50 protein-coding genes and 1 pseudogene (1 of these 51 running past the window's edge) are annotated in these 56728 nt (G+C 73.7%); 27 read left to right on the top strand and 24 right to left on the bottom strand.

Annotated elements, in window-relative coordinates:
• Window positions 1-1493, top strand: the final stretch of a protein-coding gene (locus PV343_RS10515; RefSeq protein WP_319146569.1) for a Pls/PosA family non-ribosomal peptide synthetase. It extends 2374 nt beyond the left edge of the window; the window shows 1493 of its 3867 coding nt (coding positions 2375-3867); its start codon lies beyond the left edge, outside the window; its stop codon occupies window positions 1491-1493.
• 113 nt (window positions 1494-1606) lie between these two features.
• Window positions 1607-2932, top strand: coding sequence for a M1 family metallopeptidase (locus tag PV343_RS10510; RefSeq protein WP_415923480.1), 1326 nt, complete (start codon window positions 1607-1609; stop codon window positions 2930-2932).
• Window positions 2933-3024: 92 nt separating this feature from the next.
• On the opposite strand, the gene PV343_RS10505 is transcribed toward PV343_RS10510, so the two are convergent.
• Window positions 3025-3717, bottom strand: coding sequence for a lamin tail domain-containing protein (locus tag PV343_RS10505; protein ID WP_319146568.1), 693 nt, complete (start codon window positions 3715-3717; stop codon window positions 3025-3027).
• A 946-nt stretch (window positions 3718-4663) separates the two neighbouring features.
• Here PV343_RS10505 and PV343_RS10500 point away from each other — a divergent pair.
• The 5 genes from PV343_RS10500 to PV343_RS10480 all read left to right on the top strand — a co-directional run bounded on the left by PV343_RS10500 (window position 4664) and on the right by PV343_RS10480 (window position 11012).
• On the top strand, window positions 4664-6253 hold the full coding sequence (locus PV343_RS10500; RefSeq protein WP_319146567.1) for an MFS transporter: 1590 nt from the start codon (window positions 4664-4666) through the stop codon (window positions 6251-6253).
• Window positions 6250-8046, top strand: a complete 1797-nt coding sequence (locus PV343_RS10495) for a prolyl oligopeptidase family serine peptidase (RefSeq protein WP_319146566.1) — start codon at window positions 6250-6252, stop codon at window positions 8044-8046. Before PV343_RS10500 ends, PV343_RS10495 begins: the two co-directional genes overlap by 4 nt.
• A 57-nt stretch (window positions 8047-8103) precedes the next feature.
• A complete protein-coding gene (locus PV343_RS10490; protein ID WP_257785090.1) occupies window positions 8104-8229 on the top strand; it encodes a hypothetical protein in 126 nt (41 codons plus the stop codon).
• A gap of 101 nt (window positions 8230-8330) precedes the next feature.
• Window positions 8331-10289, top strand: coding sequence for a RiPP maturation radical SAM C-methyltransferase (locus tag PV343_RS10485; protein ID WP_319146565.1), 1959 nt, complete (start codon window positions 8331-8333; stop codon window positions 10287-10289).
• A 63-nt stretch (window positions 10290-10352) separates the two neighbouring features.
• Complete coding sequence (locus PV343_RS10480) at window positions 10353-11012, top strand: DUF5825 family protein (protein WP_319146564.1); 660 nt, start codon at window positions 10353-10355, stop codon at window positions 11010-11012.
• 130 nt (window positions 11013-11142) lie between these two features.
• On the opposite strand, the gene PV343_RS10475 is transcribed toward PV343_RS10480, so the two are convergent.
• Window positions 11143-13977, bottom strand: a complete 2835-nt coding sequence (locus tag PV343_RS10475) for a lectin (RefSeq protein ID WP_319146563.1) — start codon at window positions 13975-13977, stop codon at window positions 11143-11145.
• Between the two features lie 358 nt (window positions 13978-14335).
• On the opposite strand from PV343_RS10475, the gene uppS reads away from it, so the two are divergent.
• Together uppS and PV343_RS10465 are read left to right on the top strand one after the other, a co-directional pair.
• Window positions 14336-15031, top strand: coding sequence for a polyprenyl diphosphate synthase (uppS, locus tag PV343_RS10470; RefSeq protein ID WP_415923476.1), 696 nt, complete (start codon window positions 14336-14338; stop codon window positions 15029-15031).
• 2 nt (window positions 15032-15033) lie between these two features.
• Entirely contained in the window at window positions 15034-16536 is a 1503-nt protein-coding gene (locus PV343_RS10465) for an oxygenase MpaB family protein (RefSeq protein ID WP_415923475.1), read from the top strand.
• Between the two features lie 474 nt (window positions 16537-17010).
• Here PV343_RS10465 and PV343_RS10460 read toward each other — a convergent pair whose 3' ends face one another.
• Together PV343_RS10460 and PV343_RS10455 are read right to left on the bottom strand one after the other, a co-directional pair.
• The gene (locus tag PV343_RS10460; protein WP_319146561.1) at window positions 17011-18225 is read right to left on the bottom strand and encodes a S8 family peptidase; all 1215 of its coding nucleotides are present in this window, start codon (window positions 18223-18225) and stop codon (window positions 17011-17013) included.
• Window positions 18226-18612: 387 nt separating this feature from the next.
• On the bottom strand, window positions 18613-19788 hold the full coding sequence (locus PV343_RS10455; RefSeq protein ID WP_319146560.1) for a S1 family peptidase: 1176 nt from the start codon (window positions 19786-19788) through the stop codon (window positions 18613-18615).
• A gap of 330 nt (window positions 19789-20118) precedes the next feature.
• Between PV343_RS10455 and PV343_RS10450 the strand changes: the two genes are divergently transcribed.
• A complete protein-coding gene (locus PV343_RS10450; protein ID WP_319146559.1) occupies window positions 20119-20931 on the top strand; it encodes an SGNH/GDSL hydrolase family protein in 813 nt (270 codons plus the stop codon).
• Here PV343_RS10450 and PV343_RS10445 read toward each other — a convergent pair.
• From PV343_RS10445 to PV343_RS10430, 4 genes are read right to left on the bottom strand one after another with little or no spacing between them, the layout of a single operon-like run.
• Window positions 20898-21653: a DUF2071 domain-containing protein gene (locus tag PV343_RS10445; RefSeq protein ID WP_319146558.1), complete on the bottom strand. Its 756-nt coding sequence runs from the start codon at window positions 21651-21653 to the stop codon at window positions 20898-20900. The genes PV343_RS10450 and PV343_RS10445 overlap by 34 nt on opposite strands.
• Window positions 21650-22000: a metalloregulator ArsR/SmtB family transcription factor gene (locus PV343_RS10440; protein WP_319146557.1), complete on the bottom strand. Its 351-nt coding sequence runs from the start codon at window positions 21998-22000 to the stop codon at window positions 21650-21652. Before PV343_RS10440 ends, PV343_RS10445 begins: the two co-directional genes overlap by 4 nt.
• 21 nt (window positions 22001-22021) lie before the next feature.
• Window positions 22022-23005: an RNA polymerase sigma-70 factor gene (locus PV343_RS10435; protein WP_319146556.1), complete on the bottom strand. Its 984-nt coding sequence runs from the start codon at window positions 23003-23005 to the stop codon at window positions 22022-22024.
• Window positions 23002-23934: an NAD-dependent epimerase/dehydratase family protein gene (locus PV343_RS10430; protein WP_319146555.1), complete on the bottom strand. Its 933-nt coding sequence runs from the start codon at window positions 23932-23934 to the stop codon at window positions 23002-23004. The genes PV343_RS10435 and PV343_RS10430 overlap by 4 nt, the downstream gene beginning before the upstream one ends.
• 299 nt (window positions 23935-24233) lie before the next feature.
• Here PV343_RS10430 and PV343_RS10425 point away from each other — a divergent pair, with 299 nt between their 5' ends.
• The gene (locus PV343_RS10425) at window positions 24234-24986 is read left to right on the top strand and encodes a CDP-alcohol phosphatidyltransferase family protein (protein ID WP_319146554.1); all 753 of its coding nucleotides are present in this window, start codon (window positions 24234-24236) and stop codon (window positions 24984-24986) included.
• An 88-nt stretch (window positions 24987-25074) separates the two neighbouring features.
• Here the strand turns inward: PV343_RS10425 and PV343_RS10420 are convergent, their stop codons facing one another.
• From PV343_RS10420 to PV343_RS10380, 9 genes are all read right to left on the bottom strand, one after another.
• The gene (locus PV343_RS10420) at window positions 25075-26031 is read right to left on the bottom strand and encodes a hypothetical protein (RefSeq protein WP_319146553.1); all 957 of its coding nucleotides are present in this window, start codon (window positions 26029-26031) and stop codon (window positions 25075-25077) included.
• 111 nt (window positions 26032-26142) lie between these two features.
• Complete coding sequence (locus PV343_RS10415) at window positions 26143-26754, bottom strand: TetR/AcrR family transcriptional regulator (protein ID WP_319146552.1); 612 nt, start codon at window positions 26752-26754, stop codon at window positions 26143-26145.
• A gap of 47 nt (window positions 26755-26801) precedes the next feature.
• Entirely contained in the window at window positions 26802-27704 is a 903-nt protein-coding gene (locus PV343_RS10410) for a 3-hydroxybutyryl-CoA dehydrogenase (RefSeq protein ID WP_319146551.1), read from the bottom strand.
• A gap of 32 nt (window positions 27705-27736) precedes the next feature.
• Window positions 27737-28909 (bottom strand): acyl-CoA dehydrogenase family protein, encoded by a 1173-nt coding sequence (locus PV343_RS10405; protein WP_319146550.1) that lies wholly within the window; start codon window positions 28907-28909, stop codon window positions 27737-27739.
• 41 nt (window positions 28910-28950) lie between these two features.
• The gene (locus tag PV343_RS10400; protein WP_319146549.1) at window positions 28951-30123 is read right to left on the bottom strand and encodes an acyl-CoA dehydrogenase family protein; all 1173 of its coding nucleotides are present in this window, start codon (window positions 30121-30123) and stop codon (window positions 28951-28953) included.
• 31 nt (window positions 30124-30154) lie between these two features.
• Window positions 30155-32209, bottom strand: coding sequence for an acetate--CoA ligase family protein (locus tag PV343_RS10395; RefSeq protein ID WP_319146548.1), 2055 nt, complete (start codon window positions 32207-32209; stop codon window positions 30155-30157).
• 1 nt (window position 32210) lies between these two features.
• Entirely contained in the window at window positions 32211-32402 is a 192-nt protein-coding gene (locus PV343_RS10390) for a ferredoxin (protein WP_319146547.1), read from the bottom strand.
• A 240-nt stretch (window positions 32403-32642) separates the two neighbouring features.
• Complete coding sequence (locus PV343_RS10385; protein ID WP_319146546.1) at window positions 32643-33920, bottom strand: NADH-ubiquinone oxidoreductase-F iron-sulfur binding region domain-containing protein; 1278 nt, start codon at window positions 33918-33920, stop codon at window positions 32643-32645.
• Window positions 33917-34540 carry a hypothetical protein gene (locus tag PV343_RS10380; RefSeq protein ID WP_319146545.1) on the bottom strand — a complete coding sequence of 208 codons (624 nt, stop codon included), beginning with the start codon at window positions 34538-34540 and terminating at the stop codon, window positions 33917-33919. Before PV343_RS10380 ends, PV343_RS10385 begins: the two co-directional genes overlap by 4 nt.
• 508 nt (window positions 34541-35048) lie before the next feature.
• Between PV343_RS10380 and PV343_RS10375 the strand changes: the two genes are divergently transcribed.
• From PV343_RS10375 to PV343_RS10335, 9 genes are all read left to right on the top strand, one after another.
• A complete protein-coding gene (locus PV343_RS10375) occupies window positions 35049-36233 on the top strand; it encodes an aromatic ring-hydroxylating dioxygenase subunit alpha (RefSeq protein ID WP_319146544.1) in 1185 nt (394 codons plus the stop codon).
• Window positions 36234-36406: 173 nt separating this feature from the next.
• Window positions 36407-37534 carry a spermidine/putrescine ABC transporter substrate-binding protein gene (locus PV343_RS10370; RefSeq protein ID WP_319146543.1) on the top strand — a complete coding sequence of 376 codons (1128 nt, stop codon included), beginning with the start codon at window positions 36407-36409 and terminating at the stop codon, window positions 37532-37534.
• A 3-nt stretch (window positions 37535-37537) separates the two neighbouring features.
• Window positions 37538-38434, top strand: a complete 897-nt coding sequence (locus tag PV343_RS10365) for an ABC transporter permease (RefSeq protein WP_319146542.1) — start codon at window positions 37538-37540, stop codon at window positions 38432-38434.
• A complete protein-coding gene (locus tag PV343_RS10360; protein ID WP_319146541.1) occupies window positions 38431-39312 on the top strand; it encodes an ABC transporter permease in 882 nt (293 codons plus the stop codon). Before PV343_RS10365 ends, PV343_RS10360 begins: the two co-directional genes overlap by 4 nt.
• 3 nt (window positions 39313-39315) lie before the next feature.
• Entirely contained in the window at window positions 39316-40395 is a 1080-nt protein-coding gene (locus tag PV343_RS10355) for an ABC transporter ATP-binding protein (protein WP_319146540.1), read from the top strand.
• A 34-nt stretch (window positions 40396-40429) separates the two neighbouring features.
• Complete coding sequence (locus PV343_RS10350) at window positions 40430-41749, top strand: NAD(P)/FAD-dependent oxidoreductase (protein WP_319146539.1); 1320 nt, start codon at window positions 40430-40432, stop codon at window positions 41747-41749.
• Entirely contained in the window at window positions 41742-43175 is a 1434-nt protein-coding gene (locus PV343_RS10345; RefSeq protein ID WP_319146538.1) for an aminobutyraldehyde dehydrogenase, read from the top strand. The genes PV343_RS10350 and PV343_RS10345 overlap by 8 nt, the downstream gene beginning before the upstream one ends.
• A gap of 156 nt (window positions 43176-43331) precedes the next feature.
• Entirely contained in the window at window positions 43332-43532 is a 201-nt protein-coding gene (locus PV343_RS10340; RefSeq protein WP_319146537.1) for a DUF6229 family protein, read from the top strand.
• Between the two features lie 108 nt (window positions 43533-43640).
• On the top strand, window positions 43641-46493 hold the full coding sequence (locus PV343_RS10335) for a type 2 lanthipeptide synthetase LanM family protein (protein WP_319146536.1): 2853 nt from the start codon (window positions 43641-43643) through the stop codon (window positions 46491-46493).
• A 13-nt stretch (window positions 46494-46506) separates the two neighbouring features.
• On the opposite strand, the gene PV343_RS10330 is transcribed toward PV343_RS10335, so the two are convergent.
• Both PV343_RS10330 and PV343_RS10325 read right to left on the bottom strand, forming a co-directional pair.
• Window positions 46507-48231, bottom strand: a complete 1725-nt coding sequence (locus tag PV343_RS10330; RefSeq protein WP_319146535.1) for a serine/threonine-protein kinase — start codon at window positions 48229-48231, stop codon at window positions 46507-46509.
• A gap of 169 nt (window positions 48232-48400) precedes the next feature.
• Complete coding sequence (locus PV343_RS10325; protein ID WP_415923479.1) at window positions 48401-49474, bottom strand: PP2C family protein-serine/threonine phosphatase; 1074 nt, start codon at window positions 49472-49474, stop codon at window positions 48401-48403.
• 9 nt (window positions 49475-49483) lie between these two features.
• Between PV343_RS10325 and PV343_RS10320 the strand changes: the two genes are divergently transcribed.
• Both PV343_RS10320 and PV343_RS10315 read left to right on the top strand, forming a co-directional pair.
• Complete coding sequence (locus PV343_RS10320; RefSeq protein WP_319146533.1) at window positions 49484-49651, top strand: hypothetical protein; 168 nt, start codon at window positions 49484-49486, stop codon at window positions 49649-49651.
• Between the two features lie 76 nt (window positions 49652-49727).
• Window positions 49728-50447, top strand: coding sequence for an FAD binding domain-containing protein (locus PV343_RS10315; protein ID WP_319146532.1), 720 nt, complete (start codon window positions 49728-49730; stop codon window positions 50445-50447).
• Between the two features lie 203 nt (window positions 50448-50650).
• On the opposite strand, the gene PV343_RS10310 is transcribed toward PV343_RS10315, so the two are convergent.
• The gene (locus PV343_RS10310; RefSeq protein ID WP_319146531.1) at window positions 50651-51013 is read right to left on the bottom strand and encodes a hypothetical protein; all 363 of its coding nucleotides are present in this window, start codon (window positions 51011-51013) and stop codon (window positions 50651-50653) included.
• A gap of 89 nt (window positions 51014-51102) precedes the next feature.
• Window positions 51103-51702 (bottom strand): TetR/AcrR family transcriptional regulator, encoded by a 600-nt coding sequence (locus tag PV343_RS10305; RefSeq protein WP_319146530.1) that lies wholly within the window; start codon window positions 51700-51702, stop codon window positions 51103-51105.
• 124 nt (window positions 51703-51826) lie between these two features.
• On the opposite strand from PV343_RS10305, the gene PV343_RS10300 reads away from it, so the two are divergent.
• On the top strand, window positions 51827-52618 hold the full coding sequence (locus PV343_RS10300; RefSeq protein ID WP_319146529.1) for an SDR family NAD(P)-dependent oxidoreductase: 792 nt from the start codon (window positions 51827-51829) through the stop codon (window positions 52616-52618).
• Between the two features lie 18 nt (window positions 52619-52636).
• Here PV343_RS10300 and PV343_RS10295 read toward each other — a convergent pair whose 3' ends face one another.
• Window positions 52637-52852 carry a hypothetical protein gene (locus PV343_RS10295; RefSeq protein WP_319146528.1) on the bottom strand — a complete coding sequence of 72 codons (216 nt, stop codon included), beginning with the start codon at window positions 52850-52852 and terminating at the stop codon, window positions 52637-52639.
• Window positions 52853-52964: 112 nt separating this feature from the next.
• Between PV343_RS10295 and PV343_RS10290 the strand changes: the two genes are divergently transcribed.
• Complete coding sequence (locus tag PV343_RS10290; RefSeq protein ID WP_319146683.1) at window positions 52965-53321, top strand: PRC-barrel domain-containing protein; 357 nt, start codon at window positions 52965-52967, stop codon at window positions 53319-53321.
• A gap of 26 nt (window positions 53322-53347) precedes the next feature.
• Entirely contained in the window at window positions 53348-53524 is a 177-nt protein-coding gene (locus PV343_RS10285; RefSeq protein ID WP_319146527.1) for a hypothetical protein, read from the top strand.
• A gap of 73 nt (window positions 53525-53597) precedes the next feature.
• On the opposite strand, the gene PV343_RS10280 is transcribed toward PV343_RS10285, so the two are convergent.
• A complete protein-coding gene (locus tag PV343_RS10280; RefSeq protein WP_319146526.1) occupies window positions 53598-54470 on the bottom strand; it encodes an SGNH/GDSL hydrolase family protein in 873 nt (290 codons plus the stop codon).
• Window positions 54471-54760: 290 nt separating this feature from the next.
• Between PV343_RS10280 and PV343_RS10275 the strand changes: the two genes are divergently transcribed.
• Window positions 54761-55315 (top strand): TetR family transcriptional regulator, encoded by a 555-nt coding sequence (locus tag PV343_RS10275; protein ID WP_319146525.1) that lies wholly within the window; start codon window positions 54761-54763, stop codon window positions 55313-55315.
• Between the two features lie 115 nt (window positions 55316-55430).
• Window positions 55431-55871, top strand: a pseudogene (locus PV343_RS10270) (aquaporin); the annotation flags it as partial.
• A gap of 362 nt (window positions 55872-56233) precedes the next feature.
• Here PV343_RS10270 and PV343_RS10265 read toward each other — a convergent pair.
• Window positions 56234-56728: RICIN domain-containing protein (locus PV343_RS10265; RefSeq protein WP_319146524.1), on the bottom strand; the 495-nt coding region annotated here is incomplete at its 5' end.

Genomic DNA, 56728 nt, shown 5'->3' with positions numbered 1-56728 from the left:
AGGTGGCGCCGGGGTCGGCGGTCACCGGCCGGGTCCCGACCGGTCAGCGCTGGGCCGGGGCGCCCGCGGCCAAGCTGGGCAAGGCCAAGCGCAACTGGCCCAAGGAGCGTCCGCCGCGGGCCGGGCGCTGGCGGGTCATGTACGGCGCGAGCGGTCTCGCGCTCAGTGCCCTGCCGCTGCTCGCGGGCGTGCCCGCGCTGCTGGTCGCGGGGCTGTTCGTGGCGCCCGGCGACGGGCTCGCCGAGGCGCTGGGCCACGCGGCGCTCGCGCTGGTGCCGGCCACGCTCGCCTTCGGGTCGGCGTACGCGCTGCTGATCCTCGTCGCCGTACGGCTGCTCTCCGTGGGCCTGCGCGCTGGCACCCATCCGACGCACGGCCGGACCGGCTGGCAGGCGTGGACCGTCACTCAGCTGATGGACCGTTCCCGGGAGACGCTGTTCCCGCTGTACGCCGGTCTGGTGACACCGGTGTGGCTGCGGCTGCTGGGCATGCGTGTGGGGCGGGGCGCCGAGGTGTCCACCGTCCTCGCCCTGCCCAGCCTGACCACGGTCGGGGACGGCGCGTTCCTGGCGGACGACACGCTGACCGCGCCGTACGAACTCGGTGGTGGCTGGATGCGGATCGGGCGCGCGGAGATCGGGCGGCGGGCCTTCCTCGGCAACTCCGGCATGACCGGGCCGGGCCGCAGCGTGCCGGACGGCGGTCTGGTCGGGGTGCTGTCCGCGACGCCGAAGAAGGCGAAGAAGGGCACCTCGTACCTCGGTCTGCCGCCGGTGAAGCTGCCGCGCAGTGCGAGCGACAGGGACCACAGCCGTACCTACGCCCCGCCCGCCCGGCTGCAATGGGCGCGCGGACTGGTGGAGGCGTGCCGGATCGTGCCGGTGCTGTGCTCGGCGGCGCTGGCCGGCCTGACGGTGGCCGCGCTGTGCGCGCTGGGGGTGTGGGCGCCGCTGCTGTCGGGCGCTGTGCTGCTCGCGGCGGGTGCGCTGGCGGCGGTGGTGTCGGTCGCCGCCAAGTGGCTGCTGGTGGGGCGGCACCGCGCGGGCGAGCACCCGCTGTGGAGTTCCTTCGTGTGGCGCAACGAGCTGGCCGACACCTTCGTCGAGGTGCTGGCGGTGCCGTGGCTGGCCGGTGCCGTGCCGGGCACGCCGGTGCTGACGGCGTGGCTGCGGGGCTTGGGCGCGCGGGTCGGCCGGGGCGTGTGGGTGGAGAGCTACTGGCTGCCGGAGGCGGATCTGGTGACCCTGGCGGACGCGTCGACCGTGAACCGGGGCTGCGTGCTCCAGACACACCTCTTCCACGACCGGATCTTGCGGACGGATACTGTGGTCCTCCGTGAGGGCGCCACCCTGGGCCCTGGCGGGATCGTGCTGCCCGGCAGCACGATCGGGGCCCGTACGACGCTGGGTCCCGCGTCGCTCGTCATGGCCGCGGAGTCCGTCCCGGACGACACCCGCTGGCTCGGCAACCCGATCGAGGCATGGTGTCCCTGAGCGCGGGCCGTCCGGCACCGAGGGGCGGCGCACCGGTGGCACGGAGGACCGGCACAGGGCAGGGAGCAGACGCGGCAGTGGCAGTCGATCAGTCCATGCAGTCCACCAGGTCCATGGGGCCGGACCCGTACTTCCCGGCCAACGGCGATCCCCGGTACCGGGTGCACCGCTACGAGCTCACGCTGGACTACCGGCCGGGCCCGAACCGGCTGTCCGGCACGGCCCGGATCAACGCCATCGCGGGCCTGGCGCAGTTGACCGAGTTCCAGCTCAACCTGGCCGACTTCAGGATCGGCCGGGTCCGGGTGGACGGCAAGCAGCCGCAGTACACGCACCGGGGCGGCCGGCTGCGGATCCGCCCGGCGAAGCCGCCGCGCCCCGGGGCCGCCTTCACGATCGAGGTGCACTGGTCGGGCAACCCCCGCCCGGTGGCCAGTCCGTGGGGCGGGCTCGGCTGGGAGGAGACGGAGGACGGGGCGCTGGTGGCCAGCCAGCCGGTCGGGGCGCCGTCCTGGTACCCGTGCAACGACCGGCCGGCCGACAAGGCGTCGTACCTGCTGTCGGTCACCACGCCGTCGGCGTACGCGGTGGTAGCGGGCGGACGGCTGCTGACCCGTACGACGAAGGCCTCGACGACCACCTGGGTCTACGAGCAGGCGGCGCCCACCTCCAGCTATCTGGTCGGTCTCGCGGTCGGCAAGTACCAGACCGTGCTGCTGGGGGACCCGGGGCCGGGCGGTGTGCCGCAGCACGGTCACATCCCGGCGCACCTGCTGCCGCGGTTCTCGCGGGACTTCGCCCGGCAGCCCGCGATGATGGAGCTGTTCCAGGAGCTGTTCGGGCCATACCCGTTCGACGAGTACGCCGTGGTGGTGACGGAGGACGAGCTCGACGTCCCGGTGGAGGCGCAGGGTTTGTCGTTGTTCGGCGCCAACCACGTGGACGGCGTGCGGGGTTCGGAGCGGCTGGTGGCGCACGAGCTGGCGCACCAGTGGTTCGGCAACAGCGTGTCCCTGGCCGACTGGCGGCACATCTGGCTCAACGAGGGCCTCGCCAAGTACGCGGAGTGGCTGTGGTCGGAGCGTTCGGGGGGCCGCGACGCCGGGCAACTGGCCGCCTCCGCGCACCGGTCGCTGTCGGCGCTGCCGCAGGACCTGCGGCTGTCCGACCCGGGCCGCAAGCTGATGTTCGACGACCGGCTCTACCAGCGGGGCGGGCTCGCGGTGCACGCGGTGCGGGTCGCCCTGGGTGACCCGGCGTTCTTCCGCATGCTGCGCGGCTGGGCCGAGCAGCACCGGGGGGCGGCCGTGACGACGGCGTCGTTCACGTCGCACGTGGCGCGGTACGCGCAGGAACCGCTGGACGGCCTGTTCACGGCCTGGCTGCACGAGACACGCCTGCCACCGCTGCCGACGGCCGGCTCGGGACCGGCCGTCTAGGGCCTGGTGCGGCGCGCCGCACCCCCGGAAGCGGCGCGCCGCGGTCGTACGCGGCGGGGTGCCGTGGCCGGGCCGACGGCACCCCTGTCCGGTCAGTGGCGGTGGTCACCGCGGCGGTCGTGGTCCTGGCCGCGGCGGTCGTGGTCCTGGTCCCGGCCGTCGTGCTGCCGGCCCCGGCCGTCGTGGTCCTGGTCCCGGCCGTCGTGCTGCCGGCCCCGGCCGTCGTGGTCCTGGCCGCGGAAGTGGCGCTCGTCCTGGTCGCCGCGGGCGTCGCCGCGGAACTCGCGGTCGTCGTCGCCGAAGTGGCGGTGGTCGCGCCGGTCGCCGCCCCAGGAGGTGGCGTCGACGAGGCGGCCGCGGTCGTCGCGCAGGCTGGCGGTGTCGGCGGCGCGGTCCCACACAGAGCGCCGGCGGTCCTGGTAGACGTCGGCTCCGCCGTCCCGGCCGAAGCCCGTGTGGACGCGGACGCTCGACCGGCCTTCCAGCCGGTAGGTGCGGAAGGTGTAGGTGTTGCCGTCCCGGTCGGACAGGGTCCAGCCCCGCAGGTTCACGTCGCGACGGCCGTTGTTGGTGATCTCCACCCATTCCCGGTTCAGGGAGTGGTTGGACCGCTCGAAGCGGCTCGGGCCGTACTGCACGTCGCCGATGACCACCTGGGCGCGGTCCCAGTGCGGGCCGGGACGGTCCGCCGCGGCGGCGGGCAGCGCGACCGCGCCCACGGCGACGACGGCCACGGCGGCCGCCGCGGACAGGCGGAGCGGGGTCACACGAACGGAAGCGGACACGAGGTCCCCCTTGCGGGTGCGGGCACCTCCGGGGGCCACGGCGACGGGCCGTGGACCGGGGTGCGGTGGTGGTGAGCGGCCCGGCGGCCGCACACGCACACCTTCCATCCGGAATGCGTGTAAACAGGGCATACACGTCGCGTGTTACACGTTGCGCATATTTCGGTGACACTAGCCTGCACGCTCCATCCATCCGCGGAAACGTTCACTTGACGCCTCGTCAAGCCGTTCGGCGCGTCGCCCCGACCGGTCCGCCACCCGAAAGTGAGCAACAGCGGCGGCCTCTCCTTGGGCCACCGGGTCCGCCGGCTTCGCGCCCGTCCCGGGGTGCCACCTGCGGCCCGGTGGCGGAATGCTTGATTGCTGTTTGTGTTCCGATGGGGGACGTTGTCAGCCAATGTGACGCGCCCCCGTGCGACCTCCACGGGGCGAGGGCGGCCCGCCGGCCGGTGCCGCGACGCGCGGGGCGGGCGGGGGCACGTGCCACCGGCAGGGAACGCCCCCCTTTGGCGGCGCAACGCCCCCGCACACGACGGGACGACGGGGCCGGGCGGCCGTACGTCCGGGCCGGTGACGGGGGCGCACCCTGGCCCGGAGCACCCCTCGGCGGACGGCACGGCGCAGGCCACGGTCACCTGTCCGGTACACGATCGCGAACCACCACCCGGGGCACTCCGTGCCTCGTCGGCACGCCGGTTGGGGCGCGGTGCGCAGATCGCGGCTACCACCCCGGGCCAGTCGACTGTCGGCCATATCCGGCGCGGCGGACGGGCGTACGGCGCCTTCAGGGCCCTTGTTCCCGCCGCTTCGCGGTGATTAGGCTCCGGCTCGCTTTCGCACGTCGTACACATTTTCCACACATGACGGCCGGAATGCTCGGTCCGGCGGTCGCTCACGCATGCGTACTTCCGGTGCCTCCGCGAGGACCGTCAGCACCTACAGGGGGGTGGGGGCCATCGACGCAGCTCGGTCGCCGCGGCGTGCCGACGGCGAGTCGGCCACGCCCGCCGCCCCTGCCGCGGCGCCCGCCGGACCACGCGCGGACAGCCGCCGGGACCTCGCCATCCTGTGGTGCGTCAACGCCGTGGACGGGCTGGGCAGTCAGGCCTCCGGGCTGGTCTTCCCGCTGCTGCTCCTGGACCTGGGCCACGGCCCCGGCACGGCCGGCGTGTTCGCCAGCGCCGCCGCGCTGACCGGGGTGCTCCTCGGTCCGGTCGTCGCCGTCCCCGCCGACCTGGGGCACCGGCGGCGCCTCATGACCGGGACGGCGACGCTGGCGGCCATGGCGATGGCGGGTCTGGCCGTCGCCTGTCTGCGGCACCCGCCGCTGTGGGTCCTGCTGGGCCTGGCCTTCACCGAGCGCCTGTGCGCCACCGCCTACGAGGCGGCGGCGCGCGGGGCCCTGTACCGGGTCGCGGCACCGGAGGACCTGCCGCGTGCCGTGGCCGGCGTCCAGGCGGGGGACCAAGCGGTGCTGGTGGTGGGACCAGCCCTGGGCGGCCTCCTGTTCGGCCTGAGCCGTGTGCTGCCGTTCGCGGTCGACGCGGTGTCCTATGCCGCGGCGGCTCTGGGTGTACGGGCCATCCGCGCCCCGCTGGACACTCCCGCCGTTCCCGCCGCTCCCGTCGCGCTTCGGGACATCCCGCCGGCCTCGCCCGGCGGTACGGCGGACGCCCCCGAGGCCGGCTCACGTACCGGACGGCGGAGTTCGAACGGCAGCCTGGGGGCGGGGTTCGCCGCGGTGGTCCACTCCCCCGTGCTGCGCCTGGTGCTGCTGTGGTCGTCGGTGGCGAGCGGGGTGCTGACGCTGCTGTTCTACACCGCGGTGTTCGTGCTGGGTCCCGATGCCGGCGGCGCCGCGACCGGTGGGGTGCTCGCGGTCTCCGGCGCGGCGGGGCTCGCCGGTTCACTGGTGGCCGCCCCGGTGGTACGACGGCTCGGCGCACGCCGGTCGCTGACGGCGGCCACCTGGCTGCTCCTGCCGCCGGGCGTCGCGCTGTCGTGGGCCGGCGGCCCCTGGCTGTGGGGTCTGTGCTTCTCCGCGCTGTGCCTGGTGCTGCCGGTGGTCACCGTCGTCCTGGGCGGTGCGGCCGTCCTCGCAGTGCCCGAGGACCTGCAGTCCAGGACCGGGGCCGTCCTCGGGTCCGCCACCGCGGTGACGGCCGCCGTGGCGCCGGCCGCCGCGGCCGCCCTCGTGACGTGGGGCGGCCCCAGGGTCCCGGCGCTGCTCTGCACCGTCGCGTTGTTCGTGCTCGCGCTGCACACCCAGCGCACCGCGCCCACCGCGTTGCGCCCGGCCGCACCGGCGGCCGACGCCGGGGCCGAGGCCGGGGCCGGGGCCGGGGCCGGGGCCGAGGCCGGGGCCGGGGCCGAGGCCGGGGCCGGGGCCGAGGCCGGGGCCGAGGAGATCGCGCCCAAGGAACCCGCTGCCGACGGGACCGCGGCCGAACGGGTGGCAGCGGAGGCGACCGCGGCCGAGGAGACGGTCACCGAGGGGACCCGCCCGGCCGGTCCGCACCCCGGGAGCCGGCCATGACCAGTCCCTATCAGGTGTTCGTCGCCGCCCTCCCCGACGTGTGCCCGGCGGACCCGCACCGCATGGTGTTCACCGCGGACGCCGGGGGCCGCTGCGAGGTGTTCACCTGGGACGCGCGGGCCCGCCGGGCCCGTCAGGTCACCGACAGCCCCGCGGGCACGGCCCACCGGGCGATCGACGCCGACGGCCATGTGTGGTGGTTCGAGGAGGACGCCACCGGACGCGGCCGCTGGTGGTTCCGGCACTTCGACGGCGGCCCGCGCCTGCCCGGACTGCCCGGTGCCCCGGCCGGACGGCCGAGCGGGCTGGCGGTGACCGCGGGCGGGACGGTCGCCGCGGCCGTCACCACCGGACGGCGCACCGTCGTGCTGAGGGGCCGGCGCGGCCGCGTCCCGCGCGAGGTGCTGAGCACCACCGGGCCCTGCCGGCTCGGCGGCGTCACCCCTGACGGCACGCTGATCGCCCTCGCCTCGTCGGCGGAGGACGCGGCGGCCGTCATGGTGGTCGAGCCCGGCGGGCGGGTCGTCGCCACCCTGCCCGGACCCGGCCGGCCCGGCACACGGCTGTGGTGCCAGGGCTTCTCGCCCCGGACCGGGCACCGCGAACTGCTGCTGGTGCGGGACCTCGGGGACCGCTACGCCCTGGCCACCTGGACCCCGGCCGGGGGGCTGCGCACCCACCGGTGGTTCACCTGCGACACGGAGATCAGCGCGCGCTGGTACCCGGACAGCCGCGAGGTGCTGGTGCGTCAGGACCGTCACGGCCGCTCCCTGCTGCACCGTGTGGACCTCGACGGCGGGCGGCACACGGTGGTGCCGACGCCTCCCGGCAGCGTGCTGGACGCGGCGCCCCGCGACGACGGGGCGGTGGACTATTTGTGGACCGACACCGCACATCCGCCCGTCCCGCACGCCACGGACGGCATCGCCCTGCCGCCGCCCGGCCCCTCGGTCGTGGTGCCCGGCCGGCACACCGACCTGTGGACGCCCACCCGCGGGGGCCGGGTGCACACCCTGCTGAGCCTGCCGGAGCCGGCCGGGAGGACCACGCCGCCGCCGGCCGTCTTCCTGGTCCACGGCGGCCCGGCCGACCACGACCGCGACGCCTACGACGCCACGGTGCACTCGCTGGTGGCCTCCGGTTACGCAGTCGTCCGGGTCAACTACCGCGGCTCCACCGGGTACGGGCCGCTCTGGCGGCGCGCCTTCCCCGCCGGGGTCGGCCACACCCAGGTGGCGGACCTGGCCGCGGTCCGCGCCGACCTCGTCTCCCGTGGGCTGGTCGCCGGGGACGCGAGTGCCCTGTGGGGAGTGTCCTGGGGCGCCTACCTGGTGCTGCTCGCACTCGGTACCCGCCCCGGGCTGTGGCGGGCGGGCGTCGCCGTCAAGCCGGTGGCCGACTGGGTCGCCGCGCACCGGAGCACGACACCGGCGCTGCGGGCCCTGGACGTCCGGCTGTTCGGCGGCACCCCGGACGAGGTGCCGGAACGTTACGCCAGAAGCTCGCCCCTCAGTTGCGCGGCCGCCGTCACGGCCCCCCTGCTGGTGGTCGGCGCGGCCCACGACAGCAAGTGCCCGCCCGGGCAGATCCGCACCTATCTCGCCGCACTGGCCGCCGCGGACGTACCGCACGAGGCCATGTGGCTGGACACCGGGCACGACGGCTACGACGGCGCGACCCATGTCGCCGTCCTGCGCCGGTCCCTGCGCTTCCTGCGCGACCGGATGCCCGCACCGGCGCAAGGCGCCCCAGGACGTCCACCCGCTCCCGCGGGAGGACCCCGGTCCCGCTGAGGCAACAGCGGGACCGGGTGTGCACAGCAGCACCCCACTCACCGAAGGAGGAACACCGTGCAGAAGGACATCATCCACAACGACCCGCTCGCGGGCGACGAGGAGAACCGCAAGCCGGGCATCGGCATCACCATCACCATCCCGTTCCGCAACGCCGACGAGGGCGGCGACGACGAGGAGTGACCACCGGCCCGGCCGGCCCGCCCAGCGGGCGGGCCGGCCGGGCACCCTCCTTGCGCCTCCCGCCACACCCTTTCTCCACGCCGTCCTCCAAGGAGCCGACCGTGCGCGTTCTCCTGCTCAACATGCCCTGGTCGCCCATCGACCTGCCCTCGCTGGCCCTCGGCATCCTCAAACGCAGTGTCGACGAGCGCGTTGAAGGCGCGACGTGCGAAGTGCTGCACGCCAACCTGGAGTTCACCGACTGGATCACCGGGCGCACCGAGTTCTCGGCGGAGGACTACGAGTACTACGCACTGTCGTCCTACTTCCTGGGCTGCGGCGACTGGGTGTTCTCCAGCGCCCTGTACGACGACCCGGCGTGGAAGGAAGCCGAGTTCACCGAGGCGATGACCGGCAGGCTGCGCGCCAAGCGAATGCGGATGACCCATGAACTGCACGCGGTGGTACCGGAGTTCGTGGAGCAGATCGCACAACGGGTGGCCGAACTGGCGCCCGACGTGGTGGGTCTGACGTCGACCTTCCAGCAGAACACCGCCGCGCTGGCCGCGGCCCGGCACATCAAGCGGCTGGCCCCGCAGACCGTGACGGTCATGGGCGGCGCCAACTGCGACGCCGAGCAGGGCGCGGCCGTCCACCGCAACTTCCCCTTCGTCGACTACGTGGTGCGCGGTGAGGGCGAGGAGGCCTTCCCCCGACTGCTGGAAGCCGTGCGGGACGGCGCGGACGCCTCGGTGTTCGCCGGCATACCCGGGCTGTGCCACCGCGCCGGCGAGGACGCCTCGACCGCCAACCCGATGCCCACCGGGCCGATCCCCCCGGCGGCCATCCTGCCCCCGGACTACAGCGGCTACTTCGAGCGGCTCGCCGGCTCGGTGGCCCGCAACTGGGTGGAGCCGAAGCTGGTGGTGGAGGGGGCCCGCGGCTGCTGGTGGGGCGAGAAGCACCACTGCACGTTCTGCGGCCTGAACGGCTCGTTCATGCAGTTCCGCAGCAAGAGCCCGGACACCTTCTACCAGGAGATCATGGACCTGGCGGAGCGGCACCGGGTCCTCGACATGTACGTCGTCGACAACATCCTCGACATGCGCTACCTGTCGACCGTGCTGCCCCGGATCATCGACAGCGGCTACGACCTGCGCATGCACATCGAGATCAAGGCGAACATGCGCCGCCCGCAGTTGCAGGTCCTCGCCGACGCAGGGCTCATCTACGTCCAGCCGGGCATCGAGAGCCTCAACAGCCGGGTCCTGGACCTCATGGACAAGGGCGTCGCCGGCTGCCAGAACGTGCGCATGCTGCGCGACGCGGCCGAGACGGGACTGTCCGTGTCCTGGAACTACCTGCACGGTTTCCCCGGCGAGACCGCCGAGGACTACGACCCGGTGATCGGCCAGCTGCCCGCCCTCGAGCACCTGAACCCGCCGGTCGACCTGTCCGCCCGGATCGCCATCGAGCGCTTCAGCCCCTACTTCAACCGGCCGGAACTGGGCTTCACCGGGCTGCGCCCCGAGGAGCACTACCTGTTCACCTACGACCTGCCCGAGGAAGAACTGCACGACCTGGCCTACGTGTTCCAGGCACCCGAGCGCGGCATCGGCGCGGACACGGTGACCCGGCTCAACGACGGCATCGCCGCGTGGAAGAAGCACCACACCGACGCCCGCCTCACCCACACCGACCTGGGCGACGAGATCGTCCTGGTCAGCCGCAGGCGTGCGTTCGACTGGGAGACGCTGCGGCTGACCGACCCGTTCGCCGTCGCGGTGTTCCGGCTGCTGGACCAGCCGCACGCCCCCGCGGCCCTGCACCGCAAGGCGACCTCCGCGCCCGCGTTCGCCGACCGCACCGCCGAGGACGTGCGGGCCCTGCTGGACGAGTGGACGGCGCTGGGCGTCACCTTCACCGACGCGGGCCAGTACGTCCACATCGCCCCGGCCTCGGTCAACCAGGACTTCCTGCGACTGGACTACATGCGCCACGTGCACGCCCGCCCCGCGGCCGAACCGGCCGCGGAACCGGTCGCCGCGGTCCCCGCCACCCCGGCGCCCGCGCTCTCCTGAGCCCGCGCCGCCCCGGGTCCGCCCGCCCCTCCGCCCGACTCCGGCCACCGACAAGGACCGACCATGCCAGCGACCACACCGAGCCCGGCCGTCCAGGCCTGGCGCGACCACGACACGACGGCCCGGGAGCTGCCGGGCATGTCCCTGGGCCGGGTCCCGCTCGGCGCGGACCCCGGCGACGCCGATCGACTCTGGGCCATGGGCGCCCGGCGCGCCGAGCTCGACGCCGCCGTCGACCTCGCCACGCCGGGGCCGGCCGCCGCCCGCGCGGCGATCGAACGGCTCAGCCTGGTCCGCGACCTCACGGCCCAGGCCGTCCTGGTCGACTGGGACCTCGACCTGCCCGCGGACCGGGCAGACCAGCTGTGGAAGGTGCTGTCCCATCTGCAGCCGCCCCGCACCCTGACCGGGCCCGCCGACGCCGACACCGCCCTGCACGCCTGGCGGACCCGCCACTACCTCTGCAAACTCATCTGGCGCCGGGGCCCGGGCTTCCTGCAGATCCGCGACCGCCGCTGGGGTGACCTGCGCCGGTTCACCGCCGACGACCCCCGCTACCCGGCCGCCATCGCCCGGCTCGACCGCGGCGCCCACAGGGCGGACGTCCCCGCCGACATCCTGGAGGAACTCGCCTCCGAGCACCTCGTACTGCGCGCGGACGACTTGACGTGGTGGCTGCCGTACCGCGTCACCCGCTGGCTGCAGGAAGCCATGGCCGTGTAGGCGGCGGTGGCGAGCCGGGCGGATGCCGGCCGGCGAGTCACCGGCGCCTCGGCAGGCGCCCCACGTGTTCGTGGCCCCGCCGGCGGGCGGGGCCACGAACACTCAGCGTCAGGGGTGTCTGGGGGGAACGTCAGGCGGGCGGCAGCGTCCACCTCTGCGCGGCCGTCCCGTTGCAGGTGTAGATCTGCAGCTGGGTGCCCTGCGTCGTGGACGAGTTCGGATCGTCCAGGCATTTGCCGGAGTTGGGGTTCTTCAGGGAGCCGTCGGAACCCGCCGTCCACTTCTGGGCGCCGGTGCCGTTGCAGGCGTAGAGCTGGACGAGGGTGCCGTCGGTCGTGCCGCTGTTCGACACGTCGAGGCACTTGCCGAGGGTGCGCAGCGTGCCGTCGGCGGCGATCGTCCAGTCCTGGGCGTAGGTGCCGTTGCAGCTCCACAGCCTGATCGCGGTGTGGTCGGCGGTGCCGGAGCCGGCGTCGTCGACGCACAGGGCGGAGCTCACGCCCGCCGTGACGGGACCCACCCGGGGCTTCGCCGGGGCGGACGTGTCACCGGGGTAGGAGGGCGGGGCGGCGGAGGCGGCAGAGGCCCAGCCGGTGTTCGCGCTCGTGCCGAGCGTGAAGTTCAGCGTCCCGCCGGAGGTGATAGCGGTCGTGGGCGCGTAGGCGTTGTTCCACGCGGACCCGTCGAAGGTCGCGGACTGGACGTAGGGCGCGTTGTCCGCGGCTCCGTCGCCGTTGATCGTCAGCGTCTTGCCCGACGGCAAGGTGATCACGGCCTGGGAGAACAGCGGTGAGCCGAGGGCGAGGTCCGAGGTGCCGGGCGTCATGGGGTACATGCCGAGGGCCGACCACACGTACCAGGCGCTCATCTCGCCCAGGTCGTCGTTGCCGTCGGCGAGTCCTGCCGGGGTGTTCGACCAGATCTGGTCCTGGACCGAGCGCACGGCCGCCTGGGTCTTGTAGGGCTTGCCGATGTAGTCGTACTCCCAGGGCAGTTCGACGCTCGGCTCGTTGCCGACCCAGGCGTAGCCGTTGGCTCCGGTGTAGCTGCGCAGCACGGTGTCGAGGTAGTCGTTCATCGCCTGGTTCCCGCCCTTTGCGGTGGCGAGTCCTGCCACGTTGAACGGCACCATGCCCGAGTAGATCCAGGAGTCCGCCTCCACCATGTCCGTGCCCGAGGCGGGGTCGAATCCGCCGGTCCAGGAGCCGTCGGCGTTGCGCGGCTGGACGAAGCCGGAGGCCGGGTTGAGCACGTTGCGCCAGTCCTGCGCGCGGTGGGCGTACGTCTGCCGGCTGCGGGTGTCGCCGAGGGCGCCGGCGAAGGCGGAGAGCGCGAAGTCCGCGGTGTCGTACTCCAGTGTCGTGGCGACGGGGCCGTAGAAGTTGCAGCAGCCGTAGCTGCCGTCGTGCGGCTCGTAGCCCGGGCTGTCCAGGTAGTTGAGCCCCGGCCGGTCGTTGTTGGCGGTGCTCGCCTGTTTCAGCAGGCCGGCGAGTGCCGTGGAGGTGTCGAAGTTCCGTGCGCCGAAGGCGTGGTAGTCGGCGAGGATCACCGCCGCCGGGTCGCCGACCATGACGTAGGACTCGCCGTTGTACTCGGACCACTTGGGGAAGATGCCGGTCTGGACGTAGTCGTCGGTCATCGACTGGGCGGTGTCGGAGGCGACTTGGGGACTGACCAGCGCCTCGAGCTGGGCCTGGGAGCGGTAGATGTCCCACCCGGAGTAGTTCGCGTAGGCGGCGCTGTGCCCGGCGGCGACCGTGTGCGTCTTCCCGTCGAAGCCGTAGTACTGGCCGTTGGTGTCGCTGATGACGTTCGGGTGCAGCAGCGAGTGGTAGAGCGCCGTGTAGAAGATGGTCTGCTGGTCCCCCGTGCCACCGGCGATCCGCACCTTGCCGAGTGTGGTGTCCCAGGCCGTGTGGGCCGCGGCGCGCACGTCGGCGAAGTTCCATCCGGGGTTCTCGGCGGTGCGGTTGGCCGCCGCGTTGGCCGCGGAGACGTAGGAGATGCCGACCTTGGCCTGCACGACGGGGTTGCTGCGGGTGTCGAAGGTGACGTGCGCGTTCGGCGCGGCGGCCTGCGGGGCGGCCGACCCGCGCGCCGCCGCATGGGAGGCGCGCTCGGGCATCACGCCGTGCAGCCGGGGCTTGTTCGGCTTGTCGGCGTCGTGCCTGCCGGCCCGGTCGGTCGTCGGCGGGCGCAGGGGTGTCGCGCCCGCGAGCGTGCTCCCGCTGGAGGCGAAGGGCCGGTCGAAGACCATGTCGAAGTAGACCGTGTAGGTGTTCCCGGCCCCGCAGAACCGACCGCTGGTCACCTGGCCGCGGACCTCGGTGTCGGAGACGACGTCGAACTGCGTGGAGGAGGCGCCGTTCTGGCTGCGCGACAGTTTGAGCAGCAGGTTGGCCTGGGACGTCGACGGGAACGTGAAGCGTGCCATGCCGCTGCGGGTGGTCGCGGTGAGCTCGGTGGTCACCTTGTTGTCGAGGGCGACCTTGTAGGACCCGGCCGTCGCGGACTCACCGGCGTGCGAGAAGGTTGCCGTGGCCGCGTTGTCGACGGCGCCCACCGTGGGCAGCACAGGTATGTCACCGGCCGCGCCGCAGCCGGGTCCCGCGAGGTGGGTGAGACTGAAACCCGTGATCGAGGAGTCCTTGTACTCGTAGCCGCCGCCGGGCGGCCGGGACGAGGTGTCGGGGCTCCACTGCACCATGCCGAAGGGCACGTCGGCGCCGGGGAAGTCGTTCGCGTCGTTGGAGGTGCCGATGAAAGGGTTGACCAAGTCGGCCGGTGAGGAGACGAGTTGGGGCGCCCTCGTGGGTGCCGCCGCCCAGGCGGCGGGCGCGGGCAGGGCGTAGGCGCCCAGCAGGAGGGCGCCGGCGGCGCTTCCCAGGGCCATCCGGACGTAATGGGTGCGGGACGAACGTCTGCGCGCACCGGGCGGGTGCTCGCCGGCTGAGATCGGGAACATGGCGGTCTGGCCTCCTGAGGTTCGGTCACGGGGGGGTTGACAACGTTGTCTCAGGATTTACGTTCTCCATGAGGGCGTTGGGAGCCGCGCCAGGCTGGAGTACTGCCGCAACGTAGTCCTGAGCCATGTACATGTCAATGACGGCGGCGCCCCGGCTCGGACGCCCGTACCAAAGGTGAAACCGCGCCGCCCGCCCGGCGTGCGCGGCGACGGACTGGCACGCTGCGGGTGGGGAGTCGTCTCGCAGGGGGGTGAGGGCATGACGTGGGCGTCGGCCGTCGACGGTCGGGCCACCCCGGGTACGGGTTCCGTGCCCGGGCGGAACACAGGCCCCGGGGAGCGTCCGACGCCCCGGCACGTGGCGTGCGTGATGGACGGGAACGGCCGGTGGGCGGCGGCCCGGTCGCTGCCGCGCACCGAGGGCCACCGTGCCGCGGAGAGCACGGTCATCGACGTGATCGAAGCGGCACGGTCGGCCGGCGTGGAGTGGCTGAGCCTGTACGCGTTCTCGACGGAGAACTGGCGCAGGCCCGACGGAGAAGTCGACTATCTGATGCGGCTGGTGCGCCGTGTGGTGCGCAAGCACGCCCCGCTGCTGCACGCGCGGGGCATCCGCTGCCGCTTCCTCGGTGTGTCGGACCCGCGGATCCCCCCGGCCCTGAGCCGGGACTTCACCGATCTGTCGACCCTGACCGGCAGGAACCGGGGCATGACGCTGACCGTCGCGTTCGACCACGGCGGCCGCGGTGACATCGTCGCCGCGGCGCGGTCGCTGATCCGCAGCGGAGTGCCGGCCGACGCCGTGACCGAGCAGAGCTTCGCCGCCCATCTGCCCTTCCCCGACACGCCGGACGTCGACCTGGTCATCCGCACCTCGGGCGAACAGCGCATCTCCAACTTCATGCTCTGGCAGGTCGCCTACGCCGAGTGGGTCTTCCCGCGCGTGCTGTGGCCCGACTTCCGCGCCCCGCACTTCCTGGAGTGCCTCCACACCTACCGGCAACGCCAGCGCCGCTTCGGCGGCGTGCTCCCGAAGCAGAACGGAGATTCGTGACCTTGAGCAACCCAGACGGCCGCCGTCCCAGCGGCCACGACGCCCGCGACGAACGCCTCTCGGAGACGGGAAGCGGCGCGGAGCAGCACCCGTCGTTCGGCCCGGGCTCGCAGTTCGACCAGTTGTTCAACGACCCGCGGTGGGCGCTCGCCATGGTGCGGGCCACCGTGCTGGAGGCGGCGCACCCGCAGATCGGCGGGGCGCTGATCGACAACTCCACCTTCGTCGCCCACCCTTGGCGACGGTTGCGCAACACGCTCGTGAGCCTGCAGCGCATGTTCGGCGCCGACGACCACGTGCGCGCACGGGAGGCGGCGCGGCTCAACCGCCTGCACGCACGGTTGAACGGACGCGACGCGCGGAACCGGCCGTACGACGCGATGGACCCGGGTGTGCGGGCCTGGGTGGTCGCGACGCTGTTCGAGAGCGCCGTCACCATGTTCCGGCTGAGCGGCCGGCCCATGCCGCCCGACGCGGTGGAGAGGCTGTACGGCGAGTTCCGGGCCTATCTCGCCGCCCTGGGGGACGAGGCCGGTCATCTGCCGCCCACGCTGAGCGAGTTCTGGTCCTACTACGACCGCATGGTCGAGGAGGAACTGGAGAACACCGAGGCGATGCGCGTCATCCTGTACAAGCTCTTCGACCACCTCCCCGCTCCCCCGCTGCTGCAAGGCCTGCCCACGCTGTGGGCGGCGGGGCGGGCTGTCGCGGGCCCGGCCATCGGGGCGATCACGGTGGCCTCCCTGCCCGAGCCGTTCCGCCGCCGTGCCCAACTGCCGGAACTGCCCGGCGCGCAGACTTTGATGCAGGGCGCCTACCTGGCCGTCGGCCTGGCACGATTCCTGCCCGACGGCTGGATCAGGGCCCAGAACATCGCCGATCTGCTGGCCCTCTCCCCCGGCAGCGACGACCCGCGGGCCAGGACGGTCGAGGCCCTGCGCGAACAGATGCAGCGCGCCGGGGCCCTGCTCCGACTCATCACTCCGCCGGCGCCCGAACCGGAGCCGGCGGCGCCGCCGTCGGCCGGACAGCGCGGCACGGAGGAGTTCTTCCGCGAGGTGCTCGACCAGACGGGCGACGGATACCTCACCTGGCCGGACCTCGCCGCGATGGCCCGGGAGCTGTCCAGCCGCCTCGACCTGGACGAGCCCGAGGAGACCCGGCTCTACGACGCCTTCGCCGCCTGGTGGCGCGAGCTGCAGACGGCCCTCGACACCGACGGCGACGGCCGTGTCAGCGCCCGGGAGTACGCGGCGGCCGCACCGACCCTGGCCGGTCCCGCGCTGATCAGAGCCGCCGAAGTCCTCTTCGACGTCACCGACAGGGACGGCGACCAGCGCATCGACGCGGCCGAGTACCGCGCCCTGTTCCGCACCGGCTTCCACCGCGACACCACCGCCGACACCGCCGCGTACACACGCGGCGCCTTCGTGCAGGACTTCCTGACCTTCATGGCGGGCCGACGGCGGTCCACGCCCTACGACCCGCTGTTCGCCGACGCCTGAGGCAGGGCGGCCGTCGGCGGTCCGCCGTCGACTGTCGACTGTCGACCGCGGGACGCGGCCGCCGCCACCGGCAAACGCCGGAACCTGCTCGGCTCCGCTCTACCAGCGGACCGTGACAGCGCCCCTCACCGGCGGTGCCGATGTCGACCTGACCGACATCGACATTCCCGACGGCGCGGAGCTGCGCATCACCAAGCCGAGCCTGATCGGCGGCGTCAAGCTGCGGGTCCGGCACGACGTCCGGGTGGAGGTCCACGGGCTGCGTCTGGGTGGCGTGAACGACCACGGCCCGAGCGAGCCGGGCGGTCCGACGGTCCGGATCGACGCCTGGGGGCCTGCTCGGCGGTGTCACCGTCCACCGCGCGCAGGACGGAGTGCGGCGGCGGACGGCGGCCCGGCGGGGGCCCGCGCCACGGGGAGGTGGCGCGGGTACCGCCGGGTCGCCGTGTTTCCCGTGGGGGGACGGTGGGACCGCTACTGGTCGGTGACCTTCAGCAGTTTGTTGGGCGTGCCGGCGCCGACACCGGTGAGCTTGTCGGCGGTCGCGGCGCCGGTGAGCGCCGAGGAGACCTGGGCCGGTGCGGCGTCCGGGTGCGCGGCGAGGTAGACGGCGGCGGCACCGGTGACGTGCGGGGTGGCCATGGAGGTGCCGGATATCGTCTTGGTCGCCTCGTCGCTGTCGTTCCAGTCCGAGGTGATGTCCGAACCCGGCGCGTACAGGTCGACCAGAGAGCCGAAGTTGGAGAAGTCGGACTGGGCGTCGCCGTCGGTGCTGGAGGCGACGGTGATGGCCTCGGGCACCCGGGCGGGTGAGCTGTTCTTGGCGTCGGCCGACTCGTTGCCGGCGGCGACCGCGAAGGTGACGCCGGAGGCGATGGCCTTGCCGACCGCCGCGTCGAGGGCGGGGTCGGTGCCGCCGCCGAGGCTCATGTTCGCGACGGAGGGGCCCTTGTGGTTCTTGGTCACCCAGTCGATGCCGGCGACGACCTGCTCGGTGGTGCCGGAGCCCTTGTCGTCGAGGACTCTCACGGCGACGACCTTGGCCTTTTTGGCGACCCCGTGCGCCGTTCCGGCGATGGTGCCGGCGACGTGGGTGCCGTGGCCGTTGCCGTCGTCGGCGGTGTCGTCGTTGTCGACCGCGTCGAAGCCGTAGCTCGCGCGGCCGCCGAAGTCCTTGTGGCTGATGCGTACGCCGGTGTCGATGACGTACGCCGTCACTCCCTCGCCGGCCTTGTCCGGGTAGGTGTACTTGTGGTCGCCGGTCTTCTCGGTCTGGTCGACGCGGTCGAGGCCCCAGGAGGGCGGGCTGTCCTGGGTGGTGTCGATGTGGAACTTCTTGTTCTGCACCACCGTGGCGACCGCCGGGTCCGCGGCCAGCCGCTTGGCCTCGGTCGCGGTCAGGCTCGTCGCGGAGAAGCCGTCGACGGCCGAGCCGTAGGTGCGGGCGAGCTTGCCGCCGTACTGGGCCGCCAGCTCCGACTCGCGCGTCCGGGACGTGTCGTGGTCGAGCAGGACGATGTAGCTGCCGGCCACCGCGCCGTGCGCGTTCAGGCCGTAGACGGTTCCCTCGGCGGGGCGTTCCGCGTGGGCGACGGGCGAGACGACCACGGCGAGGCCCACGACGGCGGCGGCCGAGGCTGTCGCGGTCGCGAGCTTCGCCTTGCCGCTGCGCTTGTGATGCGACGTCAAGAGGGGTCTCCTCAGGGGTTGTGGGGGGTGGGTGGGGGGATGCCCCGACGGCGGACGCCGGTGCGTCAGGGGAGCGTGCCGAGTTGTCGCGGGCAGATCAACCCCGGACGGGGAGCCGGCCGGCCGCTCCAGCCCACACCTCCACCGGATCCCCTCAACCGTGAGGGAACCCGCCGCTCGAACCCCAGGTCGCGGCCTTGATTGAAAGCCCGAAGCAACACCGGAGGAGCCTTCGTGACTCTTTCTGCACAGGACGGGCACGCATCCGGACCCGGGGATTCCCGGACGGCGTGTGACGGATGGCGCGACGGTGGTCCGGGCGGGCGCCCGCAACGGCCCGAGGGCCCTGCGCGCGAGGCGGAGGGCCCTCGGGTGACCGCGGGGCGGTCAGTACGTGTGCAGGGTCAGGCCGTAGCGGTTGAGGATCTCGTTGACGGGCTGGAACCAGGTCTCGCCGCCGCTGCCGCAGTTGCCCCAGCCGCCGGAGGTGACGCCCTGCGCCTGGTCCCCGGTGATGAAGGAGCCGCCGGAGTCGCCCGGTTCGGCGCAGGCGCTCGTCTTGGTCAGCTGGTGCACCGCGCCCTGGCTGTAGTTGACGGTCTCGTTCAGTGCCAGGGCCGTGCCGCAGTGCCAGTGCGAGGTCGATCCGGACCGGCAGACCGAGGAGCCGACGGGCGCCACGGCCGAGCCGCGCACGAGCTGGTCGGGCACCGTGCCCCAGCCGAGCACGACCGGGACCGTCCACCAGCCGCTGCCGACGCTCACCCAGGCGTAGTCGTTGTCCGGGAACGAGGAGCCCTGGAAGGTGCCGATGTAGGAGCCGTCCCAGCCGCTGACCCCGGCTCCGGGCTGAGCGCAGTGCCCGGCGGTGACGAAGCCGCCGTACACGGAGAAGCCTATGGAGCAGCGGACGTTGCCTGTGTAGTAGGGGTCTCCGCCGACCGTGCCGGCGGCCAGCGTGCGCGGGGCGGAGCGGAGGGTGTGGACGGTGACCGGCCCTTTCGCGCGGGCCCGGGACAGGAACCGTCGGACATCGTTGTCGGAGCGCGCGGAGCGGGCGATGTCAACGACGACCTTGTTCGCCTTGGGGTCGACGTGCCAGCCGCTCACCCCGGCCGGGGCGGACATCCGGTCGATGCGGGCTTTGACGCCGTCCAGCAGCCGGGCGCTGTGCGCGACCGTACGGACGTCGGCGCCGGCCGCCTCGATCGTCCGGCGGGCGGCCGGTGTGGCCCGCGGGGTGAGCGCGACCGTCAGGCGTCCGCGCGCGGGGTCGAACCAGGAGCCCGCGTAGGCGTTGCCGGCCGCGCGGCGTGCCCTGGGGCCGAGCGCCGAGGCGGTCCGTTCGGCCCGCAGCCGGGCCTCGGCCTGCTCGCGGGTGAGGCCGAGGTCCCGTCGCATGGCGGTCAGGATCCCGTCGCCCGCGGGTGCGGCCGAGGTGGCCGAGGGCACGGTCCGGCCGGCGGAGCCGACGGCCGAGGCGGGGAAGCCGCCCGCCGCGCTCAGGCCACCGACGATGAGGCACGCGGCCAGGAAGGGGTGCACAAGTCTTCTGCGGTGCATGGGAGTTGCCCTTCGTCGTTCCAGTGGTGGGGTGGAACAGCCGATTTCTGAGAGCGCTCTCATGTGGCGAGGCAGAGCCTAGCCACCTATCAGCGTCAGGTCCATGCCAATGCAGTAGTTCCGTACGCGGCTCCGCCGGACGGGTGACGGCCCATCGGGTGAAGCCGGACGGGGGGACGGCGGGCCGGGGCGGGGCCGGACCGGGCCCGCGCCCCTGGTCGGCGCGGGTCCGTCCGCCCGGCCGCACCGCGCGGAACGTCTGTCAAGGCGGGCGGGCCGAAGTCGCGGGCGCGCCGGGCGGAGCGCGCCGGGCGACGGTACACGAGAGGTATGCGACACTCCCGGACCGCGTCCTTCGCGGCCTCCCTGCTCCTCGCCGCCGCCTGCGCCCTCGCGGGCCCGGCGACCGCGGAACCGGCACCCCGCACCAGGGCCACCGGCTATGTGGCCCTGGGTGACTCCTACTCGGCCGGCGTCGGCGCAGGCGACTACCTCGGCTCCGACGCCGGCTGTCTGCGCAGCGGCCGGGCGTTCCCCGCCCTGTGGGCCGCGGCGCACCGGCCGTCCTCGTTCGCCTTCACCGCGTGCAACGGCGCCCGCGCCAAGGACGTGCTGGCCGGGCAGCTCGGTCCGCTCGGCCCCCGTACCGGCCTGGTCAGCATCACGGTGGGCGGCAGTGACGCGGGCTTCGGCCGGGTCATGGCGACCTGCGTGCTCCCCGGCCGCACCGCCTGCCTGTCCGCGATCACGGGTGCACTGTCGTACGTGGACGGGACGCTCGCGGGCGACCTCGACCGGCTCTACACGGCCGTCCGGGTCAAGGCGCCCGCCGCCCGTGTGGTGGTGCTGGGCTACCCGCACTTCTACCGGCTCCACGGCACCTGTGCGGGCGGCCTCCAGGACGTCGAGCGGTCGGCGCTCAACGCCGCGGTGGACCACCTCGACAACGTGATCGCCAGGCACGCCCTCGACCACGGCTTCGTCTACGCCGACCCCCGGACCACCTTCGCCGGGCACGAGATCTGCTCCGCCGGCCCGTGGCTGCGCAGCGTCACCTGGACGGACCTCACCGAGTCGTACCACCCCACGGCGCCCGGCCAGGCGCTCGGCTACCTGCCGCTGTTCGCCGGCGCGGCGGCGTGAGACACGCCCGGCGGACTCGGCAGCGGCCGCCAGCCGACCGGTACGTTCCGCATGACCAGCGCGCAGTCCAGGGTCGCGGTCCCGGGCGGGAAGCGGTCCGGGGCGTCGAAGAAGGAGGACGCGGCGGCCCGGACCCGTCCGGCCTCCACATGCCAGGCATCGGTGCGCAGTTCCATGCCCTCCAGGTGACCCGAACGGGTGGGCGAGAGACCTTTTGTGCCGCGCCGGAAGAAGCGGGACGCCTCGGCGAGGTCGGCGAAGAGCAGGCTGTCACGCAGTGCGTCGGCCACGTCGACGGTGACGTCCACTCGCGTGTCGCCGTCCCGGGTCGCCAGCGCCACGCGGATCCGGCGGGGCGTCTCGTGGACCTCGAAGTCGGCGCGGCCGTGTGCGCCGGGGAACACGCGGCCGCCGGCCCAGGCGTTGACGCGCGAGGCGGTGTCCCGGCGCGGGATGTACACGCCGGTCTCGACGCCGTCCGGGCCGTCCCACTCGACGGCGATCCGGTGGGCCGCGTTCTCGCTGCGCAGCCCCAGTGCCCTGGGGGCCCACACCGGCCGTACGTCCCCGAGGCGCAGCAGGCAGATGCCCGCGACCGCGTACCCCCGCACCACCTGCGGGCGCAGCGGCTCGGGCAGCAGCCGGGCCGCGGCCTCCGGGGCGACGCGGTAGTTCACCAGGAGCCGTCGTTCGATGCTGCTGGACAGGTGCGGCTGTCTCATGCTTCCCCCGGTTCTCCGGACTTCCCGTTGCGCGCCCCAGGGCGCCATCTGGTGTGGCGGAGCACGATCTGCTCGGGGCAGACGGCGCTGAGGAACCGGCCGACGCCGGTCGCCAGGCGGTCCTCGGCCAGGGTGTAGAGGATCCGGTTGCCGTCGCGGCGCTCGGTGACCAGGCCGGCTCCCTTGAGCACCCCGAGGTGCCGCGAGACGGAGGGCGCGCTGATCGGGAACCTGCCCGCGATCTCGCCGGCCGCGAGTTCACCCTCCCTGAGGTGCTCGAGGATCTGACGCCTCGTCGGGTCCGCGAGGGCCCGGAAGACCCCTGTCTCGTCCTGCGCATCTGCCACACCCAGTATTTAGCATGTTGGCTAAGGAGCTAACAAGGGAGTGGCCGGATCCAGCTCGGGTTCGCCGGGGCGGCGGGCCCGGCGCACCTCCTCGACGATCGCCCAGGCGTCCGCCACCGGGCCCACGTGTCCGAGCTTGTCAGGGTTGAGGACGGTGCGGATCGCCTGGATCCGGCCGTCGAGGATCTCCAGCGACCAGGTGTTGACGACCTTGCCGTCCCGGTCGCGGAAGACGGCGCCCGGCTGGCCGTTCACCTGGCGGGGTTCCACGACGCCACCCACCCGCATGAAGGGCGAGAGGAGGACGGAGAGCGCCCGGGCCACCTTGTCGGCGCCGAACACGCCCTTGCCCCAGCGCGGTGCCTTGCCCCCGCTGTCGCCGATCAGGTGGACGTCGGCGGCGAGCAGTTCCCGCAGTCCGTCGACGTCGCCCTCCCTGAAGGCGTCGAAGAACCGTTCGGCGAGCTCCTCGCGTTCCTTGCGGTCGGCCGCGAAGCGCGGCCGGCCGGCGTCCATGTGCCGACGGGCCCGCACCGCGAGCTGGCGGCACGCCGGCTCGCCGCGTCCCACCGCCGACGCGATCTCGGCGAAGCCGAAGCCGAACACCTCCCGCAGCACGAAGACGGCCCGTTCGAGCGGAGTGAGCCGTTCGAGCAGGAGCAGGGCCGCCATCGACACCGAATCGGCCAGCTCGGCGGAGCGGGCCGGGTCCTCGTAGGGGTCGGCGAGCAGCGGCTCGGGGAACCAGGGCCCCACGTACTCCTCACGGCGGACCCGCGCGGAGCGCAGCACGTCGATCGAGAGGCGGGTCACCACGGAGGACAGGAACGCCTTGACCGAGACGGGGCGCGTGGTGGTGGTCTCGTAGCGGAGCCAGGTCTCCTGGACCGCGTCCTCGGCCTCGCTCACGCTGCCGAGGATCCGGTAGGCGATCGAGAACAGCAGCGGCCGCAGCTCCTCGAACTCCGTCGCGCGCGTGGTGCCGCTCTCCTCGGGCGCGGTCATGCCAGCTCCTCCGCGAAGCCCTGGCGCCACGACGGGTGGCGCAGTTCCCAGCCGAGTTCCCGCTTGGCCTTCGCGTTGGAGAAGCCACGCCCCTCGGTCATCATCACGACCGCCTGGTCACCGGCGAGCAGCCGGGCCAGCCACGCCGGGACCCGCCGCGGCCGTTTCGCTCCCGCGCAGGCGGCCAGCCACGGCAGCCACTCGCTCGCCGGGGCGGGTTCGTCGTCGACGACGTTGAACACGCCCCGGGCCTTCTGCTCCACGGCCAGGACGGTGGCGCTCGCGGCGTCGTCGAGGTGCACCCACGAGCTGTAGCCGGTCCCCCGGCCGACGAGCGGGTACTGCCGCTTGCGGACCAGCTCGACCTGGTCGTCGATGGCGCCGGGGCCGTAGAACGCGCCGTAGCGCAGGACGGCGCCGCCGGCCCGGAGGACGGCGTCCTCTGCGTAGCGCAGCGTCTCCAGGCCGGCCTGCGCCGCCGTGCCCTCCAGCAGGTCCAGCGGGTCCTCCTCGGTCTTCACCGGGCCGCCCTCGCGGATCCCGTTCCAGCTCGCGTACCCCTGCGCGACGACGTGCGGCACGCCGGTCGCCGCGGCCGCCGCCAGCAGGTGGTCCGTGCCCTCTCCGCGCAGCCGGTTGGTCTGGGCGAACCAGCGGTCCGGATGCTTGATGTCGGGCTTGCCGGCGTGCGCCATGGAGATCGCGGTCATCTGGTGCACGACCGCGTCCGGCCGGGCCGCGGCCACGGCCTCACCCACCGACTCCGCGTCCAGCCCGTCCATCACGACGCCCGTCGCACCCAGCCGCTGCACCAGGCCCAGCTTGGCGGCGCTCGTCGTCGTGGCCGTCACCTGGTGCCCCCGCGCCACCAGCCGCGGCACCAGCCGCCGCCCCAGCACCCCGCTGCCACCCGCCACGAACACCCGCATGATCGTCGTCCTCCAGGTTCCGGAAATCGTCTCCCGGACACGGGACGGCACAGCCCCGCCGTTTGTGACTTCGGTGCGGCGGGCGGGGTGACCGGGCGGCGGGGCGCCGCTCGCGGCCGAACGGATGGATCTTGTGACCAGTCCGCTCGTCCCATCGGGTGGACGGCGCCCCGAAACCTACTTTGGGGCCATGAGTTCCCCGGCAACACCCTCAGCCGCACCGGACACTGCCGCGCGCGGGCGCCTCTGAGACATCTCGGGCGGCGATCGACCCACTGGCTCCTGTGCGAGGTTGAAGAATGGACTTCTCCAGTGCGCTGAGGCATCTCTCCGAGGCGCAGAAACCCGGTAGAGGGGTGTCCCTCTACACCCGGTTCGTCAACCGGCCCGTCGGCCGGCTGCTCGCGGCGGCCGCGCACCGCGCCGGGCTGACGCCCAACCAGGTGACCGCCGCCAGCGCCGCCGTCACCTCCACGGCCCTCGTCGCGATCGCCTGCTGCCGGCCCGTGCCGGCGCTCGGGCCCTGGGTCGCCCTCGCCCTGGTGCTCGGCTTCGCCCTCGACTCCGCGGACGGGCAGCTCGCCCGGCTGCACCGCACCGCGAGCCCGACCGGCGAGTGGACGGACCACGTGGTGGACTGCGGGAAGCTGCTGGGCGTCCACGCGGCCGTCCTGATCTCCTTCTACCGCTTCTTCGGCCTGCCGCATCCGGCCCTGCTGCTCGCCCCGCTGGTCTTCCAGTTCTCGGCCGTGCTGCTGTTCTTCGGCGGGATCCTGACGGAGCAGCTGCGCAGACGGCAGGCCGGGCCGGAGCCCGGGCCCCGCCCCCTCTCCGCCGTCCGCGGCATGGCACTGCTCCCCCTGGACTACGGCCTGCTGTGCCTGACGTTCGCGTTCCTGGGCCACCGGCAGGTCTTCTTCACGCTGTACGCCACCCTGCTGGCCGCCCACGCGGCGCTGCTGCCCGCCTTCCTCGTCAAGTGGTACCGAGAGCTCGCCGGAGGGCCCCCGGCGCTGCGGTCGCGTGCCCTCGCGTGGGGCCGGAGCGCCTGAGGAAGCCGACGGCGGGCCCGGGGTGCCCGCGCCACCGGTGGGGCTGGGGCGCCCGCGCCACCGGTGCGGGCACCCTCCGCGGTCCCGTTCACATGCCCGCGGAGGCCCGCCGGTGTGCCTGGTCGAACTCGGTCAGCGCGTCCACGCCGGTGTGCCACGGCCAGGCGGTGACGACGCCGCCGAGGGCCTCGAAGACCGGGTGGGCCTCGCGGCGCCGGTCGGCGGCCATCAGCGCGTAGGCGAGGAGGTTGAGGTCGGCGAGCGCCCTGGCGTGGCGCAGGAAGCCCGGCTGCGCCCAGGTGTGGGCCACCCGGTCGAGGGCCTGGGCCGCCATCGCCTGGGACCAGTGGTTGCGCGCGACCAGCGCCTCGAAGCCGCCCCGGCCGAGGACGGTCTGGTACTGGAAGACCTGGGCGGTCAACTCCGTAGCCGCGCAGGGGGCGTTGGCCGGCATCCGGGCGCTGAGGCCGTCCACGAACTCCAGGACCTGCATGCGCGAGCCGGACTCCTCCGGGGTGAGATAGGTGAGCATGCTCAGGTAGGCCTCGCGGTTCCAGCGGTCGCGTCCGAGCACCTCGTTCCACACCCCGAACACCTGGGGCTGCTGCCAGCGTTCCAGCCGGGCCACGCCGAGCAGGGCGATCCAGGGCGTGGGGTCCTCGGGGGCGAGTTCCGCGGCCCGGAAACAGCTTTCGATGACGTCGGTCCGGTCCTCCAGGTGTCCTCGCGAGCGGGCGCTCACCACCTGGGTCCAGGCGTGCAGCACGAGCGCGCTCGGGTTGCGCGGCTCGCGCGCCGCCCAGGAGCGGGGCAGATGCGAGTCGGCGAGGAAGTCGGCGAGTACACCGATGCGGTGCGTCCGCCGGTCCCAGTCCCCCGGGTCCTGGTCCAGGATCCGGGAGATCTGCGCCACGCACAGGTCCGTCGTCGCGATCGTTCCGGTCCTCGTGGTCGCCAGGAGACTCTTCAGCAGCTTGCCCAGGTCCTGGTCGTCGAGTTCCGGGGCGAGACGCGCCCGTCTGCGGCGACTTGAAAGAAATGCCATGCCGGGAGGCTAGAGGGGCTCAGGATTCGCACAAGGCTTCCACCGAGATCGTTATGGATTACACGTCTCACCTGCGGGTTACTCGTCCGTACCGCGATATGGGCGGTCCACTCACCCCTCGGGCAGCGCGTCCGGCAGGCCCAGCGCGGCGGACACCTGGCGCCAGATGGCGGTGAGCGCCGTGTCGAGGGTGACGGCCGGGTCGCGCAGCATGAGGCGGATGCCGTAGCCGTCACTGAGGGACAGCACCAGGGTGCTGAGGCCGTCCACGTCGACCGGTGCGAACTCGCCGGAGGCGATGCCGCGTCGGACCGCGCCGGCCACCCAGGCGTGCAGCTGCGCGTACAGGTCCACGGCGAAGGCCCGGGTGGTCTCGTCGCGCAGGGACCTGGCCCACAGCTCCTGCCACAGCCGCCAGTCCTGACGCAGTTCGGGATCGGTGGGCAGCAGGCTGCGCAGGATCCGGGCCAGCACGACCGCCGCCGGTGCCGTCTCCGCGTCGCGTTCGGCGTCGAGGGCGGTGTTGGCGAAGGAGTGGGTCATCGCCTCGGTGAACAGCTTCTCGCGCGTGTCGAAGTGGTAGTGCAGCAGGGCCGTGGACACGCCGGCCCGCTCGGCGACCATGCGCATACGGATCTTCTCGAAGCCGATCTCCGCGATGACCTCGCACGCCGCCGTCAGGATGCGCTCACGCGTGTCCGCCGTGCGCACTTTGGTCGACACCCTGCCGCTCCCCTCGTCCGGTGCTCGTAGGCCGTGACCATTTTTACTCACCTCGGGCCCGCCGGTGCGGCCGCCTCGGGTCGCGGGACCGCGTCGTAGGTGTGGAAGCCCCGCCCGGACTTCCGCCCGAGCAGGCCGGCCTCGACCATCCGGGACAGCAACGGCGGCGGCGAGTACTGCGGCTCGCGGAACTCGGCGTACAGCGATTCGGCGATGGCGCGGGTGGTGTCCAGGCCGATGAGGTCGGCGAGGGCCAGCGGGCCGAGGGGGTGGGCGCAGCCGAGGACCATACCGCGGTCCACGTCCTCGACGCTCGCGCTGCCCGACTCCACCATGCGGACGGCGGCCAGCAGGTACGGCACGAGCAGCGCGTTGACGACGAATCCGGCCTTGTCCCGGGCGCGGACGACCTCCTTGCCGAGTCTGCCCGTCACGAAGGTCTCGGCCCGGTCCGCGGTACCCGGCGAGGTGAGCAGGGACGGGACGAGTTCGACCAGCCGCAGGACCGGTACCGGGTTGAAGAAGTGCACGCCTACGACACGGTCGGGGCGGGTGGTCGCGGCGGCGAGCCGGATGACGGGGATGGCGGAGGTGTTGGTGGCGAGGATGGTGTCGGCTCCGGTGACCACGGAGTCGAGGCGGGTGAAGACGTCGCGTTTGAGGCGCTCGTCCTCGGCCACGGCCTCGATCACCAGGTCGCGGTCGTGCAGTGCCTCCATCCGGTCGGTCACCGTGACCAGGGCGCAGGCGGCCTCGCGCTGGTCGGCGGTGAGCCTGCCGTGTGCGGTGGCCCGGTCGAGCGACCGGGTGACGCGCAGGCGGCCCTCGCGGGCCGCCTGCGCGTCGCGCTCCACCACGGTCACCGGCAGGCCGGCCCGCGCACAGACCTCGGCGATGCCCGCGCCCATCAGTCCGCAGCCGACGACTCCGACGCGTTCGATGCCGGTCATCCGAGCTTCCCTTCGATCTGTGGGCAGGGGTGTCAGGCGGTGGGCAGGTCCAGCACGCCCGTACCGCGCTTGACGAGTTCGTTGGCGATGATCAGCCGCTGGATCTCGGAGGTGCCCTCCCAGATCCGGTCGACGCGCAGCTCGCGGTAGAGCCGCTCGACGGCGTAGGCACGGTCGTAGCCGCGGCCGCCGTGGATCTGCAGGCACCGGTCGATCACCCGGCCCGAGGCCTCGCTGGCCGCGAGCTTGGCGATGGCGGCCTTGGCGTGCAGCGTCTTGCGGTCCTCCGCGGACGCCCGGTCGACCTCCCAGGCGACCTGGTGGGTGTAGGCACGGTTGACGGCGATGTCCACCGCGCAGTCCGCGAGCATCCCCTGGATCAGCTGGTACGAGGCGATCGGCGCGCCGAACTGCTCCCGCTCCACCGCCCAGTCCCGGGCCAGTTCCAGAGCCCGCTCGGCGGCGCCGGTGGTGCGGGCCGCGATCATCAGGCGCTCCTCGGTGAACCAGGAGCGGGTGATGTCGTAGCCCTCGCCGATGCCGCCGAGGACGGCGTCCGGGCCGACCTGCACGTCGGTGAAGGTGAACTCGGGGTGCTCGTAGACGAAGGTGTGCATGAAGCGCGGGACGCGCGTCATCTCGATGCCGGGGGTGTCCTTGTCGACGAGGAACAGCGTCGGCGCGCGCTCGGGGCCCGCGGCGGCGAGCACGATCATGAAGTCGGCGTGGTCGCCGACGGTCACGAACCACTTCTCGCCGTTCAGCACCCAGCCCCGGTCGTTCTTCGTCGCCGTGGTGGAGATGTTCTGCGGGTCCGAGCCGGCGCCGCGCTCGGTGACGGCGTAGCAGTCGCGCCGCTCCCCCTTGATCACCGGGACGAGGAAGCGTTCGCGCTGCTCGGGGGTGCAGAACCTGAGCGCGTTGGCGGGCCGCCACACCATGTCCCACAGGGCGCCGGTGAGCCGGCCCAGCTCCTCCTGCACGGTGACCTGTTCGGCGATGGTGAGGCCGGCGCCGCCCCATTCGGCCGGCATGTTGACGGCCTGGAGCCCGGCGTCGAGCACCGCGTCGCGGATCTTGGCGTGGGCGTCGGCGGGCAGGCCGTTGTCCTCCTCGCACCGCTCCTCGTAGGCGGCGATGAAGTCGGTGAGGGCGCGCGCGTCGGCCTTGAGCTGTGCCTGGCGCGGGGTGAGACGGAAGTCCATGGGTGTCCTCGCAGTGCTGGGGCGTGTGGGGCGGGGCGGGGTCAGTGCGTGGGCAGGGCCAGGGCGCGGGTGCCGCGCTTGATCAGCTCGTTGGCGATGATCAGCCGCTGGATCTCGGAGGTGCCCTCCCAGATCCGGTCGACGCGCAGCTCGCGGTACATGCGCTCGACGGGGTAGGTGCGGTCGTAGCCGCGGCCGCCGAAGATCTGCAGGCACCGGTCGGCGACGCGGCCGGCGGCCTCGCTGGCGGCGAGCTTGGCGGTGGAGGCCTTGGCGTGCAGGGTCTTGCGGTCGGTGCCCGGCTGGTCGGCCTCCCAGGCGACCTGGTGGGTGTAGGCACGGTTGACGGCGATGTCCACCGCGCAGTCCGCGAGCATCCCCTGGATCAGCTGGTACGAGGCGATCGGCGCGCCGAACTGCTCGCGCTCCACCGCCCAGTCCCGGGCCAGTCGCAGGGCGCGCTCGGCGGCGCCCACGGTGCGGGCCGCGATCATCAGCCGCTCGTCGGTGAACCACTCCTTGGTCAGCTCGTAGCCGTTGCCGACACCGCCGAGCACGTCCTCGTCGGCCACGAAGACGTCGGTGAAGGTGAACTCGGGGTGCCCGTTGACCGCGGAGTGCATGAAGTGCGGGACGCGGGTCATCTCGACGCCGGGCGCCGCCTTGTCGACGAAGAAGAGGGTGGGCAGCCGGTCCGGGCCGGCGTCCGCCTGCACCAGCAGGAAGTCGGCGATGTCACCACAGGTGACGAACCACTTCTCCCCGTTGAGCAGCCAGCCGCCGTCGGCGCGGGTGGCGGTGGAGGTGCCGGAGGAGGGGTCGGAGCCGGCACCCGGCTCGGTGACCGCGAACGCGTCGAACCTCTCGGCCCGGATGACGGGCAGCAGGTACTTCTCGCGCTGCCGCTCGTCGCCGTAGGCGAGGACGTTGGCGGGCCGCCAGGGGATGTCCCACAGGCAGTTGGTGACCTTCCCGAACTCCTCCTCCACGATGACCTGGTCGAGGAGACCGAGGCCGGCGCCGCCCCACTCGGCGGGCATGTTGATGGCGTAGACGCCGGCGTCCATCGCGGCCCGGGTCAGTTCGGTGACGAGCTGCTGGGGCAGAGGGCCGCCGGCCTGCTCGGACTGGTCCTCGTAGCGCATCAGCAGTCGGGCGTAGTCGGCGGCGCGGCGTTTGAGGTCGGCCTGCTCGGGGGTGTAGCGCATGTCCATGGGGGCCTCTTCGGTCGGTCACACGGTCGGGTCAGGCGAGTACGGCTCGGGAGTCCAGGGCGAGGACCCCGTCGGGGCGCACGAGCAGGGGGTTGACCTCCAGCTCGGCGATCTCGGGGTGCGCGGCGGCGAACGCGGTGATGGTCTCGACGGCCGCCGCCGCCGCGGCGACGTCGACGGGCGGGCGGCCCCGGACGCCGTCGAGCAGGGCCGCGGCGCGCAGTCCGCGCAGCAGGCGCTCGGCGCGGTCGACGGGCGCGGGGGCCAGGGTGAAGGCGACGTCGCGCAGCGTCTCGGCCAGGACACCGCCGAGGCCCACCATGGCGACCGGGCCGAAACGCGGGTCCCGGTTGACGCCGACGATCAGTTCGACGCCGTCGGTCAGGTCGGCCATGGCCTCCACGGAGTAGGCGGGGGCACCGAGGCGGGCGTGCATCTCGCGGAAGGCGGCGAGCAGTTCGTCGGGTCCGGCCAGACGCAGGGCCACACCGCCCGCGTCGGACTTGTGCAGCAGGTGCAGCGCCTTGAGCACGTAGGGCCCGGTGAACTCCGCGGTCGCGGCGAGCAGTTCGGACTCGTCGTGGATCTCCCGGGCGGCGGGGAAGGGAAGTCCGGCTGCCTCGAGGGCCCTGCGGGTCTCCAGGTAGCCGCTCTCCCGCAGGGGCGGCGCGGGGCGCGGTAGGGGGACGACGGCGGTGTGCGGTGGGCGGGGCGCGGTGGCGGCGAGGGCCCGGGCGGCGTCCTCGGTGGCGGCGAAGACCGGTACGCCGGCCGCCGCGAGGGTGCGGCAGCTCGGCGACGCCGGGTACATCGACTGGACCACGAGGGGCTTGGCGGTGGCGCAGTGGCGGGCGGCGATCAGGCGCGCGGCCTCCTGCTCGCCGTCCGCCAGGACCGTGCCGCCTCCCCCGAGTCCGCCTTCGGCGGCCGCGTAGCCGCCGAAGTAGCCGGTCATCAGGACGGCGTCGACCTCCTCGGCGGCGAGCAGCGCGGCGACGGTCGCCGCGTAGGATCCGGGGTCCTGCTCGCCCATCCCGGCGAGGTCCACCGGGTTGGCGACGGCCGACTGCTCCCACAGGGCCGCCCGCAGCCGGTCCCGGGTGGGTTCGTGGAGTTCGGGCACGGTCAGGCCGGACGTCTCCACGGCGTCCGCGGCGATGACGCCGTGGCCGCCGCCGTCGGTGAGCACGGCGACCCGGCGGCCGGCCGCCCGGCGTCCGCCGTGCAACGCGGCCAGGGCGACCGTGAGTTCGCGCGGGGTGGCGACCAGTTCCACGCCGGCGTCGCGGCAGGCGGCGGTGACCACGTCGGCGGAGGTGGTCAGCGCACCGGTGTGGGACTGGGCGCTGCGGGCGGAGGCGTCGCCGCGCCCGGCGGTGAGCAGCACCACGGGCTTGCCGGCGTCGGCGGCGGCCTCGGCGAAGGCCCGTCCGTCGGCGAAGTCCTCCGCGTAGACGGCGACGGCCTGGGTCCCCTCGTGCCGGGCGCAGTCCGCGAGCAGGTCGACGAGGGTGACGTCGGCCTGGTTGCCGAGCGACACGAAGCGCGAGAAGCCGAGTCCGTGCGCACCGAAGCGGAGCTGGAGTTCGAGGGCGAGGTTGCCGCTCTGGCTGAGCAGTGCGACGCCGCCGGGGGTGAAGGTGTCGGAGGCGAGGAAGAGTTCGGTGGTGTTGTCGGCGATGCCCAGGCAGTTGGGGCCGACCATCACCGCGCCCGCCGCCCGTACCCGTTCGGCCACGGCCTGCTGGCGGGCGCGGCCGGCGGCTCCTGTCTCGGCGAAGCCGGCGGTGATGGCGACGATCGCCCGTGCCCCGCACCGCAGGGCCTCGTCTACGGCGTCCTCGAAACCGGCGGCGGGCACCGAGATCACGGCCAGGTCGACGGGCTCGCCGAGCGCGCTCAGGCTGGGGGCGGCGGTGCGGCCGAGCACGGTGCCGCCGCGGCGGTTGACCAGGTGGACGGGGCGGCGGCCGTCGGCGCGGACGGCCTGGGCGGCGATGGCGTGGCCGTACTTGGCCGGGTCGTCGCTGGCACCGACGACGGCGACGGAGACCGGGTCGAAGAGGGCCGACAGGTCGCGTCCCATGTCACTTCACCAGCCGCAGGGCGGAGTTGGGGCAGGTGGCGACGGCGGCAGCGGCGGCTTCCTCGTCAGCTGGCGGGACCTCGGCGGTGCGGGTGCTCGCGTAGCCCCACTCGTCGAGGTCGATCAGCTCGGGCGCGGGTTCCTGGCACAGGCCGTAGCCCTGGCAGCGGGTGGAGTCGAGCAGGAGTTTCATGGGGCTGTCCTTTCGGTGCGGCGGGTACGGCCGGCTATGTGGGTACGCCCGGCGCGGTGGGCGGGCATCGGGTGGCGCACGGTGGGGCGGGCGTCTCGGTAGGAGCGGGAGTGGGTGGGCATCCGAAGGCGCGGGTGGGGCGAGCTTCGAGCGGGGCGAGCCGGGGCGGGCGTCCCGGCGGGCCGGGACACGTGGGCCTCGGAGGGTTGAGCGGATGCGGACCGGGCCGGAGCGGCGCGGTCAGGGCACCGGCACCCGGAACCGGCGGCCGTCCTCGGGCGCCGGGTGCGCGCACGCCGGACAGGCGCCGTCGCGGTGGGCGTCGACGCGGTCGGGGAACCGGTCGAGCAGGGTGGCGACGACCCGGGCCGCGGCGTCGAGCAGCCCGCAGGCTCCTCGGCCCGGCAACTGCCGCGACCAGCGCCGCAGTTTGCCGGTCGGATCGTCGTCGGTCGCGCCGCGTGCGGCGGCCGCGAGGGTGGTGGCCAGGGCTCCGGTGCCGGAGACGCAGACACCGCACTGCCGGGCGCTCTGCGCCTTGAGGTAGGCGGCGGCCTCCGTGGCCACGGCGACCGGGCAGTCCCCGGGGTGCAGGAAGTGCAGGGCACCACAGCCGAGGGCGGTGCCGGCCGCGTGCAGCCCGTCGTGGTCGAGCGGCAGGTCCGGCCAGCCGTCGCCGTGGAGGCCGCCGAACATCCCGCCCAGCAGGACGGCCTCGGCCGCGCCGTGCCCCGCCAGGTCGGCGAGGACCTTCAGGCGGGTGCCGGCGGACACCTCGACCAGCGCCGTCGCCCCGTCGGCGCCGCCCCGCCCGGAGAGGGTCACCAGATGACCGGCGGCGACGGCGGCCGCCGCGTCGGGCCGGGAGTGGATCAGGGCGATCCGGGCCAGGGTCTCCACGTTGGCGACCAGGGTGGGCGCACCGCCGACACCGCTTTCGAACGGGCGTGGCGGTTTCGCCGTGGGCAGCGCCGGGCCGCCGTCGACGCGCCGGACGACCGCCGACTCCTCCCCCGCGACGTAGGTGTGCTCCGTGCACACGACCTCGACGGCCGGCTCGGCGGGACGTTCGGCGAGCGCCCGGCGGACGGCCTGTTCGGCGTGGCTGTCGGAGAGGTACACCCAGCCGCGCGCGGCGCCGGTCATGGCCGCGGCCAGCCGGAGGCCGTCGAGGACCAGGTGCGGCCGGTGGCGCAGCAGCCAGCGGTCCTTCACCGAACCCGGTTCGCCCTCCTCGCCGTTGGCGACGACGACGGAGCGGCCCGGCGCGTCGCGGACGGCTCGGAGCTTGACGGCGGCGGGGAAGCCGGCCCCACCCCGGCCGCGCAACCCGGCTCCGGCGACACGGTCGAGCAGGCGCCCGGGGGCGGGCAGCGGCGCGTAACCGCCCCGGGCGAGATACCGGGCGAGGTCCTCGCCCGAGCCCGTGCCGGAGGTACCGATGGCGGGCGCGGGTTCGGTGTACGGGAGGAGAAGGCCGGGCCGTCCTTCGGGGAGGAGGGAGAAGACGCCGGTCATGCGGTGCTCCTGGGCTGGGAGGGGCCGGACGGGTCGGGAGGGCCGAGCGGATTGGGAGTGCCGGACGGCACGGGACGGCCGGACGGCGCGGGACGGCCCGACGGCGCAGGAAGGCCAGACGGCGCAGGACGGCCGGACGGCGCGGGAAGGCCAGACGCGTCGGGACAGCCCGACGGATCGAGACGACCGGACGGATCGAGACCACCGGGCGGATCGGGACGGCCAAGCGGGGCGGTGCCCCGGTGGCCGCGCAGGCGGGCCAGTGCGTGTTCGAGGTCCCGCCGCTGGCCGGCGGTGCGGGCGTAGGCCGCCCCGGGCAGGCCGATCAGCATGTGGTGGTGGTCGAGGACGACCTCGCCGGCCACCAGGGCCGGGCGCGGGTCGGGGGGCTCGGCACCGGCGGCCGCGACGACCAGCTCGGTGACCTCGCCCAGGTAGCGCAGCCAGCCGCGCTGCGTGCCGCGCAGCACCAGCCGCTCGACGCGCCGGCGCTCGGCGGCGACCAGGGCCGGGGAGGGGCGGCCGGCCGCCGGTGCGCGCAGGGCGGCCACCGCTGCGGGCAGCTCCTGTTCGGGCTCCGGTGTGAGGCCGAGCCAGACGAGACTTCGGCGAGCGCTCATGCGTGCCTCCGGGGTGGCCCCGTCCCGGATGCTCCGGGGACGGGGTGGCGCGGCGAGGGCGGGGACGGGTGGCTCCGGCGCCGCGACAAGAGGCGCGCGGGGGGGGAGGAGCCGGGGTCTCGGTGCCCGGCGCGGGGCCGGGGCGTCAGGTGGGTGGGTGCGGGGCGCGCGGTCGGGGCCGTGCGTGTCCCGGGGACCGTGGCGTCCGGTGCCGGACGGCGGGTCGTGGCGCGGACGGGGCCGGACGAGGGCCGAGCGGCGTCCGCGGGCTCGCGGCCGGTGCCGGGCCGCTGTCAGCGTGCCTGGCCGGCCACCTGCCGACGACACTAACTAACTAATTAGTCAGCCCACAAGTCTTGACTTGCTCCTACCCCCGCCCCAGTCTGACTAACCAATTAGTCAGCCGGACCTCCCAGGCCCGGTCGGCCTCCGGAACGCCGCGCCCGCCGCCCGTTCCGGGCACAGCCTCACCGCCCATCGCCGCCTCAGCGGCGCGGAGGAGGACCCCATGCACCCCTCGACCACCCGGGCAGCCGACGCCGTCTCCGCTGCCTCGCCCGGGCCGCCCCCCGGACCGGAGCATCCCGGGGAGGCGCTGCCCGCCCGCTACTACACCGACCCCGCGGTCGCCGAGGCCGAGACCGAACGCATCTTCGCGCGGTCCTGGCAGCTCGCCTGCCACGAGTCCGACCTGCCGGAACCCGGCGCACGCCTGACCGTCACGGTCGCCGGCCGTGAGGTCCTGGTCGTACGGACCGAGGACGGCGGACTCGCCGCCCACCTCAACGTCTGCCGGCACCGCGGCACCCGGCTGGTCGCCGGGCCCGAACCGTCGGGCAAGGCGATCCGGTGCCCGTACCACGGCTGGACGTACAAGCTCGACGGGCGGCTCGTCGGCGCCCCGGAGGCGCGCCGGATCCCCTGCCTCGACAAGCCGAAGCTGGGGCTGCACCCGGTCAACGTCGAGTCCTTCCTCGGCTTCGTCTTCGTCAACCTCGACCTGGAGGCGGCCCCGCTGGCCAAGACGTGCGCCGGGCTCGCCGAGGCCGTGGGCCACTACGCCGGACCCGGCCTGGTCCCGGTCGGCAAGCACCGCATCCACGACCTGGCGGGCGGCGAGGAGCAGAACGCCAACTGGAAGGTGATCGTCGACAACTACCTGGAGGGCTACCACGTCCCCGTGGCCCACCCCGCGCTGATGCGGCTGCTCGACTACCAGGCGTACACGGTGGACGTGCGGGAGAACTACGTCCTGTTCGAGTCCCCGCTGCGCGACAAGCCCTCCTCGAACTGGACCGAGCGGCTCTACCAGCGCCTCGCCACACCGATGCCCGGTCTGACCGAGGCCGACCGGCGGGTCTGGCGGTACGCCGTGATCTACCCGAACACGCTCATCGACTTCTACCCTGACCACGTGCTCGCGTGGACCGCCCTGCCCACCGCCCAGGACCGGGCGGCGATCCCCGGCGCCTTCTACACCCGGCACGGCGAGAGCGTCCGCACCCGGATGGCCCGCCGGCTCAACATCCACATCGGCTGGGTGACCAACGACGAGGACGCCGAGCTGGTGGAGCGCGTCCAGGCCGGGCTGACCACGCCCGGTTTCGAGCCGGGGCCGCTCTCGCGGCGCGAGGCCGCGGTGGGATGGTTCGCCCGCCGGGTCCGGGACGACCTGGAGGGGGCCACTCCGTGACACCCGCCGCACCGCGCCCCCGCCCCGTGCCGCTCCCGCCGGGCTTACCCCTCCCCCGCTGACACGCGCCGCACCACCCCAGACCGGTCTTCACTGCGGAGTCAGGGCCCGCAGCGAGCCGACCAGCCGGTCCGCCCTGGACTTGTGCCGTTCCTCGACGGAGAGGACGCTTCATGTCCCCCCTTCCACCCACCCCACCGACCCGCCGCGCCCTCCTGCGCGCGGGTGCCGGCGGGCTGCTGGGCGCCGCGGCCGCGGGCTGCGGTTTCATGCCCGCCGCGCGACCCGACGCGAAGGCCCTCGCCCCCGTCCGGGCCCGCGTCGACGGCGACCTCGTCTACTTCAACTGGGCCGACTACGTCGACCCGTCCGTCTTCAAGGGCTTCGAGAAGGAGTACGGCGTCAAGGTCGTCCAGTCGAACTTCGACTCGATGGAGGGCATGGTCGCCAAGCTCAACGCGGGCAACCGCTACGACATCGTCTTCCCCACCGCCAAATGGGCCCAGCGCCTGGTCCGCGGCGGCCGGCTGCGCCGCATCGACCACGGCCAGCTCACCAACGCGCACGCAGTCTTCGGCACGTACACCTACTACGCGGACCCGTGGTACGACCCCGGCTCCGCGCACACCGTCCCGTTCACCGCCTACAAGACCGGCATCGGCTGGCGCCGTGACCGGATCGGCGAGCTGACCGGCTCCTGGAAGGACCTGTGGAGCGACCGGGCCCGGGGCAAGGTGTTCCTGCTGGACGACCGGGACGAGGTGCTCGGCATGGGCGCCCTCGAACTCGGCCTCGACGTCAGCACCGGCGACACCGCGGACCTCGACCGGATCACCACCCTGCTGGGCACCCTGCGGCCGCGGCTGCGCGGCTTCTCCAGCGACAGCTACAACAACCTCCTCAACGGCAACGCGGTCATGACGCAGGCCTGGAGCGGCGACATGGCGGCCATGCTCAACCAGGCCAAGGACCCCTCCGTGTTCGGCTTCCAGGCACCGAAGGAGGGCACGCCGATCAACTCCGACTGCTACGCCATCCCCTGGAACGCGCCGCATCCGGGCACGGCGATGCTGTTCATCGACTACATGCTGCGGCCGGAGAACGTGAAGAAGAACATCGAGTACATCGGCTACCCGATGCCGGTGGCCGGCTCCGAGAAGACCTACGCCGACCTGGTCGGACCCTTCCCCGAGTGCCTGGTCACCGAGGCCGACCTGAAGGCGGACCTGTTCTTCCGCAACGGCGGCCGCGCGGCGGAGGACGCCCGCGACACCGCCTGGACCCATGTGAAGGCGGGCTGACCCATGGCACCGCTCCGCTCCTCCTCGCGCTCCCGCCGCCGCGGGGACGCCTCCGGCAGCCGCATGTGGACCTGGTTCATGCTGCCGGGCACCCTGTGGATGACCGGCTTCCTGATCGCCTCACTCGTCCTCGTCGCGATCCTCGCGGTCGGCACCACCGACGAGCTCGGCAATCCCCGCTTCGGCTTCGACCTGTCCGGCGTCCGGGCCCTCGCCGACCCCGCCTACACCGAGGTCATGGCCCGCTCCCTCGGCTACGCCCTGCTCACCTGCCTGATCTGCCTGCTGGTCGCCTACCCGGTGGCGTACACCGTCGCCCTGCACGGCGGCCGCTACAAACACGCGCTGATCGCCGCGATCGTGGTGCCGTTCTTCGCCAACTACCTGGTCCGCATGTACGGCTGGTCGGTGGTGCTGTCCGACGACGGTCCCGTGCTGCGCGCGCTGCGCGCCGTCGGACTGGCCGACGGGAACACGAAGATCCTCAACACCGGGGTCGGTGTGGTCGCGGGACTCGTCTACGGCTTCGTGGTCTTCATGATCATCCCGCTGTACGCGGCCCTGGAACGGCTGGACGTCTCCCTCATCGAGGCCGGCCGCGACCTCTACGGCGGCCCGGTCCGCACCTTCCTCTTCGTCACCCTGCCCGCCACCCGGCAGGGCGCGGCGGCCGGGCTCGTCCTGGTCTTCCTGCCCGCCATGGGCGACTTCGTCAGCGCACAGCTCATGGGAGGACCGGACCAGATCATGATCGGCAATCTCATCCAGGACAAGTTCTTCCAGGGCCAGAACTGGCCGCTGGGCTCCGCGCTGACCATGCTGCTGATGCTCGTCCTGCTGATCGGGATGTTCGGCTACCTGCGGCGCACCCGCAAGGACGAGGCGGAGGCGGCCCGATGACCCTGCTGCGCCTGCCCACCGCCACCGCGCCCGCCCGCCCGGCCCCCCGGGCCCGTGCCCGCCGCGGCCGCGCCGACCGCAAGCCCCGGCTCCTCGTCGCCGTCACCGCGGTCTTCTTCGCCCTGCTCTACCTGCCCATCGGCGTCGTGGCGCTGTTCTCCTTCAACTCCAAGAAGTCCCTGACCGTCTTCGGCGGGTTCAGCCTGCGCTGGTACCGCGCCTTCGTCCACGACGACGTGCTGCTGGCGTCCCTCGGCACCAGCCTGCGCATCTCCCTGGTGGCGATGGCCGGTTCGGTCGTCCTCGGCGTGGCGCTCGCGCTCGGCCTGGTGCGCTGCCGTACCCGGCTGGGCTCGCTGGCCGGCCTCGTCATGCTGGTGCCGCTGATCACCCCGGAGATCGTCACCGGCGTGGCGTCCATGCTGCTGTTCAAGGGCCTCGGCGTGGCCCTGTCGACCGGCACGGTGATGCTCGCCGAGATCACCTTCTCCATCTCGTACGTCACCGTGATCCTCCGCTCCCGGGTGGCCGCGCTCAATCCCGAGGTGGAGGAGGCCGCGATGGACCTCGGCGCCACCCGCTGGCAGGCGGTCCGGCTGGTGACCCTGCCGGCCCTGCTGCCCGCCGTGCTCGCCTCCGCCGTCCTGATCTTCGCGCTCGTCTTCGACGACTTCGTCCTCGCCTACTTCACCACAGGCGTCGATCCCCAGCCGCTGTCGGTGCGGATCTACTCGGCGATCCGCTTCGGCGTACAGCCCACCATCAACGCCGTCGGCACGCTGATGCTCGCGGGATCCGTCGCGCTGATCGCCCTGGCCCTGTTCATCCCGCGCCTCTTCGGCCGCCGCGGCGGCCTCGACATCCTCTCCGGAGAGTGACCCATGGACGCGACCGAAGCGACCCCGGCCGTCCGGCTCGACGGCGTCTCCAAGCAGTTCGGCGACTCCTACGCCGTCCACCGTCTCGACCTCGACATCGAGGCCGGCCAATTCTTCTCCCTCCTCGGCCCCTCCGGCTGCGGCAAGACCAGCACGCTGCGCATGATCGGCGGGTTCAGCGACCCCACCGAGGGCTCGGTGCTGCTCGCCGGTGAGGACGTGACCGCGCAGCCCCCCAACCGGCGCAACGTCAACACGGTCTTCCAGAGCTACGCCCTGTTCGACCATCTCAGCGTCGCCGACAACGTCGCGTTCGGACTGAAGCGCAAGGGCGTCGCCAAGGCCGAACTGCGCCGCCGCGTGGGCGAGATGCTGGACCTGGTCCAGCTCGGCGGCCTCGCCGACCGGGTGCCGCGTACCCTCTCGGGCGGTCAGCGGCAGCGGGTCGCCCTGGCCCGCGCGCTGGTCAACCGTCCGGCCGTACTGCTCCTCGACGAGCCGCTGGCCGCCCTGGACCTGAAGCTGCGCCGGCAGATGCAGGTGGAGCTGAAGCAGATCCAGCGCGAGGTCGGCATCACCTTCGTCTTCGTCACCCACGACCAGGACGAGGCGCTGACCATGTCGGACCGGATCGCCGTGATGAACGAGGGCCGCATCGAGCAGTGCGGCACCCCCGAGGACGTGTACGAGCATCCCGCCAGCCGGTTCGTGGCCTCCTTCCTCGGCACCTCCAACCTGATGACCGGCACCTACCGGGGCGGCGAGGTCGCCCTGGAACAGGGCCCCGCCCTCCCCGTCGGCGCCCGCGAGGACATCGCGGACGGCTCCGCCGTCAGTGTGTCCGTACGGCCCGAGAAGATCTGGCTGTCGGACTTCGAGCCGGGCATGTCGAAGCTGCGCGGGGTGATCCGCGAGACCGTCTACAGCGGCCCGACCACCACCTACCTGATCGAGCTCGCCCCGGGCGTGACGCTGTCGGTGCTGGAGCAGAACACCGCCCGGGCCCGCATGGAGGACCGCTGGAGCGGGGGCGAGACGGTGGAGTTCGGCTGGCGGCCCGAGCACTGCCTGGTGCTGGCCTGACGGACCCGACCGCCCCTGACACGAAAGCGAAACCATGCATCATGACGTGATCGTGCTCGGTGCCGGTCTCGCCGGGCTCGCCGCCGCCCGGGACCTGACCGCCGCCGGCACCGACGTGCTCGTCCTGGAGGCCCGGGACCGGGTCGGCGGCCGGGTCGAGCAGACCCGCGCACCCGACGGCCGCATCGTCCAGCTCGGCGGTGAGGTGGTCGGCCGCGGCCACACCGCCTATCTCGGGCTCGTGAAGGAACTCGGCCTCGAACTCGTCCCCAGCTATGTCGCCGAGCCCGGCCGCATCACCCGCGCCACCCCGGAGGGCCGCTCGGCCGGCGATCCGCCGCACTGGTTCGGGCCCGGGGACGCGTTCCTGCACGAACGGCTCGGCGCCGAGTTCGGCGCGCTGGCCGCCGGCGTGGATCCCGAGGACCCCTGGTCGCACCCGGAGGCCGACGCCCTGGACCGGCTGTCGGTGGCCGGCTGGCTGCGCTCCCGGCACGCCACGCCCGCCGTGGTACGCCTGTGGGAGATCGGCCAGCTCGCCCTGGCCGGCGGCTCCTACGAGCGGATCTCGCTGCTGGCCGCGCTGCGCAAGAGCGCGGCGGTGCCCGGTCCCGGCACGGGCGACTACGACTACGACGACTGGGAGGGGCTGCGCCTGGCCGAGGGGTCGGCGACGCTCGCCGAGGTCCTGGGCCGCGAACTGGGCCCGCGCGTCCGGCTCGGCTCACCCGTGGCCGCCGTGGCGGTACGTCCCGGCCGCTGCGCCGTGCGGCTGGCCACCGGCGAACTGCTCACCGCCTCGGCCGTGGTGAGCGCGCTGCCGGTGGGCCCCCTCAGGTCCGTCGCCGTCAGCGGGGTGAGCGAGGCCCGGCTCGCCTCCCTGCACCGCCAGCGCCAGGCGGTCGCCGCCAAGTTCGCCGCCGTCTACGACCGGCCGTTCTGGCGCGAGGCCGGTCTGAACGCCCTGTCCGAGACCGAGGGCGTCCTCGGCAGCACCTGGCCGCAGGGCGAAGGCGTCCTGTCGGCGCTGATACCTCCCGAGCGCTACGGCGTCCTGCTGGGCACTCCGCCCGAGCTGCGCGCCTCCGAACTGCTGGCCGAGGCCGCCGCCATGTTCGGCGCGGAGGCGCTCCGCCCCGCCTCCTGCCACCTGCGCCTGTGGGGCACCGACCCGTGGACCCAGGGCTACGTCACCCAGTGGCCGCCGGGCGAGGTCATGGCGGTGGGCCCACTGCACGGCACCCACGAACCGCCGTTCTACGTCTGCGGCTCCGACCAGTGGGTCGCCGGATACATGGAGGGCGCGGTCCGTACCGGCCGCGCCGCCGCCGAGGAGGCGCTGCGCCGTGGCTGACCCCGCCCGTGGGACCACCGTCCTGAACCACATCGGCGGCAAGGAGACGCCGGCCGCCTCGGGGGCCACCGTGCGGCTGATCGGCCCGGCGACCGGGCGGCAGCACGGCACGGCCCCGCGCTCGGGCCCCGAGGACGTCGAGGCGGCCTGCCGGGCGGCCGAGGACGCCTTCGACGGCTGGGCCACGACGACGCCGGCGCAGCGGCAGACCGCGCTGCTGCGCATCGCGGACGCCGTGGAGGCGGCGGCGGACGAGCTGGCGGACGCCGAGGTGGCCGACACCGGCAAGCCGCGCGCGCTGTTCCTGGCCGACGAGATGCCCGCGATCGTCGACGTGCTGCGGTACTTCGCCGGGGCCGCCCGGAACCTGCCGGGCGCCGCGGCGGCCGAGTACACCCCGGGCCGCACCTCCCTGCTGCGCCGCGAACCGGTCGGCGTCTGCGCCCAGATCACCCCGTGGAACTACCCGCTGATGATGGCGGTGTGGAAGATCGCCCCCGCGCTGGCCGCCGGGAACACGGTCGTCCTCAAACCGTCCGACGGCACGCCCTCCACGGCCGTGCTGCTGGCCCGGCTGGCCGCCGGGCACCTGCCGCCCGGTGTCCTCAACGTGGTGTGCGGCGACCGCGACACCGGCCGGCTGCTCGTCGCCCACCCGTGCGTCCGGCTCGTGGCCGTCACCGGAAGCGTCCGGGCCGGACAGCAGATCGCCGCCGCGGCGGCCGCCGACCTCAAGCGCCTGCACCTGGAACTCGGCGGCAACGCGCCGGTGCTGATCCACGAGGACGCCGATCTCGACGACGCGGTGGAGCAGTTGTCGTCGCTGGCCTTCTACAACGCGGGCCAGGACTGCACGGCGGCCACCCGGATCCTCGTGCACCACCGGATCCACGAGGTGTTTGTGGACGCCTTCGCCGACCGGGCCGCGCGGCGGACGCCGGGCGGCCCGGACGACGCGCACGCCGACTTCGGCCCGCTCGCCGGCGCCGCCCAGCTCGCCGGCGTGCGGGGCCTGCTCGACCGGCTCCCGGACCATGCCGAAGTGGTCGCCGGAGGCCTGGCGCTGCCCGTCCCCGGCTACTTCCACCAGGCCACGGTGGTGGCCGGGGTCCGGCAGGAGGACGAGATCGTCCGCAGTGAGGTGTTCGGTCCCGTCGTCACGATCCAGCCGTTCACGGAGGAGGCCGAGGCGTTCCGGATGGCGAACGCCGTTCCACAGGGTCTGGCCGCGAGTGTCTGGACCCGCGACCACGACCGGGCCATGCGGGCGAGCCGGGCGTTGCAGACGGGCATCGTCTGGGTGAACACCCACGGCACGACCGTCTCGGAGATGCCCCACGGCGGAGTGCGTCACTCCGGCTACGGCAGCGACCTCTCCCTCACCGGCCTGCTGGACTACACGCAGGTCAAGCACGTGATGCTGTGAGGGGAGGGCGGGCCAGCCGCACCGCCCCGGTTTCCTGTAGGGGGCATCAGTATTCCCACCGGACTGTGGCTGGATCAGGCATCTGACGGATGTTCGGATGTGGCGATACTCGGGAGGCCGGGCAATCCGCCCGAACTCACCCTCCGGAGGCCGCAGATGCCGCAGTCCAGTGTTCACACCGCCGCCGTGCTCGAAGCCTGGCTGTCGGGCGCCGAGAGCGCCCAGGGCCAGCTCAACCCCGCCGGGCCGCTGTACGTCGGCGGCGCCGCCGCGGAGGCCGCGCTGACCGACCCCAGCGACTCCCTGTACGGCTTCTGTTCCAGCCCGAGCGGGTCGCACGGCAGTTGGTGCTGCTGATCGTGTGAGGGGGAGCCGCGCCCTCGGCGGCGCGGCTCCCCGTCCCGGCGGCGACCCCGGCGGACCGGGGACATGGCGTGCACGGCGTGGAGAGGGAGACGGCGAACGGTGAGCGGACCGGTGGCACAGCGGCAGGAGACGGGCGAGCGGGACACGGGCGAGACCGAGTGGTTCGCCGGGCCCGTACGGAGCATCGCGCGACCGTGGCGGGACGAGCTGGCCCGGCGGCTGGCCGCCGTCGACGACCTGGACCGCGCGGAGCGCGCCGCGGTGCTCGAGGCCGGACACACCGCGCTGCTGCGGTCCCTGCACGCCAAACTGTCCCGCCTGTTCCTGATCGAACTGCACGCGCTGCGCATGACGGCCGGGGACGGACCAGCGCCCAAAGACGCGGCGGCGGGCACCGACACCCGGACCTGGACCGAGTTCATCGAGCGGGCCGGCGAGGAGGGCTACCTCGACCGCTTGGCCGACCGCTACCCGACCGCCGCCGCGCGCGTCGCCTCGGTGGCCCGCCTGTCGGTGGCGGCGACGACCGGTTTCGCCCAACGGCTCGCCGAGGACCGGGTGTTGTTGAGCCGGATCCTGGGGGCGCCGGCGGGCCGGTTGCGCGCCGTCACGTTCGGCGCGGGTGACAGCCACCGGGGCGGTCTCACGGTCAGCCGGGTCGACCTCGCCGGCGGGAGCGTGATGTACAAGCCGCGTCCGCCGGAGACCGACGTGGCGCTCGGCGGCCTGCTGGACGAGATCTACGCGGACTTCCCCGACGCCCCGGCGCCCGGGGAGCGCATCCGGGTGCCGCGGATGCTGGGGCGCGGCGGCTATGGCTGGGCCGAGTTCGTCGGCCACCGCTACTGCGCCGACGACGCCGAACTCGCCGCGTTCTACCGCAACATCGGCCACTGGCTGGCCGTGCTGCGCTTCACCGGCGGCACCGACATGCACGCCGAGAACATGATCGCCGCGGGCCCGGTGCCGGTGATCGTGGACGCCGAGACGCTCTTCGACGCGCCCGCCCCCTTCCCGCCCAGCGGCCGGGGCGACGCGGTGGACGTGGCGGCCGCGGCGATCCGCCGCACGGTGCTGCGCACCGGGCTGCTGCCCGTGCGCGGCACCGGCTTCGCGCTCGGCGGGGTGGACATCTCCGGGGTCGGGGCGCTGCCCGGGCAGCAGCCGCTGATCCCGAACCCGGTGATCGCGGACGGCGGCACCGCGGCGGCCCGCTTCCAGGTGGACCTGGTGGCCATGCCCGGCGCGGGCAACCACCCCGGTCCCACCCCCGTGCTGAGCGCGTACTGGGACCGGGTCCTGGCGGGCTTCAAGGAGATGACCGCGCACCTGCGCCGGCCCGGGACCGACCCGTACCGGCTGCTGCGCCGTTTCGAGGGCGCCCGGGCGCGCCGGATCCTGCGACCGACGCAGGCGTACGTCGACATCGGCCGGATGCTGTGGCACCCGGCGTCGCTGCACGACGAGCCGGCGGCCGTCGAGCGGGCCCGGGACATCCTGCGGCGCAACGCCGAGGTGCTGCCCGGCGCGCCGAAGGACCGGGAGACGATCGACGGCGAGATCGCGGAACTCCTGGCCGGCGACGTCCCCATGTTCACCTTCACCGTGGACCGGGCGGCCGTCCGGGCCACGGTCGAGGACTGGCGCACGGCGGACCTGGCGCTGGAGGAGTCCGTGATCCAGGACGCGCTGGTGGGCGCCTACCTCAACGAGCGCTCGCTGCCCGCGCGGGTGCAGGAGGCCGCGCGAGACCCGCACGCACGGGACGCGGAGCGCCGCCGCCGGAAACTGGCCGCGCGGATGGTGCGGCGGCTGTGCGACGGCGCGGTGCGCGGCGAGGACGGCACGGCCACCTGGATCAGTCCCGTCTTCACACCCGCGGGATGGTCCATCAGGGTGCTGCCCGCCGACCTGTACACCGGGCAGGGCGGGGTGGCGCTGACCCTCGCCGAGTACCTGGCCGAGGCGCGGGCCGGCCGGGCCGACGAGGTGCCGGGTGTCGCCGATACGTACGAGGGCGCGCTGCGGGTGCTGGCCGGCACCGAGGAGCGGACGCCGACCCCCTCGGCCGGGGCGTTCAGCGGCGCGGCGTCGCAGGTGTGGACCTGGCTGGCGCTGCACCGGGTGCTGGGCGAGGACCGGCTGCTGGAGCGGGCGGCCGGCCGGGCCGTGCTGCTGGAGGGCCCGCTGGTGGACGACGACGTCGAGGTGGACCTCCTCAACGGGGCGGCCGGCGGCATCGTGCCGCTGCTCGACCTGGCCGCGGCGACCGGGCAGGACCGCTGGCTGGCCGCCGCCGCGCACATCGGGCGCAGGCTGGCCGGGCTGGCCACCGTCGACGCGAGCGGCGCGCGCTGGACGACCCGGCTGAACCCCGAGGGCATCGGGGGCTTCGCGCACGGCGCGACCGGTATCGGCTGGGCGCTGGCCCGGCTCGCCCTGAGCGAAGCGGGGTCCGAGAGCGAGCGGCGCGACTGGAGCCGGCTGGCCGAACGGGCCTTCGCCTACCAGGAGTCCCTGTGGCGGCCCGGAGCCGGCAACTGGCAGGACGTCCGGGTCGGCGCCGAGGAGGACTTCTTCACGAGTTGGTGCCACGGCAGCGCGGGGGTCGGGACCGGCATGCTCGACCTGCACCGGCGCACCGGCGATCCGGCCCGCCTGGACATGGCCCGGCGTGCCGCGGCCGCCTGCGCCGCGGAGGGCTTCGGCTGGAGCCATACGCTGTGCCACGGCGACCTGGGGCTGTGGCAGTTCCTCACCGCCATGGAGTGGGGCGAGCGCGCCGAACTGGACGGCGAGATCCTCACCAGCCTCGAACAGCGGGGGCCGGTCGGCGGGTTGGCGCGGGAGGCGTTCTCCCCGAGCCTCATGTCCGGCCTCGCGGGCGTGGTGCACACCCTGCTGCGCATGCACCCGGCGGCTCGTCTGCCCGATCCCCTGCTGCTCGACTGACCGGTGGTGCGGATCAGCCGTCGTAGGGCATGACCCTGAGGATCTTGCCCTTCGGCGTGGCCGCGATGTACCCGACCTGGCTGTGGGCATTGCTGAGGTAGACGGACATGCCGGCGGGGTCGTCGAAGGTGTCGTCCGGCAGGTTGACCACCAGATAGCGGGTGTCGACGTTCGGGACCTTCAGCCTGCGCTTGGCCTCGGCCAGCAGGCCCGGCACCTTGTCCCAGTCGAATCCGTCGAGCGTGACGGGCTTCTTCCCGCTCGTCAGCGAGCCGCTGATGATGCCCTTCTCGACGCCCCGGCCCACGTAGTAGGTGTACGAGTCGTACGCGGTGTCGCTGCCCTTCACCATCAGCTCGGCGGAGATGAACCCCGGATACACCGTGAAGGACCCGTACCGGTCCCGGCCGGTCTCCTTCCTGAACGCGCGGATCACGCTGCGGATGCCGTCCGGCGTGAGCAGGTTCTTCGTCGTCGTGCCGGTCCGGTCGTCCGCGGAGGGCGTGGCGTCCTTACCGGTCGAGCCGCTGGCGAGCGGGCGGGTGGTGGCCGAACCGCCGGACGCGGAGGAACCGGAGGCGGAGGACCCGGAACCGTGGGTGCCGCCGTCGGGGAGCTGGGTCCAGACGAGCACCCCGGCGAGTGCCACGCCCGCGACCGGCAGGCCGACCAGCGCCCATCGGCGTGGGCGGTCCGGGCGCACGGCGACGGTGCGGGAGCCGGGGCGCGCGTCGTGCGGGCCCGGGTACGCCGTCGGGGTGCCGGGTGCGGCGTACGGCCCGGAGGTCATGGCGGGCGCGGGGCCGAAGCCGGTGGGCACGGTGTCCGCCGGGCCGGGGCCCGGCGGGGCGGGCGGGGCGGGCAGCGGGTAGGAGGTGGGCGCCTCGGCCTGGCGGGCGGCGGTGTCCAGCATGCGTTCCAGCTCCGCGGCGCCGGGCCGGGCCGCGGGGTCCCGGACGAGGACGCGGATCAGGACGTCCCGCAGTGGTCCGGCCTTCCCCGGTGGGGGGATGTCGTCGGACAGCACGGCGGCGAGCGTCGCCAGGGTCGTGCCGCGGCGCAGCGGGTGGTGGCCCTCGACGGCCGCGTACAGCATCATCGCCAGCGACCACAGGTCCGAGGCGGGGCCGCCGTCGTGTCCCGAGACGCGTTCGGGGGCCATGTAGTCCGGCGTGCCGATGACCGATCCGGTGGCCGTGAGGGAGGTCGCCTCCCGGACGGCGGCGATGCCGAAGTCCGTGAGCACCGGGCGGCCGTCGGGCCGCAGCAGCACGTTGGCCGGCTTCACGTCGCGGTGCTGGATGCCGGCCTCGTGGGCGGCGCGCAGCGCGGCCAGTACCTCGCGTCCGGTCCGGGCCGCCTCCTGGGGGCTCATCGGCCCGCGCTCCAGGCGGTCGGCGAGGGAGCCGCCGGTGACGAGTTCCATGACGATCCAGGGGTAGGTTCCCGGGCCGCCGTCGACGATGTGGTGGATGGTCACGACGTTGGGGTGGTCGACCCGGGCCAGGGCGCGCGCCTCGCGCAGGACGCGCTCCCGGAGCATCCGGGCGGCCTCCGGGTCGTACTCGGCGAGGTCCGGGTCGGGCGGCCGGACCTCCTTCACGGCCACGCTCCGCTGGAGCACCAGGTCCGTCGCACGCCAGACCATGCCCATACCGCCACCGCCGAGCCGTGCTTCCAGCTCGAACCGCCCGTCGACAACCCGTCTGCCGCTGTTGTCGCTGCCCTCACCGTTCATGCGCCGGAGCTTAGTTGCCGCCGCCCGGTGCCGGAGCGCCGCCCCCGTTCCGGTGCGGGACGGCTGCGCGTCACGGGGCGGGGTCGAGCGGGGCGTCGAGGCGGCCGGCGGCCGCGGTCCGGGGGGCGGGGGGCCGCGCGGCCGGGAGGCGGCGGCGCGGTGACGGTGTTCACGGCGGCCGCCGGTGCCGGTGGCCGCGCTGGGTCTCCGGCACCCGGCAGAGCGCGATGAGCGCCGCGTCGTCGTCGAGCCGCCCTCCGACGTGCGCGAGGAGGTCACGGCGGATGTGGTGGAGAAGCTGCTCCGGGCTGTCCCCGGTCCACTGGGCGGCCCGCGCCGCGAGCGGGTAGAAGGCGCCGCCCGCGTCACGGGCCTCGATCACGCCGTCGGTGTAGAGCAGGAGGGTGTCGCCGGGCTCGAGGGAGAACGCGTCGAGGGTGTACTCCGCCTCGCCGAGCTCGTGGACCCCGAGCGGGGGCGCCGGGTGCACCGGCACCAGGGCGGCGCTGGCGGCGCTGAGCAGCAGGGGCGGCGGGTGCCCGCAGCTCAGGATGCGGGTGATCGGGTCGGTGTCCGGGATCTCCACCAGCATCACGGTCGCGAACCGCTCCCCCGTCTCCCCCTCGGTCTCCAGCTCGGGCAGGTTGCGGGCCACGCTCTGCTCCAGCGCCTCGGCCAGGGCGGGCAGCGTGGTGTGGTGGTGGGCGGCCTCCCGGAAGGCGCCGATGAGGAGTGCCGCCTCGCCGATGGCGGACAGGCCCTTGCCCCGTACGTCGCCGATCATCACCCGCACGCCGCTGTCGGTGGGGGTGGCCGCGTACAGGTCGCCGCCGATCTGGGCCTCGGCCTCCGCGGCCATGTACAGGCAGGCGATCCGCATCGAGCCGATCTGCTCCGGCAGCGGCCACAGCAGGACGTGCTGCGCGGCCTCGGCGACCATGCGCACCTGGGCGAGCTGGTGCCGGCGCCGGTCGCGCAGGACGCAGTAGAAGACGGTCAAGGCCGACAGGACCGCCAGGGCGAGGATCTGGACGAGCACGTTGCGGGTGAACAGCACACCGAAGTGCCAGCCGATGTACGCCTGGGCCATCACGGTCAGGAAGCCGACCAGCCCGGTGACCCACGGGCCGGCGAACGACGCGGTGATCGCGGGCGCGATCACCAGCAGCGGACCTAGGTGGATGTCGGCCGGGACGAGCTGGTCCACGACCGTGATCACCACGATGAGCAGGACCGGGATCACCAGCAACGCGTGACTCGACTGCCACGGCTGCCGCACGACGGCAAGGCCTCGCCGAACATCCACGTCTCCACAGTGCACCACCGCACCGTGGCCGACGAGCGGGAGACGGCCGACGAGGGACGCGGGCGCACCGCCCAACCGGCGGGGGGGGCGGGGCCGCCCGGCATGCCCGTGTGAGCCCTGCATGCGCCCCTCGGGGTCCGGCGAGACTGGCGCGATACCGGCGATTCTCCAGGAAGGCAGGTCGGTTGCCATGCTGTTGCGACTGCCCACCTCCGTGTCCGGGGCACGGGAGTGTCTGGCCGAGGGCGCGGTACCGATCGGCGGGGCCACGCTGCTGTGGGCCGAGTGGCAGCGGGACGGGTTCCCGGCCCTGGCGATGTCGCTGCGCGGCGTCCCGGAGGCCAACGCGCTCGGGCGGGGGACGCTGGGCGCGGCCGTGGTGCTGCACCGGATCGACGGCCGGGTGCCGGACGTGCTGCGGCTGGCCGCCGCGAGCGTCGGGACCGGCGCCGTACGCCGGACGGCGACGGTCGGCGGCAATCTCGTGGGCAGCACGTTGCGCTGCCTGCTGCCCGCCGCCCTCGTCCTGGAGGCGCGGGCGTCGGTGCTGGGGCCGGACGGCGTCCGGGAGACCGACCTGTCCGAGGTCACGGCCAAGCGCCCGCTGCTGCTCGGCCTGCGCTGGCGGGAGCGGGTCGCCAGCGCCTACCGCAAGCTGCCTGCCGAGCCGGGCGGCCGACCACCGCTCACCGTCTCCGTCGCCCTGCACGCCGACACCCCCGGCCCCCGCCGCCTGCGCGTCGCCGTACGGGACGGCTACGAGGTGATCGACGGCAGCGCCCCGTACGACGACCCCGACACCGCGCTGCACACCCTGCGCGCAACAGCGCTGCGGGACCTGCCGGAGGACGCGTGGGACGCCGTGGACGCGCAGGTGGCGGCGGTGCTGCGGGCCGCCGGCGACGGGTGAAGGGGAGCGGCGGGGCGAGCGGCGCCGACGGGTGCGTGGCGCGGCGGAATTGACGTAGGCCACCGGCGGGCGGCGCGCCGCTCAAGGGGGCTGCGGAGGTGGCCGGGGGCGACACGCGGCTCGTGCCGGGTCCGTAGCGGCGACCGGCGGCCGATGCGCAGGTCAGGCCGGGTCGGCGACGTGACCGACGAGCGTTGCGCAGCTCAGGCCGGACCGGCTGAGGCGGCCGCCTGTACACGCGCCGCCCAGGCCGGGGCGGCGACGGCGACCATCGACGCACGCGCCGCCCAAGCCAGGGCGGCCGAGGCGGCCATCGACACACGCGCCGCCCAAACCGGGACGGCGACGGCGACCATCGACACACGCGCCGCCCAAGCCGGGGCGGCGACGGCGACCATCGACACACGCGCCGCCCAAACCGGGACGGCCGAGGCGGCCATCGACACACGCGCCGCCCAAACCGGGACGGCGACGGCGACCATCGACACACGCGCCGCCCAAACCGGGACGGCGACGGCGACCATCGACACACGCGCCGCCCAAACCGGGACGGCCGAGGCGGCCATCGACTCACGCGCCGCCCAAGCCGGGGCGGCGACGGCGACCGTCGAGACACGCGCCGTCCAGGCCAGGTCGGCCGAGGCGGGCGCGTCGCTCAGGCCGGGTCTGCCGACGTGGCCGGGCGGCCCACGGCGCCGGGGGCGAGCAGGAGGAGGGCGTCGACCAGGTCCTCCGCGGGGCCGCCGGTGGCCAGTCGGCGCAGTTGCAAGCCCATCACCAGGGCGACCGTCGTGGCCGCCAGGCGTTCCGCGTCCGGCACGCCCAGCGCGGTGAGGATGCGCGCGGCGAGCCGGTCGTAGGCCCGGAACGCCTCCGCCGCCGCCTCGCGCAGCCGTTCGTCGCGGCCGGCGTGCAGGTACAGCTCGAACGGCGCGAGATGGGCGCTGTCGAGCGCCGAGCCGCAGGCGACCTGGCCGGCCAGGGAGGCGGCGTCCTCTATCCCGAGGTCTTCGGTCCGGCACTGGTCGGCCAGCTCGGTGAAGTACCGGGCTTCCTCGCGCACGAAGTGCAGCAGGCTCTCGCGCAGCAGGTCGTGCTGGGTCTCGAAGTGGTAGGTGACCGAGCCGAGGGACACCCCGGCCTCCTTGGCGATCCGCCGGTTGGTGACCGCCGCGACCCCGTCCTCGCCGATGATCCGCAGTACGGCGGTGATGATGCGCTGGCGCGTCGTGGCGGAGGGGGCGGCGTTCGGCATGCCACGCATTGTTCCACCAGCCGTCGTCGGCCCCGACTCCGCCGGCGTCCGCACGACCGGGCGGTGGACAGCGCCCCCGGCTCTCCCTATTGTTCGTTCGAACGAACAGAACCGGAGGGTAACCGTGCGGATCGCTGGGGCAACTGTGCTGCTGACCGGAGTCACGGGTGGGATCGGCGGCGCGCTCGCCGCCGAACTGTCGGCCCGCGGCGCCCGACTCGTGCTCACCGGGCGGCGGCGCGAGGCGCTGAAGCCGCTCGCCGAGCGCTACGGCGCGCGGACGGTGGTGGCCGATCTGGCCGACGCCGACGACGTCGAGCGCCTGGCGGAGGAAGCCGCCGGCACGGACATCCTCGTCGCCAACGCGGCCCTGCCCTCCAGCGGTGACGTGCTCGACTACACGCCCGCGCAGATCGACCGGGCACTGGCCGTCAACCTGCGCGCCCCCGCGATGCTGGCCCGGCTGCTCGCCCCCGCCATGGTGACCGCCGGACGCGGGCACATCTGCTTCGTCGGGTCGCTCTCGGGCGTCGCGGCCACCCGGTCGTCGTCCCTCTACAACGCGACGAAGTTCGGGCTGCGCGGCTTCTCCCTGGCCTTCCGGCAGGACCTGCACGGCACGGGCGTCGGGGTCTCGATCGTGCAGCCGGGCTTCGTCCGCGAGCTGGGCATGTTCGCGAACACCGGGTCGGCGGCGCCCGGGGGCGTGCGCACGGTCGCGCCGGAGCGGGTCGTCAAGGGGGTGACCCGGGCGATCGAGCGGGACGTCGCCGAGATCAACGTCGCCCCGCTGGAACTGCGGTTCCTCACCAAGGTCGCGTCACAGTTCCCGGGCTTCTCCGAGCGGGTGCAGCGGCTGGCGGGGGCGGAGCGGAGCATGGACGCGATCGTGGCGGCCCAGCGGTCCAGCCGCTGACCCACGGGCCGCCGGTGCTCAGTGCACCCAGTCGCCCGGCCCGCCGCCCCGCCACTCGATCCACTCGGCGCTCACCACGTCCTCCGGTTCCACGTCCTCCAGACCGGCGCCGCGCAGGAACTCGACGACGTCGATCACCGTGTACGCCATCCCCACGAAGGAGCCGCCGACGCGGACACGGCGGCCGCCGTCCGGTGCGGAGGGGTACACGACGACCTGGACGACCTGGGGCATGCCGTCACCCTCGCCCGGGGCGGACGGTGCCGCACCCGGTGGACCGCCGTTCGGGCCGGCGGTGACATCACCGGCGGGAACGGGGGTACCCGCGACTGGCGGAGGTCCCATGATGTTCGAGGCAGGAGATATCCGTGAGTGGCGGGGTCACGACGTGGTGGACCCACACGGCCACAAGATCGGCGTACTGGAGTCGGTCTACGTGGACACGGCGTCCGACAAGCCCTTCTTCGCCACCGTGACGGTGGGGTTGCCCACCCGTCGCCGCCTGGCGTTCGTACCGCTCGTCGGGGCGACGGTCGGTCCGAGTTACCTGAAGGTGATCCACAGCAAGGACGTGGTCAAGAAGGCCCCCGCGATCGACACCGACGGCGAGCTGCACGCCACGGACGAACCGGGTGTCTTCGCGCACTACGAACTCGACTACGCGCCGGGCAGTGGCGGCGAGCGACGTCTCGCCCGCCGCTGACGGCACCCTGGACGTCGGGAGGTCCGATGGTTCTGTTCCTGCTGCTGATCCTCGTCGCCGTGGTGCTGGGAATCATCGGATTCGCCACGCACGGCCTGTTCTGGCTGCTGATCATCGGCGCCGCCGTCCTGGTCGTCGACCTCGTCTACGCCGGTACGCGGCTGCGCCGGGGCGGCGGAAGGAAGCACCGGCTGGCCCGCTGACCGCACGGGCGCCCGGTCGCCGGCCCCGCTGGGGGCCGGCGACCGGGCGTTCGGAGGCGGGCGCGGTGGCCGGTCAGCCCAGGCCGAGGACGGACATGGTGCGTTCGGCCATGCGCCGCTCCCCCAGGGAGTTGGGGTGGACCGGGACGATGTTCTGGCCGAACAGCAGCGGTTCGATCCACCGTGTCCCGGCGGCCTTGCACGCGTCGTGCCCCTCGGACGCCTGCGCGAAGTCGACGTACGTCGAGCCGGTCTCCGCGGCGGCCCGCGCGACGACGGCGTTGAGGTGGGTCTGCAGGGCGTGCAGGTACGGCACGTCGCCGGAGGCGATCGGGAGCTGGGCGAAGCAGGCCGGGTCGGCCGTCGCCGGTGTGATCCAGGGGTAGCCGAGCACCGCCACCCGGGCGCCGGGTGCCTTGGCGCGGACGCTGTTCAGGGCGGTCTTGAGCGCGGGGTAGGTGTTGGCGTCGATCGCGTCGTCGAACGAGGTGCCGTACTTGTCCTTGCAGGGGCTGCCCTTGCCACCGCTGAGGACGCCCGCGGTCCCGCAGGCGAGCATGGCGTTGATGAAGGTGCCGTTGTCGTTGCCGCCGATCGTCAGCGTCACCAGGTCGGTGTCCGCGGCGACCGCGTTCACCTGGGGCGCGACCCCCGGGTACTGCGCCTGGGTGAAGTCCTTCGTCTGCGCGGCGCCGCAGGTGACATCCGTCAGCCGGGCGCCGGTGCGCGCGGCGATGACGTGCGGGTAGTTGGCCGTGGAGCGCAGACACAGCAGGTTGCCGAGGTCGACGGGCAGGACGCCCGAGGCGGCGCTGTAACTGTCGCCGAGGGCGGCGTACTTCAGGGGCGTGGTGGCGTGGGCGGGGCTCCCGGTGACGCTGAGGGCCAGCGTTCCGGCGGCCGCGATTGACGCGGCCATGACACGACGCAGGGCAGGCAGGGGCATGATGCTCCCTCTTCTCGGGACGGGTACGCGGAGGCGGACGGGCGGGGGCGCCCGCCGTGCTGGTTCGCGAGAATGCGGCGGCTCGAGCAACAGGAAGTACCGGCCGACGGGACGCGGGCGGGCGAAAGAGCGCACGTCGAAGGCCGTGGAGACCGGTGGCGGGATTACCGCTCGGTTCTACTGATAGGTAATGTGCGGGCGCCGGACGGCCGCGTCAACAATGTTGACCGAACTTCTTGAAATCCTGACTGCCCCCGGGGGAGGGCGGGGTGCCGCCTATGCTGAGCCGCATGCCGCAGACCGGTTCCGGTTCCACCACCCGCGATGCCATCCACACCGCCGCCACCCGGCTCTTCCGCGACCAGGGGTTCGCCAGGACCACCGTCCGCCGGATCGCGGCGGACGCCGGGACCGACCCGGCGCTGGTGATCCGTCACTTCAAGAGCAAGGAGCTGCTCTTCCTGGAGACGATGCACCTGACCATCGACGACGAACCACTGCTCGACGTGCCGCTGGAGGAGTTGGGCGAGCGCCTCGCCCAACTCCTCCTGGACCTCGACGGATCGGTGCGGGGCATCTTCCTGGCCCTCGTGCGCGGCAGCAACGAGGAGCAGATCCACGACCGGCTCCGGGAGACCCACGAGAAGGTGTTCGTCGAGCCGCTGCGCGGCCGGCTGTCCGGGCCCGACGCCGACCTGCGGGCCCGGCTGGCGGCGTCGCTGGCGGGAGGGCTGCTGTACGCGTTGTGGGTGGCCCGGGACGAGAGCCTGCTCCGCACCGAGAGCAAGGAACTCATCGCCCACTACGGCGCGCTGTTCCAGGAGATCCTGACGCCGCGTCCGTGAGGAGCGGGACCCGTCCGCGGGGGGCCGGTCGTCGTGCGACCGACGGGAGGACCCCCTCCAGGATGGGGTGTTCGTCCAGTGTTCCCGGCCCCGGGACGCCCCGAGACTGCCTCTCATGACGAACGAAGCGCCACCCCGGAGACCGGGTGCCACCGCGGCCGGACCGCTCGCCCGCCGTGCCGCCGCCGAGGCGGTCGGCACCGGGTTGCTGGTGGCGGTGGCCGCCGGGTCCGCGATCCAGGCCACCCGGCTTTCGCAGGACGCCGGCGTCCGGCTGCTCGCCTGCTCGCTGGCCGTCGCCCTCGGTCTCGGGGTGCTCATCACCCTGCTCGGGCCGGTGTCCGGTGGCCATCTCAATCCGGCCGTCACCCTGTCCGCCTGGTACACCGGCCGCCGCCGCGGTGCGGGGCCGACGCTGCGCGAGGTCGCCGCGTACGTACCGGCGCAGACGGCCGGTGCGCTCGGGGGTGCCGTGCTGGCGGACGCCATGTTCACGCGGCCGCTGCTGCGGCTCTCCACTCATGAGCGGTCCGGCGGGCACCTGTGGCTGGGCGAGGCCGTCGCCACGGCCGCGCTCGTCCTGCTCGTCGTCGGCCTGGAGCGCGGCGGCCGGGCCCGGTCGGTCCCGGCCGCCGCGGCCGCGTACACCGCGGCCGCCTGCTGGTTCACCTCCTCCACGGCCTTCGCGAACCCGGCGACGACCGTCGGCCGGGCACTGACCGACACCGCCGCCGGGATCGCCCCCGGCTCCGTGCTCCCGTTCGTCGCCGCCCAACTGGCCGGGACGGTTATTGGGTTGGGAACCGCGACCGTACTGTTCGGGCGCCAGGCCCGGGAGGGGGACGGCGGCACCCTTTCCGCCCGGGGCCCGTGCGGGACCGGCGCCGCCCCTGCCCGCCCGGTCCGGCCGGGTCCCGCTCAGCCCAGCCTGAACTTCTGTGCCGCCGACCCGTTGCAGTCCCAGATCCGCAGCCGGGTGCCGTTGGCCGTCGCCCCGCCGGGCGAGTCCAGGCACCGCCCCGACTGCGGGTTCAGCAGCGAACCGTCCGCCTGCTGCACCCACTTCTGACCGCCGACCCCGTTGCAGTCCCACAGCTCGACCTGCGTGCCGTTCGCCGTCCCGTTGCCGTTGACGTCCAGGCAGCGGCCCAGCGTGCCGAGCGCGTTGTCGGGGCGGTGGAACCAGTGCTGGTCGACCGCCCAGGACTGGCAGTCCCACAGCTGCACGGCGGTGCCGTTGACCCCGGTGTCGTCGGCCGCGACGTCGACGCACTTGCCGCCGGGACCCGCGACCGGGGCACCGCCGGCCACCGAGAACTTCTGTGCCGCCGACCCGTTGCAGTCCCAGATCCGCAGCCGGGTGCCGTTGGCCGTCGCCCCGCCGGGCGAGTCCAGGCACCGCCCCGACTGCGG

Origin of the sequence: Streptomyces sp. WI03-4A, from assembly GCF_033792105.1 — a bacterium.
Classification (GTDB): domain Bacteria; phylum Actinomycetota; class Actinomycetes; order Streptomycetales; family Streptomycetaceae; genus Streptomyces; species Streptomyces collinus_A.
Note: the sequence above shows the minus strand (reverse complement) of the source record. Positions and strands in the feature narration are given on the sequence as shown.

Excerpts from the sequence above, each read along its gene's own strand:
- PV343_RS10405 (WP_319146550.1), bottom strand. The coding sequence starts at position 28,909 with ATGGACTTCCGTCTCACCCCGCGCCAGGCACAGCTCAAGGCCGACGCG.
- PV343_RS10285 (WP_319146527.1), top strand. The coding sequence starts at position 53,348 with ATGGTTCTGTTCCTGCTGCTGATCCTCGTCGCCGTGGTGCTGGGAATC.
- PV343_RS10400 (WP_319146549.1), bottom strand. The coding sequence starts at position 30,123 with ATGGACATGCGCTACACCCCCGAGCAGGCCGACCTCAAACGCCGCGCC.
- PV343_RS10365 (WP_319146542.1), top strand. The coding sequence starts at position 37,538 with ATGGCACCGCTCCGCTCCTCCTCGCGCTCCCGCCGCCGCGGGGACGCC.
- PV343_RS10445 (WP_319146558.1), bottom strand. The coding sequence starts at position 21,653 with ATGAGACAGCCGCACCTGTCCAGCAGCATCGAACGACGGCTCCTGGTG.
- PV343_RS10350 (WP_319146539.1), top strand. The coding sequence starts at position 40,430 with ATGCATCATGACGTGATCGTGCTCGGTGCCGGTCTCGCCGGGCTCGCC.
- PV343_RS10380 (WP_319146545.1), bottom strand. The coding sequence starts at position 34,540 with ATGAGCGCTCGCCGAAGTCTCGTCTGGCTCGGCCTCACACCGGAGCCC.
- PV343_RS10455 (WP_319146560.1), bottom strand. The coding sequence starts at position 19,788 with ATGCACCGCAGAAGACTTGTGCACCCCTTCCTGGCCGCGTGCCTCATC.
- PV343_RS10495 (WP_319146566.1), top strand. The coding sequence starts at position 6,250 with ATGACCAGTCCCTATCAGGTGTTCGTCGCCGCCCTCCCCGACGTGTGC.
- PV343_RS10450 (WP_319146559.1), top strand. The coding sequence starts at position 20,119 with ATGCGACACTCCCGGACCGCGTCCTTCGCGGCCTCCCTGCTCCTCGCC.
- PV343_RS10305 (WP_319146530.1), bottom strand. The coding sequence starts at position 51,702 with ATGCCGAACGCCGCCCCCTCCGCCACGACGCGCCAGCGCATCATCACC.
- PV343_RS10275 (WP_319146525.1), top strand. The coding sequence starts at position 54,761 with ATGCCGCAGACCGGTTCCGGTTCCACCACCCGCGATGCCATCCACACC.
- PV343_RS10435 (WP_319146556.1), bottom strand. The coding sequence starts at position 23,005 with ATGACCGCGCCCGAGGAGAGCGGCACCACGCGCGCGACGGAGTTCGAG.
- PV343_RS10315 (WP_319146532.1), top strand. The coding sequence starts at position 49,728 with ATGCTGTTGCGACTGCCCACCTCCGTGTCCGGGGCACGGGAGTGTCTG.
- PV343_RS10360 (WP_319146541.1), top strand. The coding sequence starts at position 38,431 with ATGACCCTGCTGCGCCTGCCCACCGCCACCGCGCCCGCCCGCCCGGCC.
- PV343_RS10295 (WP_319146528.1), bottom strand. The coding sequence starts at position 52,852 with ATGCCCCAGGTCGTCCAGGTCGTCGTGTACCCCTCCGCACCGGACGGC.
- PV343_RS10475 (WP_319146563.1), bottom strand. The coding sequence starts at position 13,977 with ATGTTCCCGATCTCAGCCGGCGAGCACCCGCCCGGTGCGCGCAGACGT.
- PV343_RS10430 (WP_319146555.1), bottom strand. The coding sequence starts at position 23,934 with ATGCGGGTGTTCGTGGCGGGTGGCAGCGGGGTGCTGGGGCGGCGGCTG.
- PV343_RS10290 (WP_319146683.1), top strand. The coding sequence starts at position 52,965 with ATGTTCGAGGCAGGAGATATCCGTGAGTGGCGGGGTCACGACGTGGTG.
- PV343_RS10330 (WP_319146535.1), bottom strand. The coding sequence starts at position 48,231 with ATGAACGGTGAGGGCAGCGACAACAGCGGCAGACGGGTTGTCGACGGG.
- PV343_RS10340 (WP_319146537.1), top strand. The coding sequence starts at position 43,332 with ATGCCGCAGTCCAGTGTTCACACCGCCGCCGTGCTCGAAGCCTGGCTG.
- PV343_RS10410 (WP_319146551.1), bottom strand. The coding sequence starts at position 27,704 with ATGACCGGCATCGAACGCGTCGGAGTCGTCGGCTGCGGACTGATGGGC.
- PV343_RS10280 (WP_319146526.1), bottom strand. The coding sequence starts at position 54,470 with ATGCCCCTGCCTGCCCTGCGTCGTGTCATGGCCGCGTCAATCGCGGCC.
- PV343_RS10375 (WP_319146544.1), top strand. The coding sequence starts at position 35,049 with ATGCACCCCTCGACCACCCGGGCAGCCGACGCCGTCTCCGCTGCCTCG.
- PV343_RS10510 (WP_415923480.1), top strand. The coding sequence starts at position 1,607 with ATGGGGCCGGACCCGTACTTCCCGGCCAACGGCGATCCCCGGTACCGG.
- PV343_RS10390 (WP_319146547.1), bottom strand. The coding sequence starts at position 32,402 with ATGAAACTCCTGCTCGACTCCACCCGCTGCCAGGGCTACGGCCTGTGC.
- PV343_RS10425 (WP_319146554.1), top strand. The coding sequence starts at position 24,234 with ATGGACTTCTCCAGTGCGCTGAGGCATCTCTCCGAGGCGCAGAAACCC.
- PV343_RS10480 (WP_319146564.1), top strand. The coding sequence starts at position 10,353 with ATGCCAGCGACCACACCGAGCCCGGCCGTCCAGGCCTGGCGCGACCAC.
- PV343_RS10370 (WP_319146543.1), top strand. The coding sequence starts at position 36,407 with ATGTCCCCCCTTCCACCCACCCCACCGACCCGCCGCGCCCTCCTGCGC.
- PV343_RS10385 (WP_319146546.1), bottom strand. The coding sequence starts at position 33,920 with ATGACCGGCGTCTTCTCCCTCCTCCCCGAAGGACGGCCCGGCCTTCTC.
- PV343_RS10395 (WP_319146548.1), bottom strand. The coding sequence starts at position 32,209 with ATGGGACGCGACCTGTCGGCCCTCTTCGACCCGGTCTCCGTCGCCGTC.
- PV343_RS10310 (WP_319146531.1), bottom strand. The coding sequence starts at position 51,013 with ATGGCCGCCTCGGCCGTCCCGGTTTGGGCGGCGCGTGTGTCGATGGTC.
- PV343_RS10420 (WP_319146553.1), bottom strand. The coding sequence starts at position 26,031 with ATGGCATTTCTTTCAAGTCGCCGCAGACGGGCGCGTCTCGCCCCGGAA.
- PV343_RS10355 (WP_319146540.1), top strand. The coding sequence starts at position 39,316 with ATGGACGCGACCGAAGCGACCCCGGCCGTCCGGCTCGACGGCGTCTCC.